Consider the following 57,671-nt stretch of genomic DNA (forward strand, 5'->3'; position numbering starts at 1 on the left):
GAAATTGACAGAGCACGGCGAAAAAGGCAACTTTTATTTGCGGATAAGCACTTAGCCCACCAGACCGAGTTTTTCGCATTCCACCTTACCAACGTGCCTATGCGTGGGAAACGACAAAGGATCGAAAGCAGGTCTGCCAATTCCTCGATGACCTGAAGGAGCACCCGCAAGCAGGAGGTGAGCGAAAAAGCTATTTTCTCGGGCATTTTCTATTCGAGCGGGAACAAACTGAAGGAAACGAATACTTTGTCATTGATGGCCAGCAGCGCTTGACGACAGTGGTTATCTTTTTTCACTGCCTATCCATCGAATTGGCCATTCGTAAGCAGGCAGGCGAAGACTTGCCAATAGCCATAGGTGGGGAGGTAGAATCCGACTCATTACGGCAGACATACGTGATGGACGCGAACCAACGTCGGAAATTACAGACGGTGGACTACGATGACGATTTGATGAGGTCATTCATTCTGCACGGCACCTCTCACACACAGCCTAAAACCCACTCTGGCTTGCGACTTAAAGAGGCCATGGAGTACATGGCGAAACGGATGCATGAGGAAAAATCCACAGCCGAGTTGATACGCTGGATGGAACTGGTTAATAGTGCAGTGGTGACAACTTTCGAGGTGCGCAGCAAGGAGCAAGCAACGCAAATATTTGCGTTCCAGAATGATCGTGGCAAGGATTTAACCAACTTGGAAAAACTAAAAGCTTATCTGATGCATGTCGTCTATGTCCACAGCCCATTGACTATCCAGAAAGAGTCTATAAGAGACTTGGAAAGAAAATTTTCGGACATCTACCGGTTGACTGAAGAGATTAATTCGCTTAAGGAAGATCAAGTACTTGCGCACCATCTGATCGCTTTCCTGCCTGGGGGGGAAAACCCGGTGAACGTGCTGAAAAAGGAACTAAAATCAAAGGATGTTGGGCTGAAAAGGGTAGAGTGGATACGCATTTTTTGTACCAACTTGGTCCAATCCTTTCAAAGCGTGACGAAGATCGAAACCCTTAAGGATGGGGGCACCCACCATGAGCGACTTATTGGTGATGTGCTGTACTTAAATGCGCCTGCTTCTTGGCCGCTGTTGCTGAAGCTGATGCATTTCCACGAGCATGAGCTGTCACGACTGATGCCGCTGTTGCGCCTAGTGGAAATCACACTCTTCAAACTTCAGTTTATGAAAGGCAAGTCCACCAACAAGCTTCCGAATATCGCCAACCAATATCAGTCAGCAAATCTGGCGGCGCTCGAACAGGAGCTAAAAAACGTATCTCAGCGTGGATTCCAGCACTATTGGGATTTCAACGGTGAGTTCCGACGCTTTCTCGAAGGCTCCGACCATTACGACAATAAAATAAAATATTTGCTTTGGAAGTATGAGAATAAGCGTCGAGCAGAGAACCGTGATCCACACCTCTCTTTGCGGCAGTATGAAAATGACGTTCCAGGCCAAAGCCTTGATGCTTCAATTGACCACGTCATGCCGCAAAACCCAGAGGGACGCGTGCATTCAGAGGCATTTAAAAAGGACTATATTCACAATCTTGGTAATCTCGTTTTGATGACCAAAGGACGCAATTCGAGCCTACGGAACAAAATGCCAATTGAAAAGGCTGCCGACCTTAGAGCGACAACTTATATTTCTCAGCAAGACGTTGCAAACACGATTCTCGATCAAAAGGCCTGGGGTGAGAATGAAATCTCCTCACGGAAGCGGCTGATTGTTGATTTTGCGTTACAATATTGGCAGGTGAGCTCCGAAGCTCCTGCACAGACGACGCAACCATGAGCCCCACAGGCAAAAAAGAACCCGAAATATGGAATTGAGTTCTTGCAATGTTCCGTGAAGTTCCGACTAAGCCATTCAAATAACAACAATATCAAACTATGAACTACTACTGTAAATACTGTGGCTCCAAAGCCTCCAGCATCAATAGCTTAACCGTTAATACCTGTCCACGCCATCCAAGTGAACCCAACAGGGGTAAGCACGTTTTATATGAGGGCGATGAAAAAGCCAAATATGAGTGCAAATATTGCGGCACCAGCGCGTCCAGTATTTTGAGCCTAACCGTTAACAACTGCTCGCGCCACCCGCTTGGCGCAAATAAAGGCAAGCACGAGCCAGCAATGTAACATGAGTACACCAATCAAACTGACAGACATTTTTCAGATTCCTGAACCGACCCAGTATAAGCTACATCTTGCCTGCGCCAATCAGGAAGGCACACATCCATTGAACGAATATGTAGCCGACCGGGCGAATTGGATTGCGTGGAACGAGTGGCGGGGCGACAAAAATGATTGGACGCGCCGGTATATCTTCTCGTTCATGGAATTTTATCCGATCCGTGACGCTTATCTTTTTGGTGGTGTTTTTGAGGTCAAGGAACGGCTGCCAGATCGCTACGTCATCTCAGAAATCGAAGCTTATAAAAAGTGGGAAGGGCGGTTAATCTGCCGGTTTTTCCGCTATCAAGGTCTGCGCGGCAGAGCGTTTTATTTGGAGGGATTACTTGATTCATTTGAAGTGCTCCAGCTCCTTCCGGAAAGATACGATGGAGAGCGGTTTTGTGGGTACGAATCCATCAACCATTCATTTTCTACACTGCGTCCCATTCTTTTCCGTGAGAACCAGGATTGGAAAGCAGCCCTGATGGCTGTCAAAGGTGTATATCTGATTATGGATACGACCAATGGCAAAACCTATGTGGGTTCCGCCTACGGTGATGCCGGTATTTGGTCAAGGTTATGCGGTTACGTTAGTACAGGGCACGGGTGGAACGATGAGCTTGTTCGGACGATTAACGAAAAAGGAATTCCCTACGCGCTGGCCAATTTCAAATTTTCCATTCTTGAGGTCTTCGCCTTCAATGCGTCCGACGAAGTCATCCTTGAGAGAGAAGCTCATTGGAAGAATGTGATGCTTTCACGGCAGTTCGGATATAATAAGAACTAACTCTACGACACGGCCATGAGTAACAGGGCACATGACGACAATGAAGAAATCAAATTAGAACCTGGCTCCATAGATGGGTTTATCAAGGCCGCCAGGGAAGTTTTTGTCGTGCCAGTGGGAGAGTGAAAACAGCAACAAAATGGGAAGCCGATCATGCAGAAAAATGGGAACCCAATTGCTTTTGCAGAAAATTGTCACGGAACGCAACCGGCGTCTGGATGATGGATTTCAGGTCGCAAATGCATTTCGCGTTTTTCGCATGTTTAGCGGTTTAATTCCCCACCCCGTTCCAAGTCCTGACTCCGACTTCTATTTTTCTGCAAAATTTTGAGTTTTCATTCCGCATTCCGCATTCCGAAATCCGCATTGAATTGTTTTCCTCCCGGCGGCAACCACCTTGCTGAAATCCCTGCTACGCTCGCCTCCATGAATGACATGAGTATTGTCTGCCCGCTGATCACGCGAACTCGCGCGAATCACTCTCATTTCCCCATGCGTCCCATCGGTACCTGCCCGTTTGCGGTCTTTTGCGGATTCCAACTCCTGACTCCCAGCTTCTATCTTCTGGCTGTAATTTTTTTGTCAGTAAATTATTCTGCGAAAGGTTTCGCCCTTCGGACTTACTCATCCTGTCCATCCTGTCCATCCTGTTCATCCTGTCCATCCTGTTCATCCTGTCCATCCTGTTCATCCTGTCCATCCTGTTCATCCTGTCTTCATCATTTTACCATGTCCGATTTCCCATCCGTGGCATCCGTGCAATCCGTGGTCAAAGAATTGTGTGGAAAAATTCTTTTCATCACAAAAACATCACAGTTTGTGATGAAAAACCTGCGCATCACAATTTTTTCACAATTCCGGCTTCGGATTTCGGCCCCTTCGGATTTATCATGGCGTCCTAGTTTTATCCTAGTTTTGGATCGGGATAACCAGTCAGCCATCCCATTGTTCCCATAGGTCCCATTTGGCAAAAAGATAAGCTGGCATAAAAATGGAAAACCGATTTTGCAGAAAAACAGACCGACAGAAAAATGAGAACCCAATTGCTTTTGCAGAAAATTTTTACAAAACGCAACCGGCGTCTGGATGATGGATTTCAGGTCGCAAATACATTTCGCGTTTTTCGCATGTTTAGCGGTTTAATTCCCTATCCCGTTCTAACTCTTGACTTTGATTTTCTGACAGTGATTTTTATGCCCATCTATGTTTCTGCAAAATTTGGAGTCCTGCGGTAATCCCAAAGCTACACCAATCTCCCCAAAACACACAGCGTCACATCGCTCACATTGGTGAAATTTTGGTGCAGTTTTTCAGAAGGGACTCGCCATATTTTATTTGTTCAAAGCTGGTTTTTTGATTTGCTTTTGCGCGGGCGCGGTTATCTTTTCCCGCAGCGAGACGAGAAAAAACTATGCTGATGCATTTCCCAGTTGGCGGATTAACTGCCGCGTTGCTGGTCATCCTCCAGACGCAGCTTATTGCTGCCGATCAGGACTTGCGGTCGCGCAGGCCCGCTCACGAGGGTGGCGGCGCGGATGCAATAAAAGGGAAGGGGTTACGGATTATGCGGGCATCAGCGCTGCCCTGCGGGAGATTCATTTCCACGGTGATGCCATCATCGAACTGGCCCACGAGCGGGATTTCAAACCCACCCGTCCGTCCCCTGCGGGAGAGTCTGAAGATCAGCCGCGAGTTTGTGCGCAACACCTTATGCGATGCTTTAACATGCAAAACCAAGTCATGAACCTAACCATCAACCGAATCATGGTGAGTACACTGGCGGTTATTTCACAGGCTGCCGTCGCTGCCGTACCCCAACAAGCAATGCCCTTCCCCTATGAACAACGCGTTGCGACTGTCACCGGCATCAACGACTGTGTCGCTTTCTGGGACTTCGTAAAACGCGAACCGGATGGCGCACATCGCTTCCTTGCCCATGTGCCAAAAGGCGCAACCAACGACTACGCTCTCGATGCCGCAAATTACGTCAAGGATCTCTGGGGTGAGGGCGACGAAGCCACTTACGCGGACTTCCCGCTGCTCGGGCGCGGGCCATTCGGACAGGCCATCCGCATCCGCAAAGAGAAGGCCACCACCTTCCGGCCATATCTATTTGTGCCACGCTCCCGACTTCACGATTCGCCGCTCGATATCAAGGGACCTGGCAAGTCTGTGACCGTCGTCGTTTGGGCCATCCGGGAGAGCGGTAATCACGCGCTCGCCGGCATCTGGCATGAGGGCACCGATTTGAAGCAACAGGAGACCGCAAGCATCCAAAAGGTCGAACGCGGACAACGGCAATACGCACTCTTTGCCGGACTGAACAAGGAAGGCTCCGCCTGCGGTCACGTCTCCGAAAACGGTGCCAGCTCCTTCCTGAATAAATATGCCCTCCACAAATGCAACTCTGCCGACGTCTCCCCCGTCGTGCCGGCGGATTCGCCCGCAGAGATACTCGATACCGCATGGCAGTGCTTTGCCATGACCTTTGATCACGAGCGCCACGAGATCACTGGTTGGCTGAACGGCCATTCAGGCGAGCGCTGGCTGGAGAACCCGAAGAGCGACAAACTGATCTCCTATGCTTACAACGCCTGGTTGCAGGGGTACCTGCATCGTGAACCCGGCGCGCCGGCAGGCAAGGACCCGAACTTTCCCAAAGACCAGTTCTACAACCCGCCGGAGGAAACTCCGGTTTTGGTAAAGGTCCTCAGTGAAACTGCGGACCAGCAGGTAGAATTGCGGGAATACCGTTACACAAAAGTGAAGGTGACACTGCGCAAAGAAACGAATGGCCAGTTTACGATTGCCGCGCGGGATCTTGTGGCCCTGAGCCTGAATCCCTGGTGGTATCCGCACGGCATTTACATGCCGAAGGACGCAACCAGCGGAGGCCCGTTCACCATTGGGCGCGTCATCCACAGCTCTCGCAGCGTCGGCTTCACCGGCTGGATCGGCGGTGTCGCCGTGTTTAATCGGGCACTGAACGCAGGTGAACTCAAGCGTTTGTCGGATGTGCGGCAATGGAAACCAATCCCGCAAAACTGATAACGATGAATCTCGTTTTCAAACACATCCTCGCAGGCATGCTGCTGGCATGGGTGGGTAGTCATTGGGTCGCAGGTGCGGACCCAAAAGCAGTTGAACGGCGTTGTGAACTGGCGGTCATCGGCGGTGGCAGCGGTGGTTTCGGCGCCGCCCTGGCTGCCGCCCGTGCTGGGGTAGATGTGGTGCTGGTGGAGCGCGGTGATTGTCTGGGCGGCAACTCCGTGCGTGGCGGGGTGAACGGTTGGGAACCCGGTGCCGGTGGCACCGGGTTTCCGTTTGAATTGTACCGCCGTCTCAAAGCCCAAACCAATGCCATCGGCATCTATTCCTTTGGCCGACACCTGAGCACCTTTGATCCAAACCGGGAACCATACCGGTTTCCAGGTGGCGAAAACCTCATTGATCCATCCCGCCACTACCTGGATACCTTGGTGCGGGCGGCGGGCCGCAATCTGTCTGCCGCTCAAGCCAAAACCTTTAGACAAGAACGCTTGCATGGCCTGCCTTTCGACCCGGATGCCATGGCCAACACCATGCTCGCCATGCTCCGCGAAACCGGCAAATGCCGGGTTTTGCTCAATACCACTTTTCTCAGCGCGAAGGCCCAGGATGGAATAATCAAATCCGTGCGTTTATCCAATGGCGACACCCTCGTAGCCGATTATTTTGTGGACGCCACAGGCGACGGCAATGTCTGCCTGGCGGTCGGCTGCGAATCCATGTCTGGGCAGGAAGCCCGTGATCAGTTCAACGAACCGGATGCACCACCCAACGCTAGTGCGCGCGTCAACGGAGTTACCCTCATCTACCGCGTATCCCCAACCAATGTCCCGGCAATTGAATCATTGCCCACCAGCGTCCTCACCAATTGTTGGTGGGCCAAAACCTTTCCGGTTGCGGTGTTCACGCACTATCCCAATGGGGATCTGAACGTCAACATGCTGCCGACCATGGACGGACTCGAATTCATAAAGCTGGGCTACCGTGACGCCATGGAGGAGTGCCGCAAGCGCACGCTGGCCCACTGGTATAACCTGCAAACCCGTTACGCCGAATTCCGTGGCTACCATTTGGTGTGGACCGCCCCGGCTCTGGGCATCCGTGAATCCCGACGCGTCGTGGGTGAGTATGTCCTGACCGAGCACGATTTATTGGCCGGCATTAGCGGCCAAAAACACCCGGATATTATCTGCCTGGCCGACCATGCCATGGACACGCACGGCAGCCATTCCCGCAGCACCGGGGAACTGACCGAACCGTATGGCGTGCCATACCGCTGTATCATCCCCAAGGGCCAACGCAATCTGCTGATTGCCTGCCGCGCGGCCAGTTTTAGTTCGCTCGCCGCATCGAGCTGCCGGTTGTCGCGCACCATGATGCAACTGGGACAAGCCGCAGGAACCGCCGTGGCGGTGGCCAGGGAGCTGAAGGTGGATTTGCCGGACGTGCCTCCGGAACGGCTGCGGACGGCATTACGCCAACAGCACGTTCAACTGGAGCATCCGATGCCGGATGAACTGCGCAGGTATTTAACCAACGATGATGGATTCCAAGTTTTTTCCCCATGAAAACCAACCGACGTGAATTTCTGTGGACTACCGCAACTGCCGCTGTGGCTGGCTTTGGGCTGACTGCCTGCTCCACGCCCGGAAAGCCGGCAGCACGAAAAATTGTCGTGGGGGCGCACCCGTGGGTGTATGCGGCCACCCAACCGGGCTATGACCTCACGCCCGTGTTGCCGCAAATTTTTACCGATATGAGCTATGCCGACATGGACGGCATCGAACTCATGCATACGGCCTTGCGCCCTGATACGGCGGTGGAACACATCGGCGAGTTATCGCGGCAACATAGGCTTCCCGTTATCGGTTCCTCCTTCAGCGGCGCGATGTGGGACCGTCAGCAACATGCAGCCGTCATGGCGGACGCTGAACTCGTCATCCCGCGCCTGGCCAAGCTCGGTGGGCGCACACTGGGCATCTCGGTTGGCCCGATCAAATGGGGGAACAAAGCCCGCAAAACGACGGAACAACTCGACGCCCAAGCGGAGCTGCTCCGCAAAATCATAACCCTCTGCGCCCAGCACGGCATCGTGCCCAATCTGCACAACCACACCTACGAGGTCGAAAATGAGTTGCACGATTTGAAGGGCACGCTGACCCGTTTGCCCGGGACAAAGCTGGGCCCGGACCTCAACTGGCTGGAGCGTGGCGGAGTGGACCCGGCCACCTTCCTCCGGCAATATGGCTCGCAGATTGTCTTCCTCCATCTGCGCGACCAGAAGAAGGACGGACGCTGGTCGGAGGCGCTGGGTGAGGGGGATATGGATTATGCGGGCATCAGCGCTGCCTTGCGGGAGATTCATTTCCGCGGTGATGCCATCATCGAACTGGCCCATGAGCGGGATTTTAAACCCACCCGTCCCCTGCGGGAGAGTCTGAAGATCAGCCGCGAGTTTGTGCGAAACACTTTGGGGTACTGAGCATCTATTGAGCATCTATTGAACTGTACGAACCAGTCATCGAATAACTATGAAACGCAGGGACTTTTTGAAACTGGGCAGTGCCACCGCCACTGTGGGGCTCGGCGGCGCATGGGCACAAGGCACGGATGCGTCAGCAGCGAAACCTGGATGCATTTCCCAACCCGCCCGCGAAATTCCCGTGCTTGCCGAAGCCGACGTGGTCATCTGCGGCGGCGGCACGGCTGGCATTTCCTCAGCGTGCTGCGCGGCGCGGCACGGGGCCAAGGTCATCCTATTGGAGCGCTGGCCCAGCGTCGGCGGCATGGCCACCAACGCGCTCGTCAACATCTGGCATACCAGCGACCGCCAGAAACAGGTCATTCACGGATTCGTGCAGGAGGCGATTGATCGCGGCGGGCGTTTCGTTCGTCGCATGGCCGACTTCCCCAGACGCCCCGAGACGCACGAATTCGATTCCACCGGCATGCGCGTCGTGTTTCACCGCATGCTCAAGGATGCCGGGGTGCGCACCTTCTGCAATCTCCCGGCCGTGGAATCTATCCGCGATAGGGATAGGCTCTCCGCCGTGCTGGTGGACACCAAGACCGGGCGCAAAGCCGTGCGTGCCAAAATCTTCATTGACGCTACGGGCGACGGCGACATTGCCGCCAACGCCGGTGCACCGTTTGACTATGGCCGCACCAGTGATGGCGGAGTGCAGGGCATGACCATGATGTACCGCCTGCGCGGGTTGGATAGCGCCACCATCAAGGCTCACTCCAAAGATGCCGAACGGGTTTTCGCCCTGATGAAAAAATTGCGGGACGAAGGTAAGTTCCCGCAGTTCCTCGAATCGGCAGCCCGCTCCTATTTGATCAGCCCACGCGATCCCATCGTCTCTTATAACATGTGCCCCGTGGCGGGAAACCCGTTGGACGAAGAAGAACTGACCCGGCTTTCCCAACAGGCCCGCGAACAGGTCTATCAATACGTGGATCTCTGGCGGGCGGAAATGCCCGGTTTTGAAAAAGTCGAAGTGGAGCAAATGGGCCACAGCTTGGGTATCCGCGAATCCCGCCGTATTCGCGGCCTCAAGACGTTGAATGCACAGATGGTCGTCAAGGCGGTCAAACAGGCCGATGCCATCGGACACGGTTTCTGGATGATTGATATTCACGATCCGAAGGGCACGGGCCACACGACGTGGGTGGATCAGAAGGCGGAAATGATGCCACCCGTCGGTGATAGTTATCACATTCCACTGGGCATGTGCCTGAATCCGCAGATACTCAACCTCGCCGTGGTTGGTCGGTGCGCCTCCGCCACGCATGAAGCTCATGCCTCCGTCCGCTTGCAAAGCCACTGCATGGTCATGGGTCAGGGCATCGGCACCTGCGCCGCGCTCGCGCTCAATGCCGGCGTGGACATGGGAAAGTTCGGCGTCCAGAAACTTCAGACTCAATTACGCAAAGACGGCGTCTATCTGGAAAACTTACCATCATGAAACTAACAAGCCCAACAATTTTCGTAGGCGCACTGGCGATCATCGCCCTCAACACCCTATTACTGGCTGCCGATCCGGAACTACTGCTGCGCTGGCCGGCCCATGAGGGAACCGGCGCGGTGGTACAAGACACCTCCGGTAATGGCCTAGACGGACGTTCCACCGCTGGCTGGGTTGGCGAGGGCGGCATCAAGGCGCTTTTCTTCGATGGCCAATCCAAATCCGTGGTGCGCGTTCAGGTGCCCGCCGGCAAATATTTGGGCGCCGGCGACTGGTCCTTTATGGCCTGGCTGCGTCCCGAAGTGCTCGGCTTTCCCGGCAAACAGGATCAGCGGCGCATCTTTAATTACGGCAAATATCCGGATGCCTCGGTCAACTTCGATCTCACTGGCCAAGGCGCCTTGAGCTGGTATCTCGTGTACAAGGATGCCAACGGCAAGAGCGTGTCGGCCGGTGGCGGTTCGGTGCCCCGCTTCAAGCCCAGGACCTGGCTGCACACGGCCCTGGTGGTGGATCGCCGCAACGCGCGGGTGACCGTTTACCTGAACGGACGCGAGTCGGGCCAAGGTCCGCTGCCCCAAGGCTGGGCGGCAAATTTCAACCTGGGCAACGAACTCATGATCGGTTCGGGCTGGCAGAATTTCCACGGTGCCATGGCCGATGTGGCTGTATGGCGACGCACCCTTGGTGAGGCCGAGATTAAATCGCTATTCCGCACCCAGAGCCCCGCTTACGGTGTCAAACTGGGCGATGGCATGACCGCCGAGGAAGTCCTGGGCGACCTGGCGGAATTGGGCAACGATGCCATGGCACAGAAGAAAACGGCTGAGGCGCGGACTGCGTTTGACAAGCTACTGACCACCCCCGGTGTGCCACCCGGTTGGGCGGCGTGGGCTGAGTTGCGGATCGCCCAGGCTCACCGGTTGGATCGCAACGATGCGGCCGCCAAGGCGGTTTACCAGCATATCCAGGGCCAGTCGGCGTATCTGGCACACCATCGCCAGGAAGCCGCCGAGCTGCAGCAGGAAATGGAGCGCACTGCCAAAGGGTTACCCGCCCGCGATGTCATGGCCACGCGCACGGTGCTGCCGGTGATTGACCACTATGCAGCGGAAGTCTGGATCGCTCCGGATGGTAACGATGCCTATCGTGGTCAAGCGACCAAACCGGTCGCCACGCTCAACCGGGCGCAGGCGTTGGTGCGCGAACTGCGGCGCACGGTTACCGGCCCCGTCGCCGTCATCTTCAAGAACGGTGAATACCAGTTACACGAGGGGCTGAAGTTGACCGCTGAGGATTCCGGTGCCCCGACTGCCCCCGTCGTTTGGAAAGCCGCTGAGAGCGGTAAGGTGGTGCTTTATGGCGGCATGCGGTTGAAAGGATTTGCTCCGGTGGCGGATGCCTCCGTAGTGGCGCGCCTGGATCCAAAAGCCCGGGGTAATGTCATGGTCTGCGACCTCAAGCAGCTTGGCCTTACGGATTATGGCAGGCTGGCCGTGCGCGGCTACAGCCAACCGCCATCTCCGCCCACCGTCGAGCTATTCGTCAACGGCGAACCGCAGACTCTCGCCCGCTGGCCCAACGACGGTTTTGTGGATGCCGGCAAACTCATCGAGCCCGGCAATAAAACCAATGGCACCCCATCCGTGTTTGAATATCTGGATGACCGCCATGCCCGGTGGACCAATGCCGAAGATGCCTGGCTGTTTGGCTATTGGCGTTATCTCTGGGCGGATGCCACGCTCAAAATCGGCAAGCTCGATACCGCCAGCAAGCGTATCACCTCCGCCCAGCCCTATTGGATGAGCCATAACGGCATGGACACCAAGCAGGGCATCAAGTATTACGCATTTAATTTGCTGGAAGAGTTGGACCGTCCCGGCGAATGGTATTTGGACCGCAGCCAAGGCCTGCTTTACCTCTGGCCCACTGGCGATCCGTCTCGCCAGACCATTGAGTTGGGCGTCCTGTCCTCGCCCTTTATGACGCTCACCAAAACCGCGCATGTGCGGTTTGAAGGCCTCGTCTGCGATCTCGGGCGCTTTGATGGCATCCAGATTTCCGGCGGTGAAAATGTGCAGTTGGTCGGTTGCGTGGTGCGGCGCATGGCCGGGAGTGGCATAACGATTTCCGGTGGCACCCGGCACACGCTGCTGGGTTGCGACATCCATCATCTCGGTCGCGCCGCCACCACGTTGAAAGGCGGCAACCGGGCCACGTTGGAGCGGGCGGACTTCCTCATTGAGAATTGTCACCTGCACCATTTCGGCCGCATTGACCGCACCTACACCCCGGCCATCCAGGCCGAAGGCGTCGGCATGCGTTTTGCGCATAACCTCATGCACGATTGCCCCAGTTCGGCCATCCGCGTGGACGGCAACGACGTGCTCATGGAATACAATGACGTCCATAGCGTCCTGCGCGAATCCGACGATCAGGGCGGCATGGAAACCTTCGGCAACCCTTCCTTTCGCGGCCTGGTCTTCCGCTATAACCGTTTTGAAAACGTCGGCAACGGTTCCACCATGGTCAATGGTCAATCCGCCATCCGCTTTGATGACGTGATCAGCGGCATGCTGGTCTATGGCAACCTGTTTATCCGCTCAGCGAACGGCCATTTTGGTGCCCTCCAGATCAACGGCGGCCGGGATGACATCATGGATAACAACCTGTTCGTGGACTGCAAACTGGGCATCAGCGGTCGCTATTGGAAGAACCATAAGCACTGGACGGCGTCCGAGCAGGGAGTCACGCGCGATGTGTTCCGCACGCCCCTCTATCTCCAGCGTTACCCGGAAATTGCGAACATGTTCGATGGCAACGGCCGCAACTTCGCCTGGCGGATGGCCTTGATTGACTGCGGCACACCGATTGTCCAAAAGGCGTTCTTCGACATCCTTGCCCTGCGCAGTTGGACTTCCAAAGATCCGGGCATCGCCGAACTCGCCAAGCGCCAATGGAATCTTGCCGCCGATAGCGAACTCGTGTTGCGCCTCGGACTCCGCCCGATCCCCCTGGCCGAAATCGGGCTTTACGCGGATCGCACCCGTGCCAGTTGGCCGGTAATCACCACGCCGGTTGAAGTGCCCGATTGGCGCGAAGCGGTAAAACCGCGTCCCTGGCCGGAATAAGCCAATCAAGATATCCTGTATATTTTAAAAACTGTTCCAGGAAAATAACGGATGATTTTCCAGTTGCAGAATGACGGTGTTTCACCCAATACTAGGGCGAATGGTTACGGTGACAGAGCCGCGCACATACAGCGTGTGCGTGTGCTTACAGCCGTAAAGTAATGTGATTAAACTTTAGTTAAAGACAAATGCTGTGCTAATGCAGAGTCGAGGGGTAAAGTCTTCGCTCTTGGCATGTGTGAATACGAATTGAAACCTGATATGGCAACCATACCCGTACAATTTTCCAATGTCACCGCCGTGGCCAAAGCCAATGTTTATTTCGATGGCAAGGTCGTCAGCCACACCATCCTGTTTCCGGACCAAACCAAGAAGACTCTTGGCCTGATTTATCCAGGCAAATACCACTTTGGCACGGACAAGGCCGAGCGCATGGAAATTGTGGCGGGCGCGGGTCAAGTGAAACTTGATGGCCAACCAGGCGTCAACGAGTATTCCGGCGGCACCGCGTTTGAAGTGCCGGCTAAATCAGGCTTCGATATTGAGGTGAAGACCGGTATCTGTGAGTATATTTGTTCCTTCCTCAATTAAGGAAGGTTCGGTTGCGTATTCGGGCTATGCACGAGGTTTTGATTCCGCGAGCTTAAGGTGTCACCAGCTCGACTTTGATGTGGTTGAGGTTCGTGGTGCCCAACTGCATCAGGCTGGCGTTGGGGTAGATGTCGAATTGCACGGTGGAGTTCTTCATGCCCATGCGGCCCCTCTGGCGGCCCAGTTCCTGCAATGATAACGTGTCGAGGGCGACGGCGTCCCGGCTGAAGCGCAGTTGGTTCAGGACGGTGGAGTAATGCAGCAGGCTCTGGTTTTCGCCCAGGTACTGGCAGAGTAGCGCGTCGGTGATATGCAGCACCACCCGATCATACAATGCTTCAATGCCAAATATTTCCGGTACCGGATCAGCCAATAATGTGCGTTCTTGTTCAAAACGGATGGTGTTATCCATGCTGCCCATGGCCAGGCTGAACAGGTGTCCGGTCACGCCTGCTTCGTAGTGGTTCACCAGCGGGGCGATGCTGATGATCTTGGTTAACTCATGGGTGACCAATTTGGTCATGAATGATTTACGCCCCACCGGCTCGGGCTTGCCGAATTCGAGGTCACCCCACACCGGTTTGCCGGTCACCGCATTTTCGTAAAACACCTTTTCGTCATAGCCGCTTTCCAACGCGCCGGCAGCGCGCACCCCGAGCGTTTCGGCCAGGGTGACAAAACCGGCGCGCCGGAGGTCTTCACCACGTTTGTCCCAAATCACGATTTGAGCGGGCTTGAGCCCGGCAGAGATCAGGCTGCGGACGACAGCGGAAACCACGGCGGGGCGCGTGCCGCTCGTCGGGCCAGGGGCGGTATAGACCTTGATCCCAACCACGTCTTGAGTGGTAAAAAGGCTGCGCCAAGCCACTGCTGGCGTTGCCAGCCCGGTTAACTTGGTAATGCCGCGCGCGACCATGGCATCCACCACGGCAGGTTGCGGGTTAAATGTCTGCGTTGCGCGTTGGTCCTGGACGACCACCACGCGCGCAAGCGCATTCGATCCTTCAGCCGCAGTTATTTTGGCCGGACGTGCCTCGGGAGTGGTTCCGGCGTTCGCCGAAAACCAAGCCATCCAGACTATGACCAACCGGGCCAAGGACATTATTTGTTGTGCGTTTCTTGACACTTCAGGGCGCGGATGTTACCACCAACACCGATGCTGACCACAAAAAAACGGGTCGGAAAGCCGGAATTGTTATTCCTGCTTTTGGCCATGCTGTTGGGCCTCGGTGGATGCACTCCGCCAGGGCCGCGCGCGCTGCTGGATGGAGAACAGTTGATTCAATCCGAAAAATACGGCGAGGCGATTGAACAATTGCGCAAAGCCACCGCCTTGATGCCCAACCATGCGCAGGCATGGAACCACCTTGGGCTGGCCTACCACAAGGCGAACCTGCCACGCGAGGCAGGTGAATCGTACCGCAAAGCACTGGCGGTGACCGGTGGGAACCTTGCGCCCGCCCGCTACAATCTGGGCTGTTTGTTGCTTGAACAGAATCGTGCCGCCGATGCGGCCAACGAGTTCACCACCTATACGTTGTTGCAACCCAAGTCCACGGATGGTTGGTTGATGCTGGGCACGGCCCATTGTCGTGCCCGGCGCGGGGATGAAGCCGAAAAGGCGTTCAAGCAGGCGGCATTGCTGAACCCGAAACTGGCTGCCGCCTGGAATGGCATGGGCATGGCGACCATGTTCCAACGCAACAAAGTCCGGGAGGCGAATAATTATTTCACCACCGCCCTCCAGATACAGCCGGATTACCGGCCCGCGCTGCTTAACCTTGCGGTTGTGCAGCATGTTTATCTCAGCAATCGCGTGGCGGCGCTGCCCTATTATCAGCGTTACCTTGCGGCCAGTGGCCCGCGTCCTTATGATTATGATGTCGTTGCCGGCGTCATTCGGCAAATCGAACATGAAATGGCCCCGCCGCCGCCCAAGCCGCTGGTGACCAACAGCCCACCCCCCACCATATCTGTGGGCAAGCCAACGCCGACCAATTCCATCCCGGTCACGACCGTTTCAACGAATCGCCCTTCCGCGCTTCCAGTCCGTGAAGTTGCCAAGACCAATGCGGTGGTGCTATTTTCTCCTCCCCCTCCCGTGGTCGTTCGCCCGACAGCGAATGTGGACCTCCAGCCAATGCCACCTGCCAAGCCGCCTGAGCCGGTGGTTCGCGTTGTTACTCCGCCGTCCTCGCCAGTTAAACCTGAAGCAGCCAAGCCCTCCGTGACTGATCTGGTTGACGTGCCCGCCAAAAACAATACTGCCGCCATGGTCGAGCCAGCGCGGATGGAAACACCCGGTGTAAAGCGCTATACGTATCAGCGTCCCACTAAACCGGTGGCGGGGGATCGAAAATCAGCGCTAACGTTCTTTTCTGCTGGCATCAAGGCGCACCGGGACAAGCGCTGGACCGAGGCGCTCCAGGGCTATGAGGCAGCCATTCGGGCTGATCCCGTTTTGTATGAGGCGCACTATAATGCCGGTTTGGTGGCGATCGAATTGAGTGATTTACCCCGCGCTTTTCTCGCGTTTGAAACCGCGCTGGCGCTTAATGCAGACGCGGCGGAGGCGCGAGCCAGCCTCGCTTCAGCGTTGCAACAAGGTGGATTTTTTGCGGATGCCGCCGAGGAGCTGGAGCGCGCACTTCAGGCTAACCTGCTGGATACGCGCGCCCGCTTGCAAGTGGCTAATTTATACGCCCAGCATTTGGGGCGACCCGCCAAGGCGCGGGAGCATTACTTGGAACTTCTGAAGCAGGAACCACAGCATCCTCAAAGTCCGGCTATCCGCCATTGGTTGATGCAAAATCAATAGCCAGATCGGCTTGCGGATTCGCGTTTCTCGGGTACCTTTAGCCATGGTTATTAAGTACGGTGAAACGGTATGAATTTGGACGAAATCTCGGGTAATTGGTTTGATGTGGTCGTCGTGCTGGTCATGTTGGCGGGACTGTGGCGTGGCTATAAGCGCGGATTGTCTGAGGAGATGCTTGGCATTTTGCCTTGGCTGGCTGGCGTGATGATGGGTGGTAAATACTATGGAGTTATGGCAGATTTATTGGCTCCTGCCACGCGTCAGCGTGCCGTCTATAACAGCATTCTTGGGTATCTCATCATCCTGATTCTCATTTTACTGGGGTTTGCCTTGATTAAAAAGGTGGTGGGACAAAAGCCGGTAAGTAGTGAATTGTTCGGACGCTCGGAGCATCTTTTGGGAATGCTGTCCGGCCTGACGCGATACTTGTGCATCGTGGTGGCGGTGCTGGCAATTTTGAATGCGATTGTGTATTCACCCCAAGAGATTGCCGCCCAGCGGGTGGATGAGAATGCTCCGTCGGGAAGTCCGGCTTTGCCTGGCTTTGCGGTCGTGCATTACCAAATCATGCAGGAATCCGCAATCGTCCTGTTTATGCAACAACACTTGAGCACCTTGTTGATCACTCCGGTAACTACCGCCGAGGCGCCCAAGCGTGACAATCTGCGCAAACGAGTTGAAAAAGAACTCAATCGGGTGATTGAGAATAAATAAAACCGGTGTAAGGCCGACATCGGATTCTGTACCGCCCACCCCGATTGGTCGGGGGGAGCTTTCTGTGATCAGCCGAGATGATGCCGTCTTACTTCACCATCACCACTTCCATGGTCTCTTGCTTGGGTTTTACCGTGTCTTCATTGGTCACCGCTGGGACTGACACCGGTTTTTCCAACGGTTCGCTCTTGGGATCGGTGGTCTGATCACTGGCCTTGTGGAACTTGACGCTGACGATCTTGCTGACGCCCTGCTCCTGCATCGTGACCCCGTACAGCACATCCGCCATGCCGATGGTGCGTTTGTTGTGGGTGATGATGATGAATTGCGACAGGGTCAGGAACCGCTGCAACACCCGGATGAAACGATTGATGTTGGATTCGTCCAGCGGCGCGTCCAACTCGTCCAGCACGCAGAAGGGGCTCGGCTTCACCTGGTAGATCGAGAATAGCAGCGCCACCGCGGTCATGGTTTGCTCACCGCCAGAGAGAAGTGAAATGCTTTGCAGTTGCTTGCCAGGCGGGCGCGCCACAATGTCAATGCCGCTTTCCAACACATCGTTCTCGTCCACCAGAATGAGATCCGCCTTGCCGCCATTGAACACCTCGACGAACAGATTGCGGAAATTTTCGCGAATCTTGTTGAAGGTTTCCACGAACATTTCCTTGGTCTGGGTGTTGATGCGGTTGATCACATCCGCCAGTTGCTCTTTGGCTTTCACCAAGTCCTCATGCTGGGTGCTGAGGAATTTGTAGCGCTGCTCGGTTTCCTCGTACTCCTCGATGGCGACCAGGTTGACGGGGCCCATCTCATCCAGCCGCTGTTGGAGGGACGTCACTTGCTCGGCCACCGCATTCCAATCGGTGCCCGCACCAGAGGCTGACATCTGTTCTGGAGTCAAGGTTTCCACTTTGGCCGGGCCTTCATCCGCATAGGTGATGGTGATGCATTCGCTTTGGATGCTGTCGAGGGCTATCTGGTATTTCTGCTGGATGCGTTCGCGCAGATTCTGCACGGCCATTTCTTTCTGGGCCAGTTCCACGTCAATGGTGCTGCGATGCTGCTGCACATCCGCAAGCCGTTTACGTTCCCCGCGCAAATCTTCCTCCCGGCGCATGACATCCGTTTCCCGTTCGCTCTTTTGCGCCATTAACTGGGCCGCTTGGGCGTTGACCACTTCCCGCTCATGCTGCAGGCGGTCAATTTGGCGGCGCGAATCCTCATTTTCCGCATCGGCCTGCGCCTTGCGGTTGACGAATTCGCCCATTTCGGACTGCCGTTGTCCTGACAATTGCTTCATTTCCCGGATCCGCTGCTCCAACGGCCCGCGCTGTCTGCCCAGCGACGCGCACAACTGTTCCTCGGCGGCCAACGCTACTTTGGATTCCATGACTGCCGCCGTGGCTGCGTCACGCTGTTGCCGCAACGTCTCCAAACCGTTGTTCAATTCCGCCACCTGCGCTTGCAGCGACTGCTCGCGCTCTTCCATCGTCTGTAATTGCGTCGCCAGATTGGTGCGCTTCTGCATACCTTCCTGCTCCTGCGCGGCCAGGCTCTGAATCTCGTACATCACCGTCTCGACCTTTTGGTTGAGCACGCGATGCGAATTATGCAGGGCATTGATTTCGCCCTGATGGGTGGCCACGGATACCTCTTGTGCGCGCAGTTCGGTTTGCGCCTGCTGCAGACCCGCCTGCAGCGCGGTTTGCTCCGCCTGGAGGGCACCCTTGCTTCGGCTTGTCTCGTTGCTCTGCTCCTGCAGGAGCGCCAGGCTGCTCTTCAATTCGGCAATCTGGTTTTTGCGGCCTAGGATTGAGGATGGTCCTTTGCCCGCACCGTTGGTGTAGCCACCAGTGAAAACACCGTGGCGGCTCAATAATTCGCCGGTGGCGGTGACGAAATCAAACCGGCCATGGCAATCACGCCAGGCCTGGGTGGCCGTTGCCAAATCCGGCACGATGCGCGTCTGTCCCAGAAGTCCTTGCAACAGCGGTTTGACGATGTCATCCGCCTCGATGACACTGATGGCGGCGCGGCCCGGCTGGTCCCCCGCCAATGCCTCGGCATCCATTGTCCCGATGGCGGTGTGCAACGCGAGTGCCGCGATGCTGGCCTTGCCGCGCTTGTTGTTGCGCAGGTCGTCCAGAATCTGGTGTGCGGACTCCGGGTGCTCGGTCAACACCAGTTGCAGATGGTGGCCCAAGGCGGATTCCACGGCGACCACATGTTCATTGGGCACGCGCACGTGATCCACCAGCGAGCCCAGTACAGCGGCAGATTGCTTCAAGGCCGCCTGCGCGCCGGCCCCAAAGCCTTCGTGCGAATCTTCCAATTGTTCCAATACATGGAGTTTGGAGCGTTGTTCCGCCTGCTGGCGCAGCACGCTATCCAAATCCTGTACGATCAAAATCATTTCCTGCTGGATTTCTTTGAGCCGTTGCAGACGTTCCTCCACGGTGCCACGCTGGGTGAGGACATTTTGCCGTTCCTGTTCCATGTTGGCGGCAAATTGTGCCAACCGCTGTTCCAGCCGCACCCGCTCCTCTTCCAGTTGGATTTTTTCGGCGGAAAGCTTTTCCAATCGCACGGTGTTACCCTGTTTTTGCAGGTCCAGTGCGTTGAGTTCGTTGCGTACACGCGAAAGCTGTTGGGCGGCACTGAAGGCATCGGTCTGCGCCTGGCGCAGCGATTCCAGTCGCTCACGCAATTCACTCTCGACATCGGTCAATGCGGCGCGCCGCTCTTCAACGGCGTTGCGGTACTGATCCACCGCCACTTCCGAAAGAGCCAACCGCTCGCTCACCGCCGTCAGTTCCTGTTCTGCGGCCAGCGTTCGTTCCTCCGCCTGGGCAATGTCACCCATCGCCTTGGAGTTTTGCGATTCCAATTCGCGCAGCCGTTCCTGATTGAACTGGATCCGGCTTTCATGCCGTTCGGATTGCCCTTTGAGTTCAAGTCCCTTCTGCTGGGCCTGGCTGATTTCGTGTTCGAGTTCGGATAATCGTTCGCGCAACTGGGTCAGTTCGGACTCCCGCCGCAGTAATCCTTCCGAACAAACCTCGATTTCCACGCGCAATTTCTCCGCCGTTTCCCGGCGCTCGCGAATCTCCGTCTGCAATACATCAAACTGGTGGCGTGCCAGTTGGGTGTCCAGATGCTGCAATTCCATCATCAACTGTTTATATCGGCGCGCCTTGCCCGCCTGACGTTGCAGGGAGCCAATCTGGCGTTTGACTTCCTTGATGAGGTCTTCGACCCGCAACAGGTTCTGATCGGTGGCTTCCAGCTTGCGCAAGCACTCCTTCTTCTGCGACTTGAACTTGGTGATGCCGGCGGCCTCTTCAAACACCAACCGCCGATCTTCCGGCTTGCTGGACAATATCTGGGTGATATTGCCTTGGGCCATGATGCTGTAACTCGCCCGGCCCATCCCGGTGCCCATGAAAAGCTGTTGAATGTCCTTAAGCCGGCAGAGGGTGCGGTTAATGAAATATTCGCTGCTTCCATCGCGGAATACCCGGCGGGTGACCGTGACCTCATTATAGGCCACTTCAATTCCGGCAGCCTTCAAATGCGCTTCTTCGCAACCGCCGATGGTAAGCGACACCTCAGCCATACCCAACGGTTTGCGACCGTCCGTGCCGTTAAAAATAACGTCGGCCATCTCACCGCCACGCAAGGCTTTGGCTGATTGCTCGCCTAATACCCAACGGATTGAGTCCGACACATTGGACTTGCCACACCCATTGGGGCCGACAATCGCGGTCACTCCGGGCTGGAAGTTCATCGTGGTCTTGTCCGCAAAGGACTTGAACCCCAATACTGTCAAATTCTTCAGGTACATGTTACGTGCAGAAAACATAACCGAAGAACTGTATGCCGTAAAGTGAAAACCACAACATTTTGTGGTTAGTTATTCACAATCATACTACTAATTGGGTATAACTTCTGATTGACACTGGTAATTTGAATAGTCTAAACGGAACAAATTACCCTCCCAATCATGCTACTCAGAAGCTCCTTTTTCGAGCGGGGATTAACTGAATCTGAATGGTCTATGGAAAATGGAAGGTTCTATTAAAAATACGTAAAATCCATCAATACCCGCAAAGCAGGTGCCGACTCCGGTTCCTCAAGAGGTCATCCAGCGTTGTTCCCTGCTTGAAAGTCAGCGAATAGCAGAGAACGCATGGGCGGGATACCCGTCGGGCGGTTCACGCCTTCGTTACCACGTCTTCCCGTGCTTTGATCTGCAGCGGGCCAACTTGGTTCTGTTCAGGGCCGGGCCAGCGGACGGGTGTTCCAAATGGCCGCGATCGGGTGCTCGTCAATGACGTTGAAGTAAATGCCCTGGATGCGCTGGGGGTCGAAGAAGGTGATGCCCTTGTAGAAGTAGAGCGGGATGATGGGCGGTTCGGTCTCCACCAGCAGGGTTTCGGCCTGCCGCATCAGGGCGGCGCGGCGCTCGCGATTGACTTCCAGGTTGGCCTGGTGAACCAGTTCATCGTAGCGCGCATTCTTCCAGCCCGTGCGGTTATTGCCGTTCTGGCTGAGGAAACAATCCAGGAAGGTGTTCACGTCGTTGTAATCGCCCACCCAGCTTGCCCGGCAAAGGTCGTAGTTGAGTTTGTCCTGTTCCGCCAGGTACACCTTGAACTCCGTCTGCCGGATTTCCACCAGCACGCCGAGTTCGCGCCGCCACATTTCCTTCAGTTCGATGGCGATTTGCTCGTGCTGGCGCGAGGTGTTGATGAGATACGTGAGCGTCGGCAACCCTTTGCCGCCCGGGTATCCGGCGGCCGCCAGCAACTGCCGGGCGCGGGCGGGATCAAACCCCAAGCCGGTGGGCGGGGTGTAATTGCGCGTGCTGGTGGGCGTGAATGACGTGGCAATGGTTTCGCCGCCGCGCGTGATCTTATCCACGATGGTGCGCTTATCCACCGCCAGCGCCAAGGCTTGCCGGACGCGCACATCTTTGAGCGGACCCTGCGTGACGTTCATCCGCACAAAGTAACTTCCGAGGTAATCAAAGGCGTGGTAATACGGTTTTGGGCGCAAGGCATCGAGCAGCTCGGAGGGGATCAAGCCTTTATCCCAGATAATATCCGCCTGGCCGGAGATGAACAGGTTCAGCGCAGTGGTCGGGGATTCCACCGGCAGGATGTCCACCGTCTCGCTGCGGGTGTTGGCGGCATCCCAGTAGCGCGGATTCTTGCGCAGGCGGATGCGGTCGTGAATGCGCCAGTACTCCAACAGATAGGGGCCGCTCACGGGGACGGGCGGGCGCATCAGCCATTGGTCGCCATACTTCTCGATGGCTTGACGCGGCACGACGGCCAGCGGACGGTAAGCGCAGAGGTCCAGAAAGAAGGCGGCCGGGCAGGTCAATTCGACGCGCACGGTGCGCGCATCCACGGCCTGAATGCCCAGGCGGCTGGCGTCTTTGATTTTACCGGAAATGATTTCTTCCGCATTCTTCACCTGATACAGCGAGCTGGAATAACCGGCGCCGTTGACCGGATCGGCCAGTCGCCGCCAGGAATAGACGACATCCGCAGCGGTGATCGGCTCGCCGGTGGACCACACGAGGTTCGAGCGCAGATGAAACGTATAGGTGCGGCCATCCGGGGTGATCTCCCAGCGCTCGGCTAATCCGGGAATCGGATCGCCGGTCTTGGGATCGTAACGGGTCAGGCCATCGAACAGCGCGCCAATCACCCGGCCATCGGGTTGCGCAGTGAACAGAGCGGGATCGAGCGATTCCGGCTCCGCGCCGTTCAGGATGATCAGGTCCGCTCGAGGAGCACGGGAACCGCAAGCGGTGAGCAGGAGGACGGCCAGGACTGCGAGTAAGGCAATAGACTTGGTAGCCGCCGAGGTAAGGAGGCGGACCAGCTTGGAATAAATCTGAAGCCCGAAATCCGAAGTCCGAAAGAAGCCCGAAAATCGAAAGCCGAAACCGAACCCGGTTGGAGATTTCAACGCCTTACTTCCAATTCCCGACTCCTGTCCCGCGCCACCCTTTCGGCATTCGGCATTCGGATTTCTTTCGGTATTCGGCATTCGGTATTCGGATTTCATGTCCCGCCCGCGGCGTTACTCCTTCACGCGGAAACCCATTGCCTTCACCACTTCGCCGCCGGGCAGGGTGTATGGCGTGTTGCCGAAGTTCACCGTGACGACCGTCCCGTTGGCGAAGGCGGTCTGTTGCACGGCGCGGTCTTGGGTGAGGAACCGGTGATCCGTCATCTCCTGGTAGCCAATCTTGCGGATGGTGGGGCAGGTGTTTTGATAACTCTGCACGAACCGCGCTCGGTTCTGTTCGTAGTACCGTTTGTCGAACATGAACATGGGCGGCACGCCGTAGAGGATGTTGAACAAATCACGCTTATCCCACAGCGCGGGCAGTTTGTTGTTGTAATCGCCCCAGTACCAGTACGAGACGACGCAGTCGTGATACACCAGCTCCCAAAGCGGCAGGCGATAGTCATGCCCGAGCTGGAACTTGGCCACGTTGGGGGGCACATTGGTCCAGATGACCTGCATCTTGCGGCCCGAATCCGGCACGCGGTACGGCCCGAGGCTCATCATGCCCTCAAAGAAATGGAGATACGGCACCGACGCATCATGGCCCGTTTCGCAACCGGTCACCAGCTTGCTGTCCTCCGAGACATACCGCAGCAGCGCCATCTTGGCCTGTTTGCTTTCGGTGCGGGTCATGGGATGGTCCGGGTGGTAGCATTCATGCCACGGGGCGGCGGTGGTGGTGTCAATGAAGCGCCCGTGGTACGGATGCGTGGCCAGTTCCGCCGGCATGCGCTCGCGCGCGTACGGCAGCGCCTGCTTGTCGCAGATCACGCCGCAGGAAATCATGGTGCCATCCCTGGCCTCCACGCCCCAGCCGGGGATCCAGCGGCCATTGCGGTCCAGGATGATGTCCTTCGGCCAGGCGTTGGTGGTCCAATCGCTGTGAATATATCGCAGCCGCGGGAAATTGGTGGCGGCCATCACATCCTGGTATATGTCGTAGCGGCTGGTCAGCACATCCAGCGCGTTCAACGCCTTCAGATTCTCCGCCGATTGCCGGTTGCTCCAGAGTATGCGGTCCATCCCGGCCGCCTTCATGTCGCGGACGATGGACAGGGAATCCTTGTCCCAGCACCAGACATTCACCGCGCCAATCAACTGATCCACGTTGGGATTAAACTGCCGCTTTTCCGCCAGCGTCTTGAGCAGCCCGGTCTGCTTCGCATGAGCGCGGTAGCGCTTGGCCATGGCCACATGCCCGCCTTGGTCAAAGAAAACGTAGCGCAACTTGCGCGTGTAACCGAACTGTTGCCGCTGCGGATCCCATTGCGGCACGATGGCGAGCCGGCCCTCCACCCGTTCGATGCGGATCGTCACATCATCCTGCGATTCCAGGATGGCCATCTGCCCGCGCACGCCATCGGTCACGCCGTAGAATCCCATGCAGATGCCGTGCCCGCCGTAGGCGATCAGGCTCATCGGCTGGATGGTGGGATCATCCACCGGATAAGAAATCCCCTCATTCATGGGCACCACCAGGTAATCCCCCGGCTGACCGGCGAAGGGATGCGGGAAACGCAACGTGCTGGTCATCTCCCCTTGTGCCGCCAGTTCCACCGTCAATTCCGGGCGCGCTCCATTCAACTGCATCGTGGCGCTGATATCGAGTCCCGTGCCGCCATGATACAGACTGCACAGCAACCGCCCGTCTTTCACGGCCGCCGTCTTCAGGATGCAATCGGTGGCAAACGGTCGCTGCGTCCAGGTCCGGCCCGCCTTGCGGTCGAGCACGCTGAGCGTTGCATTCGTGGTGTTGAACGAAACCTCCAGGGCCGCGTTGCGCAGCGTCAATTCTCCCGGCAGGTTCGCCGGACGCAACGCCAGCAGGTTGCCTTTGCCCGTCACCGCATAATCGTCCACCTGCAATTCCACTTTCCCATGGCCGATCAGGCGCGGCTGCATCCGCGCGACATTGGCGGGGATGACGATCCGGGTTTTCACTAACTGCCACTCGGGTGTTTTGGCGGCGCGGCGTTCCCCGGCGGACCACGCGACATTCTTGCCCGCCGCATCCCACATGGCGGCGCACAGCCTGGCCTCACCCTCGCTGGTCATCCGCACCCAGCATTCCAGATCAATGAGGTCGCCGGGCTTGACGGCCCCGTTGAACGTCGGTTCCAGGCTCCAATCCTCCAAGCCGGTGTGCTGCAGCCGCAGCGCGGATTGTCCGCTGTGGAAGTTCTTGGAATCCAGTTGCACGGAGATGCCGCCGGAAGTGCGCGACCAAGCCCGCCAACCGTTCATTCCAGACTCAAACCCGCCATTGACGACCATCTGCGCCTGCGTGCCAGCCGTCTGAAGGAATAATGCCAGGACAGCCGAGTGCCAAAGTGTGCCAATTTTCATAACATGATTCATTGTGTAACCGGCCCCCATTAAATCACCCGGCAGCCTTTGGGAAAGATAAATGTGGCAAACTTGCAATGCCAACATTCGGTTCCAATAGCTTCTTCCTCGCAACCCCAGGCTCCGTTGCCGAAATCCTTGCAGGATTTCCTGAACCGGTTTCGGACAATCCAGTATGGATTGTGTCACCGGAGGCCAAGGTTGAATCGGCAAGGGAAATAGGGGCCGATTCTACCTTGGTTACGCCGACTACCGTGATCGGGCAACCCCGAAGGCGGTTGCGGCAATGAATGCGGCGGGACTGGAGACCGCTCCCCGGTATTGGCTAAAGCGCTTGGTTAGCGCAAACGCTTATCCTCATCTATCCTTGGCTCCACCACAGTGCCGTCCATCAACACGATCACGTGGAGAGTTGGCGGAACTCCACTGAATTCGTCCATCTGCACGAAATGAATAACATAATACCAGTGCAGACTATCGCCGGCATCCACCAACGTGATGCTCCCGCGCTTCCAACCCTTCGTATCTGAGATGAGCTTCCGAAACTTGGCTGTCGCTAACTGATCTGCCCTGCGGGGCGCTAAAGGCGGTGAGTCGGCGTCCGCTTTCCAGATAGGCGTTTTGAGCACACGTTCGCCAGTCACCTCGAAACCAAACCTTTTGCCGAGCGCATAGCTGTGCATCGTGCTCGAAGTGAACACATCCGCGTAAAGCACGGCTGTGAACATCAGGATGGTAATGATGAAAGTACGCATAGATCGCTAATATTACTCTTGAACGAACCTATCGTTCGTGGTTTCCGGTAGCCAGTTGATTATCGTGCTGTCGACCATCCCCAAAAAGGCCCCGCTGGTCAATTGCAAAACGGCATTGCGCAGAGGTGTGATGAATTGATTCGGGCTTTCTTTCTGGCACCTCTTCAAGGTGCAGTTGGGTTTATTGGGCGCGGTACCGGAGGTCATGCCCCGTTCCCCTCATGACGCTCCGGCTAGTTATCTGTCATCCCGTGCGGGATGATGGGTAATCGTGGCTGCTTGTCCAGCCGCCACGGCCGTTACACCGGCAAGAACCACCAAGATCGTAATAAGTCGTTGCATAGAATTATCTTTCATGAGGAATGATCCGATTGAAGACGAGGATAGTGGCTGCCCGCCAAAAGGTGGAAATGGGATGCACCAAAGTCGGAACCACGGCAGCCTGAACTACCTTTGCATCGGACCATTCCGCCCGACCATCCCCGCGCCAACTGAATTGACGCGGGGAGGCTACCGAACATAGTTCTGGCTTTCCTTCCTATAACCCGCGCAAGGGAAAAATGCAAAAAGCCTTCGTGGAAAGTGTCGGTTGCTGCAATCCGTGAAAAAGCACGTAGTTTTCAGGGGTGAACCCTGATCCTCGCCTAAGCCCGAGCGCCTCCAAAGATACCCAAGCCAATTGGGATCCGGCAAATTCCGTGCCAATCTACAAATTGTATGGAACCGTGATTTGCGAAGAGATCGGCTTAGGCGAGGTATTTTCGCACTTTATTTTTCTTAGGCGTGGATTTTGGGGTGAATGCTAACGCTTGACAAAAATGGCAGATACGCTTGTTTCTGTAACGACAGAAATAAAAGAAATACCATCTTCATTTATGCGAATCGTTGTCACTGGCGCGTTTGGTTATTCGGGTAAGTATATTACGCAACGGCTGCTCCAAGCCGGGCATGAAGTGTTGACCCTGACTAATTCGCTTACCCGTCCCAATCCGTTTGGCGCGGCGGTGCGGGCGATGCCGTTTAATTTTGATCAGCCCGCGTTGCTGCGAGAATCTTTGGCCGGCGCAGATGCCCTGATCAATACCTACTGGGTCCGGTTTGATCACGCCTTGTTCCGGCACGACACTGCGGTTGCCAATACCCGCACGCTCTTTCAATCGGCGAAGGCCGCCGGCATCAAAAGGATTGTGCATGTCAGCATCACCAATCCGGATATCCGGTCCCCGCTGCCGTATTTTCGCGGCAAGGCAGAGCTGGAAACGGCGCTGCAAGATATCGGTTGCTCGTACTCCATTTTGCGGCCCACGGTGCTTTTTGGTAAGGAAGACGTGTTGATCAACAATATCGCGTGGGGGATAAGGCATCTGCCGGTGTTTGGAGTGTTTGGAGACGGCCAATACCGATTGCAGCCAATCTATGTGGACGATCTGGCAGCCTTGGCGGTGGATCAGGTTCAGCAATCGCAAAATGCGGTGATTGATGCCATCGGGCCGGAGACGTTTACTTACCGTGGGTTGGTGGAGCACATTGCAGAGACGCTTAGCCTGAAGCGCAAAATCATCCGGGTATCTCCCGCCGTGGGCTATTGGTCATGTACCTGCCTGGGCTGGGTAATGCGGGATATTGTCATCACGCGTGAGGAAATCCAGGGGCTGATGGAAGGACGATTATGCGTTCAATCGCCGCCGGTCGGCACCACCAAGCTGAGCGCGTGGATCAAGCAACATCGGGATACCCTTGGGCTGCATTACACGAGTGAGATGCAACGGCGCACGCATCGGGGCGAGAGATACGGCAGTAATTAGAGTTTTGCCTGGTTTGAGTTCATCGCGTGTGAGATGTCTGAATTTACTTTTTCTACACAATTCTCCTTGCTGTTTTGACGGGGCTACATTGAAATGACGCAGAGCTTAACCGCCCTATGAAACTATTTATCATACTGATGGTCATCACTGCGCTGACGGCTGGCGCGGCGGTGGCTCAAACCGTCAACTTCGACCATGTCAAGTTAATCAAATTATGAACAAACACATGCAGTTAGTTGCCCTCGTCTTTGCGCTGGCCCTCCCGACTACCGCGTCTGCCGAAGATGTCTCTCGGGATGGCTTGCTTGACCGCATTTACGGCGGTTGGACCGGTATGTTGATCGGCGGCATTGAAGGGCTGCCGCACGAATGGAAATACAAGGAGCAACCGCGTGATACGCTGCCGGAATTCACCTTCCTGAAGAATGGGGCGCGGACCGATGATGATAATGATTTTGAGTGGACGCACTTGTGGTTTATGGCCAAAGAGGGCGAGATTAAGTTGCCCTATTCCCGGATCGTGGAGATTTGGAAGGCGAACATGAACTCCGGCATCTGGGTCGCGAACAAGAAGGCGCGTGAACTGATGGATCAGGGAGTCGTGCCGCCCGCCACCGGCACGGTGGCCCGCAACCCGCACGCCTGGTATAATCTTTCCGGCCAGTTCTGTGTGGAGTCGTATGGCCTGATTGCCCCCGGTATGCCGCAGACGGCGGCGGACATCGGCCTTCACTATGCCCGTATTGCGGTCTCCGAGGAGCCGCTCCAGGCTGCGCAATATTGGACGAGCCTTATCAGCCTGCGCGCGTTTCACCAAGGTACGGTCGAGGAGGCGATGCAACTCGCCCTTGCGGCGGTGGACCCCAAGAGTTGCATGGCGGAAGTCGTGGCGGATGCGTGTAATGTGTTTCACGCCAATGCCGACGACTGGAAAGCCGCCCGGCGCGTGTTGGATGACAAGTGGCGCAAGCAACGCAAGTGGAACGATAACTCCACGCCCGTCAACGGCGCGATGACCTGCCTGGCCTTGCTCTATGGCAAGGACGACTTCTATCGTACGCTGCAATACGCGATGGCAATGGGGCATGACGCCGATTGCAATGCCGCCACCGCCGGCACGGTCGTGGGAGTGCGGCTTGGGCTCAAGCACATTGCCGCGCTGCCGCAGTTCAAGATGCCCGACCGTTACGTGAACAAGACGCGCCCGCAGTTACCAGCCGAGTGCAAGGTCAGCGAGCAGGCCGATACCCTCTTGCGCATCGCTGAACGCATCATCCTGGCCAACGGCGGCGAACGCATCACGCTCGGTGGTCAGCCTGGCTATCGCGTGAAAACTCAATCGCCGCGAATGCTCGAGCCCTTACCCGAAAAGCCGCATGGGCCAGATAATAAACCATGAACCCAAAGGCCGCCATTGGGCTTACAAGGAGGAGGCATGCAGATGGCTAACACAGCGCGAGTTTTGGCTACCAGTTCTGCCGTCCTGTTTGAGCAGGCGGTGGCGCAGGCAGCGGCGGCGCTGTCAAAAGGCGAGGTGGTGGCGCTGCCCACGGAGACCGTTTATGGCCTGGCAGCCAATGCCCTGAACGCGGCGGCGGTGCAAACGATTTTTCAAATCAAAGGCCGCCCGGCCCATAATCCCATCATCGTGCATGTGGCTGATCTGGAGATGGCGCGGCAATGCGTGGCGCGGTGGCCGGCAGTGGCGTCCCGGCTGGCGGCGGCGTTTTGGCCGGGCCCGTTGACGCTGGTGCTGAACCGATCGGCAGCCATACCGGATCTGGTGACAGCGGGAGGCCCCACCGTGGGCGTCCGTTGGCCGGCGCATCCGTTCATTCAGGCGGTGATCCGGCGCTGTGGTTTTCCCCTGGCGGCCCCCAGCGCCAACACGTCCAACCAGATTTCACCCACCAGTGCGGCGCATGTGGTCAAGGATTTGGGCAATCGAATTGCGCTGGTGGTGGATGGGGGACAATGCCAGGTTGGTATTGAATCCACCGTGCTGGATATCTCCACCGCACCCGCGCGGATACTGCGCCCCGGCATGATTCACGAGGAGTCCTTGCGAGCGGTCTTGGGGCCTGGCGGACTGGTCACCGAGTCGGCGGGCGAGTTGGCCAGCCAGGCGTTGCGCAGTCCCGGGCAGTTACCCAAGCATTATTCGCCCAAAGCGCGTTTGTGGCTGCGCGAATGGGAGACGGAGAAGAGTCTGGGCGAACAACTCAAGGCTGCTGGCCTGTCGGCAAGCCGTGCCTGGATTATTGCCCATACGCGGATTCCCTCCAGCGAGACCTTCCAGGGAGTGAGTGTGATCCCGCACGATCCAGTCGCCTTTGCCCGCGCTATTTACGCCGAACTGCATCGGTGCGACGCGGAAAATCCCGAAGTGATTGTGGTGGAGCAACCGCCCGGTACTCCGCCGTGGCGAGCGATTATGGATCGGCTGACGCGGGCGTCCGCAAAGTAAGCACCAGTTTTTCGGTTTTGGGTCTGGCGGATATCAACGTCTCGAACGGCATCCCGGGCGGAAGGCCCCAGCGCGGCTTGACGAGTTCGCCGCGCGCCTGTTTCTCCGGTTCCGTATAGGCACCGTAGAAGTTGCTGTTGCAATCCAGCCACAGCGTGATGCGCCGCAAATCATCGGAGGTCAGTTTCACGTCATAATGGCCTTTGGCCAATAGCTGATACAATTTGGACACTCGGGCGCCGTCCTGCCCGGGCAGTGAGTATTGCCGTTCGCCGATGGCGGTGCCGTTCCCGCCACTCATGCCCCACGCAAATTTTTTCAAGGAATGATAGGCGACCGACCAGCCATATTTGCCAAACCGGTCGCCGTGCAATGAAGGCGACTTCGGTTCGCGATCATGACAGGCGACGCATTGGGCATCCAGCACCGGCTGAACCAAACGAGGAAAGGTGATGGGATACGCATCCGCCAATTCACGTTTCAGGGTGGAAGGCGGTCGGCGCAACGCCATGGGCAGCGTCCCAGCGGCTTGGTTGACGCGGGCTTGCGGGGAGACGTGACACCCGGCGCACATCAACGTTTCACCCGGATGCACATAGGTGTCACTACGCATGGTTTGCACCGTCAGCCCTTGTTCATCCAATAATTGAAAGTAAACCGGTGTGCCCGCCGGCAGCGTGAAGCAAACGCTGCCATCCGCTTCCACCGGAGCGGTCCCGAGCACGCCCCGCGCCAGGGATTGGGCGAACCCGATGTTGGGGTCGTCCATATAGGGATTATCCTTGGGAAAGATATTCACCACCCGAACGGCTTTGATTTGCGTTCCGGACGGCCAGGGAGCGCGGTGATCATACACGTTCACGATGGCCACCGTGCCGGTGGTGGGTTGCGGGTTATCGTTTTGCTCTGCTTTCGCCTGTTGGGTGGCCACTGGAATGACCGGCGGCCGTGGGCGGGCACGCAGCGGGATGGGGTCCAAGCAGGCGATATTCGGGTTGCGATATAGCAGTTCACGATTGCCAAAGGCATCCAGCAGATACAGGCCGTAGTTGGTTTGGCCGGCGTCATAGACACACAAATAGTAATTCTCACTCAAGGGCCAGGGCGTGCCATAGACTTCAGCGGCGGGCTTATGATTTCCTTTGCCATGGGCCACGCCGGGCGCGGATTCCGATTCCGGGAAAGGAACTGCCGGGGTGATCCGCTTCAGTTGGGCGGTGGAACGATCATCCGGTTGCTGAACATCAATCATCACCAGGGACCCATACGCCTGCCCATGATGCGGGGCCGCCACGGCGATGTATTTATGCGAGCCGGGAATGGCGCGGATGGACATTTCCATCCACGGCCGCGACTCGCGGCGATCCGGGTAATTGCCGTGCGGACTGCGCGGGTCGCGGCCATCGGGGAAGCAGGTCCAGAGATGGTGGGCGGCATCCGAATCCCGGTCCACATAATCCCAGCGCGTGTAAATGATCATGCCGTGGTTATCCACGCTGGGCTGCCACTCCTGGGTTTCATGCCAGCTTAATTGGATGATGTCGCGGCCATCAGGCATCATCGCGTGCAACGTGGCGGTGGGCAGGGGACGCATCCCGCAACGCACCTGGCCGCCGGCGCGTTCGGAAATAAAGGCAATCCGGCCATTCGGCAGATAACACGGATCATACTCGTTCCACATGCCATCGGTCAGTTGCGTCAATCCCGAGCCATCCACGTTCGCGCGGAAAATGTGGTAGGTGCTTTCCGGGCGGAAATAATGGTGTGCCGCCACTTTGTCTTTGACCAGGTCCGCTTTGCGGCAGTACTGCCCGTCCCAGGAAGCGTTGTCCGGCACCTGGAACTCCGCTTCGGTGAACGCGAACAGGATGGATTTGCCGTCATAATCCAAATCCAAGCCAATGAAGCCACCTTGGTTTTCCAACAAGCGTCCCTTGAGCCGGCCATTGGCGACCGGCGCGCGCGCCAGCAAACTCTCGACGTTCGGATGTTCGCCGAAGGGTTGGCGGAGCACATACACCCCGCCTGCTTTTTCCGCGTTAAAGCCCAAGTATTGATCCACCATGTGACGATGGCCCCGGACTTGTTTGTTGTGTGCAAGGAACACAATGGAGTCGAAGTTCAGCAGCGGGTTTTTGAAGGCGATCTGGCGTCGGATGGCGGCGATCTCCGCAAAGCCCGTCCGCAACTCGGCTTCTGCCGGGTGCGCTTGATTCCGCAGCGAGTCCACCTTGGGTTGCAGAGCGATCAGGGAGGATGTTTCGTTACGAAGATCCGGCACGGCGGGCATGGCACTGAGATCATTGAGCAACGCGCGGGTGCGGCGCCAGATGACATCCACTGGCGTCGCATCGCTCTTGAAAATCATGGCCTCGCGGTGGTGTGACTCCGCCTCGATCCGGGTGACGCTCCACGTTGAACGCCCTTGAATCTCCCGTTGTAGTTCCGAATACTCCGCCTCGGACGCGATAGGAGCCGCGCTGAGTTGTGCGACCCAGAGCAGCGGTATCAAACAATAGGTCCAGTGTTTCATAGGACTCGTTTCACCGTATCACTATGCGACCGGGGTGCAAGCGCGAAAAAAATGCGTAAAAAAACAGGTGCGTCCGTAATAAGCTGCTGTTTCAAGCTACGGCAAAGTAGGCGGCCAATCTTGATAGACTCATTTTACGATGTTCAAAACTTCAGTCCCTTCCTTACTTCTGAAGGTCAGTCAGGGTTTTGATTTTGGAGAGAATTTTGTTCAGCTCCTGTTCGCGATTGATCCACCAGTCGGTGGACCAAACGCGGTGGATGGTCCAGCCGCGTTGTTTGAGCAAGCGCTGCCGCCAGAGGTCACGCGCGCGCGGCGTCCAATCGGGATGATAGGTTTTACCGTCGCATTCGATGCCCAGCAGGTAGCCACGGTCCGGCTCCGGGTGCAGCACGGCGAGGTCAATGCGGAAGCCGCTTTCGCCGATCTGCGGGACCACCCGCAGGCCGCGCGCCTCCAAAGCTTCCCGCACTTCCTGCTCAAACAGCGAGGGGGCAGACGCAGGGTCGGGGCCGCCCGGCGCGGCGCTCGTCAGTTTTACTAGGTTTTCCAGCACCGCTTCCTGCGTGGCCGCGTCGTTGCCCGAGACGGCCTTGGCGTAGTGCAAATAGGCGTGCAAGTAGTCGCGTCCGGTCAGCGTGCCACTGCCGGTCGCCGCGCCCTTGGCCATGCGTTCGGAAATCTCGGCCAAGGGCATGGAGGTAATGATGACGTCCGCCAGTTTGGCGCGGGTGATGGCCACGTTGAGGCGCCGCTCGCCGCCCGGAAGGTTGATGGGGCCAAAGAAGCGGCGGAATTGCCCGGCGGCATCGCGGCCGAAGGTGGTGGAGAAAATCATGACATCCCGCTCGTCGCCCTGGACGGATTCGAGGTTCTTGACGAAGAAGCCGACGTCTTGATCGCCTTCGGCACGGTTGCGTTCCGCCAAATATTTGACCTCGAACGCGGGGTCCTTGGCAGCCTCGTCCATCAGCAGGTCTTCGATGAGATCGCGTTGGCGCTCATTGAAGGTCACGATGCCAATGGTGGGCGGGACACTGTCCACCATCCAAAATTGGCGCAAGACACCAATGACTTTCTGGGCTTCGATGCGGTTGCAGTTTTTCTCGTAGATGCCGTTGACTTCCTTCAGGACAAGCGGCGGGCTGCCTTGGACGACCGTGCGGCAGGCAGGCGGCACCTGGAGTTGACCACCGTAAAAGGCGTGGTTGGAAAATTGGATAAGCTGGGGATAGGCTGAGCGGTAATGGACGCTGAGCAGGCATTCGTGGAGCAGCGGCTTGGAGGCTTCGAGCAAATCCGTAACCGCCATGGCCTGTTCAGCGTTGGCCACCTCGATTTGGCGTTGCAGATCGGGCTGTGCCTCAGCGGCGACGGCAGCTTCCTCAAGGTCCAGGTCCTCTGTGCCGAAGGAAAAGGAGGATTGGAAAAAGGCGGTGGGCGGCAATTGTTTCTCGTCGCCGGCCACGACGAGCCGCTTAGCACGAAAGATGGCCGGCACGGCCTGCTCGACGGGGCATTGGGAGGCCTCATCAAAGATCACGACGTCAAAAAAACCGTTCTGGAGCGGAAAAATCTGGCTGGCGGTGTTCGGATTGGTCAGCCAGCAGGGACGGAAATCAAACAGCCCCGCCGGTTCGCCCAGCTCGACAACCTGACGCAGGCGCTTGCTGTTGGGGCCGCGGCTTACGAGCACGCCGCCAAAGTCCGCCTTGCGCCGTTGAAGTTGCAGCGCCTTCCAATGTTGCTTGATGTGCTCCACTTCGAGTGTCCGCTTGCGCGCGAGCGATTCGCCGAGTTGCCGGCGGGTTTCATCATATTGCGGCACGGTCATTTCCTTGAGCGCGGGCCAGCGTGCCTGGCACTCTTCGATCCACGCGTACCAGGCGGAAAGCCGGGTGACGTGCCACCAGCGCTCCGCGTAATCCCCGACCGGCGGATGCGATGGTTCCTCCTGTTCCAGCACGGCGAGAACATCCCGTCCCAAGCCCTGCCAGCGTCCACGTTGCAAATCCAGCTTCTGCAGCGACTCGAGCGACTCGAACCCGGCGGTCATCGTTTCCACATCGTTGCCGATGGTAACCCCGCGCAACTGCTGTTGGCGCAAGGTATCGAGGTATTCTCCGCGCAGCCATTCCTGAAACGGCTCCAGCGCCGTAAAGACACCCGCCGCGACTACCGCGCGTTTGCGGGCGATTTCCAGTTGATTCAGCGCCTTGCGAATCGCAATGCTGTCTTTGCGCTGAAAACCTTTGAGGACCGGGTCCAACGCCGGTTCGGCGGTCAAGGCGGTTTTCAGGCTGCGGGCGAAGTCCACGCTCTTGGCCTGCGTCTCCAGCCAGAAGACCAGGTCGCCGAAAACCATTTGCAACTCCTCCGCCGTGAAGCGGCGGTTCAGTTTGAACGCCTTTTTCAGCTTAAAGTGATGCAGGTGGTAAACGGGCGAGAACCAGCGCCACCATGCGCGCTCCATCGTCAGCAGTCCGGCGATGATTCCGGCCCATTCCAAGGCGAGCGTCAGCCCCGCCTGTTGGTAGCGCTGCGTCCAATTCGGGTTTCCAGCATTTTCGGCCAGAGCCCGATTGGCCTCGATGAAGGTGTGCAAGGCTTCCGCCATCGCCGTCATTTCCGCCTCGCCTTGCCCACCAACTTTTTCCAGCCATTGCGCGGAGGACGCAATGCGGTCCATCTGCATCCCCTCTTCAATTTGCCGCGCCCATGCTGGCATGGCTTTGACAAATTCGGCGGGCGGCATGTGCAACTCCACCCCCAGCCCCGCTGCGGCGGTGAAGGCCGCGTGCGATTGGTGGGCGACTCGCAGCGCGGAGAGCGATTGCTGCACCCGCTCGCGAAAAATGGGGTCCAGCAGGAAATCCTGCGTGCGATGGACCCAGGGATTTTGTTTGGGGCGCGCTGACTGCCATAGTTGGGCGACGGCGGAAATCTCGGTTTGCAGGCTGCGCAATTCCTCGCTGGTGCGCCCCTTGAACAGGGTCTTCAAGGCATTGCTGGGCTGCCGCAGTTTATTGACGCGGAACAGCCGCGAAACCTCCGAGAGTAAGTCGCGGTACGGAATGCCGCATGGGCCGGTGACGCAGACCGCCGCGCTGTAATCGTTGAGCTGTTTTTCCAAACGGTCAATGTCGGTGGCCAGTTGCGTGCGTTGCGCGATGGTGGTGGGTGGTTGCTCCGGGGCGCGCAGTGCGGCGACCTGTTCCTTGACGGCGAGAATGGTTTGCGCACGGTTGGCTTCACTATCGTGTACGACGCAAAAGAGGTCGCTCATCCCCTGGGCGGTGAGCCGCGCCGCCACCACGTCAATTGCGGCGCGCTTCTGGCAGATGACGAGCACGCGTTGACCATGCGCGAGCGCGTCCGCCACGATATTAACGATGGTCTGCGATTTGCCGGTGCCTGGCGGGCCATGCACCAGCAGGCCGGGACCATGCCGCGCCTGCCACACAGCACGTTCTTGCGCCGGGTCCGTGTCGGTAATCAGGAAACGGTCGGTCTCCGCAGGCAGGACGGAAGGTGGCAGTTGCGCCCGCCCTTTGCCGGTGAGGTAATCGCTCAATAACTCACTCGTTTGCTGAGTGCGCAGCAAGGAATCCAGATCATACGTAAGCGCTTGTTTTTCCCACTGGATCAAACCGATGATCCCGGCGTTGATCACTCCGGGGGCGGTCTCTTTCGCCAATGTCGCACGGGCGGGCACAGGCACGGGTGGACCGGTCAGGGAAACCGTGGGTGGCGGGCGGAGTCCCGCGTACAGCGTGGTTACCACCTTTTCGAGTTCTTCCAAGGTGGTTTCGTCGAACACATCCAAGCGTGGGTCCTCGGGATTAAACTCCAGGTTATCGGTGATCCAGATATCCAGCGCCTTATTATATTTGGCGCCGCCCGCCTCTTCGTCGCGCGCGATGACGATGCGCCCCTGGGTTTGGCAGGGTACCTCGATCCGAATAGGCCAGAGGAACACGGGTGCCAGCACGCTCTGATACTCGCCCATGGCATCCTTGACCCGCGCATGAAACAGCGGATACGCCAGCCACAAACTCCGCACGCCGGTTTCCCGCCGGAAGGCCTCTGCTGTGCGTGCCAGCCCGGCGGAGAGGCGACGGTACATTTCCCGCTGCGGATTCGCTTGGCCAGGGGCGGGTTCTGTGAGATCAAGGTCGAAGCTGACTTTGCCATGCTCACTGCGCAGCAGCTTGACCAGCAAATCCCTGGGGATGGCGGGCGAAGCGAGGGCCAAATCCATGAGATCCATCCGCTTGAAGCCGGTGGTGGGAAACGCCTGCAACAGCCCGCTACGCCGCGTGGTCTGGTGCAAACGGTTCAAATACGTTTGCAGCACGGCGGCAGGGCTGGAGTTTTTTTTGCTATCCTGGGCGCTTGCCATGGATGGAATAAACAAAAAAACGGGCGGTAACACAATCAGAAACGACGGAAACCGTTCCGGCATATTTCGCGCTGTATTTCTTTGGGCAACGCCGGTAGTCTTCGCCCATGCAGAAACACGCGAAAACACCGATTGCCTTGACCATCGCCGGGGCGTGACGAATGGTGGGCGACCTCACATGAGTTTGAGTTCTTTTTCGATGTAGGCGAGGGTTTCAGGGCGGATACCGGCTTCGCCGCGGTGCGGCGGCAAGGATGGGCTGGCGTCCGGATGAGAGGCTTTGGCCAGGTACTTGGTCCAGAGTTCAAAGTATTTGAGGAGCATGGTGGGTGAGGGGGAAGGCTGGAGGATGAATTCCAAGAGGCGGAGTTTGAGGTGGTCGAGGAACAGGGTGTTAAAGTCCCCGGGCAGCGGTTTGGCACGCAGGAGGTTGAGAGCGGATTCGGCGCGCTCACGGAGGGTGACCAGTTTGGTGATGCTGGAGTGCGCGGTGCTGGCAGCGGTCCGGCGGAGAACGCGGATGATGCGGCGGACGTGGCGGCGGATGGTGGTGCGGAGCAGCATTGAAGTAAAAAGTAAAAAGTAAAAAGTAAAAAGTAAAAAGGCTAAAGGCAGAAGTGATCAGTGATCAGGGGAATCGCAAATTTTAGATTTCATATTTCAGAGGATAGGACTTATGGGACAAATGGGAGTGATGGGAGCGATGAGCCCGGCAAAAGGCCAAGTATTGCAAATTGGAAATTGTAAAATGCAAATTGGGGAACACAAAAAATCGCCAATCGTTGATCGCCGATAGCCAAGGGAATTTGAACCGCCAAACACGCCAACCACGCGAAAAGGGAAAAGACCGGGAAATAATTCAGCGCCGACTGACGTGCGGCGGCTACGCGGGTTGAAGGCCGCACCAGGGGTTGAGGCTGGCGCGGCTGGGGAATTGTGATGTTTCTGTGATGAAAACATTTTTTTATCACAAAATGTTATAAAATTGTGATGAAGTGAATTTTTCAGGGTTTCCAGTCCTGCACTTCAGTTTGGATGATTCCTGGGCGATGCGGGCATAGGACCAGCCTTGCGCACGGAGTTCGATGAACCGTTGTTGGGTTTCGTTGGTTTCCATAGTTATGTCTTTCGTTATGTCGTTCTCAGTTTGTGTTGGCACGCGACGCACGGCGTCTGCGGACCGGAAACGCCCGGCCCGTGATGGCCAACGGGAGCGACGTTAACAGGGAAACGGAAAAGGTGGTTTCCTCCCAGAGGAGAATAATTCAAATGCGGATTGCGGATTGCGGAATGAAGCGGATTTTGCAGAAAACGGGAAGCCGAACATGGCAAAAAGATAAGCTGGCATAAAAATGAAGACCAGAAAATAGGAGCTTGGAGTCAGGAGCCAATGCCAGAGATCAGTTATCAGTAAGCAGTTATCAGTCTCGCAAAAAATGAAGACAAAGAAGTTAGGAGACTGGAGTCAGGACTTGGACCTCAAACCGCGAAACATGGGGAAAAACGCGAAAGCTGGAAGACAGGATGAACGGGATGGACAGGATTGAACAAGTCCGAAGCGCGAAAACCGAAATCCGAAAGAACTTTTGCAGAAATATTTCCGGACAGAAAAATATAATTGAAGAAGATAGGAGCTTGGAGTCAGGAGCCAATGCCAGAGATCAGTTGTCAGTAAGCAGTTATCGGTCTCAGGGTCCCGTTGAGATTCCCGAGGTTGACTTGGACAGCACTGGATGTGGGTGGCCATTGGGTTGGGATGTTCGGATGAATATAGGTGAGGACGCACCTGCCAATGATTTGCAAGGTCGTGAACTCCAAGTCCACCTTTCGCGAAGCGAACGCCCCACTGTGGGGTATCAGACTCGTGGCGGGCTTGGGAAGCCAACCTGACTTTCACGCACCTTTCTCGGCGCTATCTGCGCCACGCAAATAGTTGGCATTCTGCCTGCTATTGGTTGCCGACTGGTTTGAGAGTGTTGGTGTTTGTCAATAAATCTACAATTGGTTTACCCGAAACTGTAAAGAAAACAAATCCAGGGGAATCGTTTGTATCACGTTCAGTTAAACGGTCATGCATACCATGCCAGATTTGGTAGGGGGGCGAATAGTAAAGCCAATAGTGGTGTTGTCGTACCGGCCCCTTGGCACCTTCCGACCAAGGCTCTCGGACAACATGGATGCCTAGTCCGTTCGCATCATACTCTTGCCTTAGCGCTGTGATGACTGATGAAGAATCGTCATGAGCTATGAGCACATATGCAGTCCACTTTTTGTCGTGAAGGACCAAATGCCGCTGCTCCACGATGTAGAAATCAAGGCTCGTTACCAAGCCCTTTTCCTTATACCCGTATTTCGCAATGCCAAGTTTGGTACCCAGGGCAGCTTGGCCGATTTCCACCTCCGACCAACCCAAGAAATTTATGCAATGGTTCATACTGTTGGTCCAAGACTTCGAGCGGATTTCAGCCTCGGAGTATTCTAGGTAACGCGTTGAAACGCAATTTGCGTGCCCTCCCTTTTGGCTATAGCAGCCGCAAAGCGTGGTCGCGACTATCAAAGTGAACCATGTCATTTCAGTCTCAAACGGCCATTGCATCATATACTGGTTTTCAGTTGGTCTTGTCATTCTTGTCTTCGGACTTAATTGCCTGAATGGCCGAGGCGGCCAAACGACGAACAGTTGCATCTGCGTCTTCCAAAGCCTCAGTAACGGCTGGGAGTGCAGGACGCGCGCTGCTACCGTAAGCACGCAAAGCAGCGACTGCCCTTCGCCGACAAAGTGCATTGGTTTCACCCAGCCTCTGAATCAATGCCGGCACGGCGCGTTCAGGGACCCTTGCAATATCACCCAAAGCTGACACCGCCGATTGCCGAACTCCAGGGTCCAAGTCGCCAAGCGCCGAAATTAATGCCCATACGGCCTTGCAGGCATCAGCATCAGTCCCCAATGGCATCGTTGACTTGAGCGTAAAGTTGGTAGACTCGAACCCTTTACCGAGGGCTCGTGCAGCACATGTTCGAACGAAGGCGTCTTGGTTAGTCAGCGTATTGAGCAATACCGGCAAGGCTTTGCCACTGATTCCGGCAAGTGCCATGCATGCGCCGGAAGCCGAGTCCTTGTTTGTCGCAAGGACTGCCAAGTCTGGAATGGCACATTCCGCTTGGGTACCTAACACCCAAAATGCGTCGGCAGCTATCGAATGCCGGATTGATGCTTTGCGGAACCGGACGGGAAAGAAGTTTTGATTTTGTAAAAGACTTAGCAGGAAAACCCTGAGCCCCGAATCTTTGCAACACATGTTCTCAAGAAGAAAGGGCACTGCATTGGTTCCCATTGCGCCGACGGCTTTGGCCGCATGGCCTACGGCGATCGAACTCCCTACGTAGTCAAAATCCCCAAGCCAATCGTTGATCGACCTCCCCTCGTATCGAGGAACGGCGCGGTATCGTATAAAACCAAAGGCACAACCAATACATAGGCCAAGGAGGACGCAGAAACCAATAATATGGGCAAACTTCTTCATTAGGTCTTCTACAAACACAGGAATTTGTGCCAGTATTCGGGGGCAGACCATAGGTTTTCCTGTTTTGCACTATACCTCCTTTTGAATTCATCCCTACAAATTATGCCACGCTGCGGCATCCAAGTAAAAACCCTGCCACGATCCACGCAGCTAAGGCCATGGCAAATGGCCTCTGGAAACTGGCCTCTTAATTGGCTCAACATGGCGACAGGAAATCGGATTCAACGTTTAATGTCGAGCGGAGAATGAACAATACGATGGGCCCCTTTAACTACGACTTGTACACATGATAGATGGTAGGGGCTTGCGCCATCACGATTGACTTCCACGGCCTGACCGGCGCACCGCAACTTCCCCAACACTGCGTCGGCGCACCCTGGGCTCGGTCTTTTCGTACTGTATTTCTTTGGGCAACGCCGGTAGTGTTCGCCCATGCAGAAACACGCGAAAATACCGATTGCCTTGACCATCGCCGGATCGGATAGCGGCGGGGGGGCGGGAATTCAGACGGACTTGAAAACATTTGCCGCGCTGGGAGTGCATGGCACTAGCGCGATCACCTGTTTGACCGCCCAGAATCCGAAAGGAGTGCGCGGCATTCAGTCGGCGACACCAATGATGGTACGCCAACAGATGGAAGCGGTGTTGGCGGAGTTGCGTCCTGCTGCCGTGAAGACCGGAATGCTGTTTTCCCAGCCCATCATCCGTGAGGTGGTCGCCATGTTCCGCCAGGAGACCAAACTCCCATTGGTGGTGGATCCCGTGATGGTGGCGACCAGTGGCGCGAAACTGCTCAAGCCCCAAGCCATGCGGGCCTTGACGGATGCGTTGATCCCCCTTGCTGCATTGGTAACGCCAAACCTGGATGAAGCCGCCCTGTTAATCGCCCAACCTTTAACCTCAGTGGAGGATCTGCGCAAAGCGGCCCGACTGATTCATGCGCGCTGGGGATGTGCGGCCTTGGTCAAAGGTGGTCATCTGCGGGACGGGTGCCAGGCGGCGGACATTTTTTTTGACGGCGACACAGAACTGTTGTTGACCGCGCCGTATATTCGCGGTGTCAGCACGCATGGCACCGGTTGCACCTATTCGGCGGCTATCACCGGTTATCTGGCCCTTGGGTGCGAACTACCGGTGGCCGTGCAGTTGGCCAAGGAATATATCACCCAAGCCATCGCCCAAAGCCTGCAGGCGGGACGGCATACGGTGCTGAATAACTTCTGGCGGTGACAACGGGTGGTTCATCCCAGCCCGAGTGGTTATTGTCGCAACCCCTCGATGGCTTCCTCCAGGCAGGCATGGATGAATTTCTGTTGGTCGGCAGATACGATTTTTCCAACGATTTTGGAAGAAATATAGAAGCTGTCAATGGCCGCACCTTTTTCCGTGACAATTTTAGCCACGTCAATATCGAGCTTCAGTTTGGCGAGGGTTTCGCAAATGGCGTACAATAAACCAAGCTGATCCTCGGTTTCAATTTCGATCACCGTGCGGTTTTCCGAGGTGTCGTTATCAAAGAAAATTCGGGTGGTCAGGCGGTCGCCCTCGAGTGATTGGTAGAGCGGGGAGCCGTGTTTTTGCTTGCGAATCAAGGCCTGCAAATCCACTTCTTTTCCGGACAGGATTTTGCGCATGAGTTGCTCGCAACGTTCGCGCGATTCGCGTCCCACCACCGCGCCGCTATGACCATCCACCACGTGAAAGGTATCGAGGGCCACCCGGTCACCCCGGGTAAAAATCTGGGCGCTGAGAATGTTCAGCCCGCAGGCGCTGAACGCGCCGGCCAGCCGGCTGAAAAGCCCCGGTCGATCCCAGGTGCATACCTTGGCGACCGAACAGGCGCGATCTGGCTCGTTGCGCCAGACCACCACCGGAGTCAGCGCACTATCCGGTGCCACCGCCAGCACCTGGCGCAACATGAACTTGTGAGCCATTTCCAGGTCTTCGAGGATTTCCCGCGCGGAATGGATAATGTAATAGCGGGGCGGCAGTTCGGTGAAGTGGGCCTGGAGTTCCTCGTTGGTAACCGGCTTGGGCATGATGCGGGCCACTTCAAGCTTGAGCAACTCGCGCTGTTTTTCCTCGGAACGCTGCACGCCGGTATCGCCGCGCAAGAGGTTGGCGGCGCGCCGAAACAGGGTTTGCAACAGGGTATCCTTGAAATCGTTCCAAAGCTGGCGGCTGGTGCCGAGGGAGTCGGCAAACGTATGCAGGGTCAGCAGTTTGGCATTTTCCTCGGTCTGAACCAGCGCGGCGAAGTCGCGAATGACCTTGGGATCGTCCAGATCGCGGCGCTGGGAAATCTGCGCCATGGCCAGGTGGTTTTGGATGACCAGGCACAATGAATTCGTCAACGGGTTGCTTAATTCAAACCGCTGGGCCACGCGGCGCGCCAAGTTGGCACCTTCGATCTCATGGCTTCCGCTCTCGCCAGCCTTGCCAGCGTCGTGCAGCAATAGGGCCAGATATAGCAGGTATGGTTTCTCCAGGCTTTGCAGCGTCTCGGAGTACTGGCTGTAGGGTTCTTCTTTGCCATCCCAAACGCGGTCCAGCACGTCCAGGCAAATCAGGGTATGCTCGTCGGCAGCGTACTGATGAAAGAATTCATGTTGCACCAAGTTGGTCAGCAGTCCGAATTCCGGCAGGTACCTTCCCAGCACTCCCGTCTCGTGCATCCACCGTACAATGGGAGCCACGTTGCCACGCTGATTCAAAATTTCCAGAAACGTTTCCCGGGCATGCTGGTCTTTCAGTAGATCGCGGTCCACCAGTGCGACCTTGCGCCGGATTAATTGCACCAAATCGGGATGTAATTCCAGCCCGCGTTGCTGTGCGTACAGGAACACGCGCAACAGACGTCGTGGTGAGTCGTCGAATACACGGTTGGACACCGGTTCCACCTTGCCCTCCACAAACTTAAAGCCATCCACCGGCTCAACGGCAGGTTTGCGCCGTAAAATACGGTTTAGCATGGGCAAAAACTGGCGTCTGGGCGGCAGGATGGCCAGGCGCTGTTCCACCAAGCGGGTGATCAGGTAAATGTTGCGTGCGTGCGTGTAATAATCCCGCATGAACGCCTCCACACGTTTGCGCGGCGAGCGATCCCGATACCCTAATTGCAGCGCCACGGACGGCTGCAAGTTCCGTTGCAAGTTATCTTGCGGGCGCGGCGATATATAGTGCAGCTCATTGCGCGTTCGTAGCAGAAATTCGTAAGCCAGTTCGAGCTGCTCTCGTTCGGCGGAGGTGATCCATTCGTGTTTTTCCAACTCTTCCGTGGTCCGGGTCTGGTATTTAAAAAAGGTCATCCACAGCAGGTTCTGATAATCCCGCAGACCGCCGCAACCGTTCTTAATATTGGGCTCCTGCATGACGGCGGAATCCCCATATTTGGAGTGCCGCGAGTTTTGATCCTCCAACCGCGCAGCGATGTACTCCTCCGCGAAGCCTTTGACGCATTTTTCCAGCAACAAGAGTTGAAACCGTTGAAAAAGCTCTTCGTTCCCGTAGATCAACCGCGCCTCGATCAGGGAGGTTTTGGATTTCATGTCGGTATTGGCCACCTGCACACAATCCGATAGATTACGCACCGAATGCCCCACTTTCAGCCCGATGTCATACAGCAACCCCTCGCTGAGCAGGGTCAAGCCGGGATGCGACGCAATCGAGGCGAGCGAACCGCCATCGTGTAAAAACATGACGTCCACATCGCTGTGCGGACTCAATTCAGCCCGGCCATAACCGCCGATGGCGACCAGGGCCAGAGTAGGTGGCGTGCGCCCGGCGGGAGAACGGCTTGCCAGCACGGATTCCATGAGGCAGCGGAACAAGGTATCCAGCACCATGGAGCGAGCTTGGCACACCTCGCGTCCGCCAGCACCCGCCCGATGCCGTTCCTGGGCCAGTTGGGCTTCATGCTTTAGAAAGTTTCGGTACCGGGGCAACTCCTGGGCCGGGGCACGCCCGTCCGGCAGCGTCAGCTTTTCGCGGGCGCGCTCCTCAATTTGTTCCAGCCATGTTGGCATCGCGCACAGTGTGTCGCAAGGACGAGTGAAACGCAAGCACCAGAGAAAGAAATGGGGTGCTTTTGTCAGCAAACTGCCAGATTCCGATGTTTGAGCGGCTTGACACGGCAGCGTCGCTGAATACGATGGTGCCTTGAAGATCGAGCAACCAGGAAACTCCGCGGACGGAAGCCAGCCATGAAAACCGGCTTCTGCCAACTGTCTGGCGGTAAGTTATGAGCGCTGAACCGCCCGCCACGAATTGCTGTTCGATTTCGACGCAACGTGGACAACCTGCCGCACCCGGCTTGAAGCTGGGCCACTTTGCCTTGCTGCTTGGGCTGCTGTTTGTGATCAGTTTCCCGGAAATCCTGTCACTCAGCCGCACGTTGATCTATCGCGATTTCGGCATCTTCGGGTATCCGTTGGCTCAATTTGCACGCGAACAATGGTGGCAGGGAGAGGTGCCCCTCTGGAATCCGTATAACAACTGCGGGATCCCGTTTCTGGCGCAATGGAACACGATGGCGCTGTATCCGCTGTCCGTATTTTACCTGGTCCTGCCGATCAAATGGGCGCTCGGGGTGTTTTGCCTGCTGCATCTGTACGCTGGTGGGCTGGGGGTGTTCTGTCTGGCACGGCGTTGGACGGATAGCAGTCTGGGCGCGGCGATGGCTGGGATCGCCTTCACGTTTAGCGGACTCGCCTTCAACTGTTTGCTCTGGCCCAATAACGCTGCTGCACTGGGCTGGATGCCATGGATTGTGCTCCTGCTGGAAAATGCGATAAGCAAGGGAGGTCGTTGGATTTTGTTCGCTGCCGTGGGGGGGGGCTGCCAGGTTCTGGCGGGAGCGCCGGAAGTGATCCTGCAAACCTGGGTCCTGGTGATGCTGAGTTTTGGGTTTCGGCCCGCCGCTGCGGAAGTCACCGCGCCCACTGTGTGGCGGCGGCTGTGGCGGGTGAGTGCGGTCGGCTTGCTCATTGCGGGTTTGACGGCGGCCCAAATGTTGCCATTCCTCGACCTGCTCGCCCAATCGCATCGTACCGGCGATTATGGTCTCGGCGTCTGGGCCATGCCGTGGTGGGGTTGGGGAAATTTCTTAGTTCCGTTGCTCCACTGTTATTCCTGGAAATCCGGCGTATTTTACCAGCCGGATCAATATTGGATATCGTCGTATTACGTCGGGGCAGCGATTGCAATGCTGGCTGGTGTGGCCGTAGTGTTTGTCCGCCATCAAAAAGTCCGTGTGCTGGCTGGAATTTGCGCCGTCGTCCTGGTCCTCGCCTTGGGCAACGATGGATGGCTTTATACACTGGCCACAAAAATCATTCCGGGTGCCGGACTGGTGCGTTATCCGGTCAAGTTCACCATTCTGACCACGCTACTGCTGCCGTTGCTGGCCGCGTTCGCCATTCGGTTTTTCGAGACGACCACTCTGGCCGCTCCGAAAAAGGTCCGGCGCATCCTGTTCGGGACCACGCTGGCCGGACTGGCACTGATGGCTGGCTGGCTCGGGATCATGCGCCTCAGCCCGTTGCCATTCGATGACTGGCCAGCCACGGTGAATAACGCTTTTCAGCGCGCGGCGTGGTGGGGAGTCTTGATGCTTCTGACGCATTTTGCCCTGGCTGCGCGAGAAACAATCAAGCGTGTTCTGCTTGGTCTGCTGGTCCTGCTCGCGCTCTGGCTGGACCTTGTGACGCATGCTCCGCAGCTCGTCCTGACTGCCAATCCTGCCGTATTGCAAAGCGATTTGCCCCGCAAACCCGGTGATCCGAGCCCGAAACTGGGTGAATCGCGTCTGATGCTCAGCCGCTCCGCCAAGCAATTCTTTTATACCGCCATGATTTCTGATCCCGGCAACGACTTTCTGGGCAAGCGCATCGCGGGCTTTGCCGATGCCAACCTGCTGGATCACTTGCCCAAGGTGGATGGTTTCTATTCCTTGTATCCACGTGCCCATTACGACCTAATCATTGCCCTCTACGCCCGAACGAACGAACCGCCTGAGGCGCTGGTGGATTTTCTCGGTGCGACACATGTCTCAGCGTCGAACGATGTGTTCGGGTGGACCCAACGCGGTACGAATCTTTCCTGGATCAGCATTGGCCGACAGCCGGAATACCTGGCGGGAGAGGCAATTAAAAGGCGGATTGCCGGGGAAACCTTCGATTTCACCAGGCAAGTGGTGTTGCCCATCGAGGCTGGACCAGGAGCGCCAATCTCCGATGCTGCGCGCGCCCAGGCTACCCTTCGCCAATGCACGCCGCAGGAATTGCGCATCACGACCACCAGTGATGCCCCCGCGTGGCTGGTTGTGGCGCAGACGTTTACACCGGCGTGGCACTGTTATGTTAACGGAACGCCCGTAAAAATATGGCCGGCCAACCACGCTTTCCAGTCGGTACAAGTGCCGGCGGGGAAATCCGAGGTGCGGCTGGTTTATGAAGACCACGCGTTCCGCTGGGGCGTCGGCATCAGCCTGGGGACGATCATCCTGATGGTATTATGGTTTCTCCCAACTGTAGCGAGTGTTCGGCCCACGCGGCTTCCGCCAAGCTGATTCCAAATCGCCATCAAGATGAGGCTAATTGGAATGATCAGGGTTGCACGGTGCGGTACCAGGCACTTCCCGAAGGTGGGTTGGTATCCACCAAGGTGATGACGCCATGACTGGGCACAGTGTTCGTCTGGAGGGTTATCCACGCCTGTAAATCGGTGGTACACTGGAAGAGGACGGTACGTCCCGGAATACCCGCGAAGGTCACCGTGACCACTCCATTGGATAGGACTGGAGTGGTCACTTCGTTGGCAAAGGCCGCAGTATTCGTCAATACGGTCACGTACACTAGCGCGCCTGCGATGCCGCCCCGGCCATCTGATATCGTGTAACTGAAGCGATCCCCACCGGAATAATTGGAGACCGGAGTGTAATAGACCATTCCTCCCGCCAACGAAACGCCCCCACCGTTCGTGCTGACCGGACTCACTGAGGTCAGGGTCAAAATATCTCCATCCGCATCGGAATCGTTGGCGAGGAGCTTGTACGCGGGGATAGAAAGGGTCTGGTTACGGCTAACCGTGACCGAATCGTTCGAGGCAACCGGCAGCCGATTGACAGTTAGCATGGCGACCGCACTGGTTGCACAGCCCGCCGCGTTCGATGCCACCATCGCATACCCGCCGGACTGCGCGAATGTGACATTCGACAATACCAGTGACGTGCCGGTCTGGTCGGGCAGAGGTTGGTTGGTCTGGAAGAACCATTGGCAGGCGGCTATGCCGCAGACATTGCTGGCGTTGGCGGTCAACAAGGCATTACTCCCTTCGTTTACGAGGAGGTTTAACGGTGATTGCACAATCACCGGGGGCGGATTGGAGACGGTCAGTTGGATCACGGCGCTGGTCGCCAGCCCGTAGCGATTGGACGCGATAACATAATAGGAACCAGCATCCGCACAAAATGCGGCGCTTAGGAATAACGATGCATTGGTTTGGGAGTTCAATCGGTTCTGATTAAAGAACCATTGGTACGCCATCGGATCGCTGCCGCTAACGGTTGGTGCCAGTATAAGTGGGGTTCCAGCCGTCACGGATCGGTTGCTAGAGGGAATCGTGAGATACGGCGCGCCTTGCACGGTCAGCACCCCGCTACTCCCTAACTGCGAGGTGTCCCAGAACAAAGCCGGTTCGAGCGGGGGAAGGTTGGTTGCCGTAAACGTGCCGAAATACTCACCAGCTTCAAAGAGTCGGATGCTGTCACCCGCCTGCAACGGTTCACCGACATTGGTCACGGTCAACGTGCCACCATAAGTCACTGTACTCATGCCCGCCACACCGTCATTGGCCAACGCGCCACCAGTACGGCGAACCTTGATCATGCTGGCACCTTGGAGACTCAGCGTATTGTAAACGAATAGCGGTCCGACATTTGTGCCCGAGTCAAATCGGCCATCGCTCTGGATGGCAACCGGAGCATAGATAAATCCCATGCCACCCAGCGCTCCGGCCATAACCGTAACGCCGCTGGCTTGCAATGATCCATTTACCAGCAGCATGCCGTTGCTGACGGTCACGCCATCCACGTTATTATTGCCACCCATGGTGAATTGACCAGAACCGGTCTTTACGACTGCCAGGCTGGATGCATTGTGGCGGGTGATGGGGCCATTGAAAGCGCTGTCGGTGTTGCGCGCGCCAATTTCAACGGTTTGCGCGACGCCGTTATAACCGCGAACACTTGAGGCAGCGTCGCCGCGCAATTCACCGAGGCAATACCAACCGGGCGAATCGAAACCAATGCGATTGGTCCCGGCATCCCAAACCGCGAGTGCACTGGAAGATTCCGGAAATACCAGGCGCAGGTCGCCGCTCAGGAGACTTATGGTGCCGGCAAATTCGTGATTATCCCCTTGCAGCCAGGCCTGCACTACGCTGCCCACGCGCAAAGTACCGCTGCCGGATACGTTGCCGTCCCAGAAATTGACTCCTGAATCGTTGGTAATCGCGGCCACGGCATTCTCTGGCACCATCAGATCGTTGGTCAGATGCAGCCCGCCAGCGACTTGCAGGATGCCCCCTTGCAAGATCACGGGGCCGCTGCCCACCGCACCTGCATCGTTTGCAATCAGCGTGCCGCTTTGCAGCCGGGTGCCGCCGTTATAGTCGTGGGCACCATTCAAAAGCAGAACCCCCGTGCCGCTTTTGCTCAGCCAGGTGCTGCCGCTTAGTCTGCCTGGACCGCTGAATATGTAGGGGAGTGTAGAGTTGCTGACGGTAATGCCCGCTGGTGCCACGTTGGTGGCCAGGTTGACCCCTGAAAGGGTGGCCGAATCGTCAAACCAAACTGCATCGCCGGGGTTATTTGTTTGTTGGTAGGCGGTGGGCAGACCGGAACCGCTGTCCAGCCAGTTGGCGGTTCCAATATCCCAATTATTATTAATCCGTCCCGCCCATTTGGGTACGCTGGCGTTGGTTACGACCAAGAGGATGGTATGGGTATTGGTGTCATGATCCAAGCCCGCAGCGAGCACGCGAGCTGGCAGCGCACCCAGTTTGAAGCCAGCTAAACCGGCACCGGTGAGGACACCGTAACGTATCAATGGATAACGCCCCGGACGCAATCCGCCGCTAAGAACGTGAATGGTATTGGTGCCCTGCACTGAGAGTGTCCCGGTAATCTGCATGGCGGGTTGGTTGGTATCGCCGAGGAAATTAAACTCTAATGCGGTAGCGGCGGCGACATTGGTACCCAGCACTAAATTGGTAGCGGTGAAGGAGATGCCAGGCACAACCGCAGACAATCCAAAAACGGCCCCGTGATTGACCAGGATACCGCTAGTCGCTTTGGTGGTTGGTGCCACCAGCAGGCGCCCGCCATTTACCACCGTCGTGCCGCGATAGGTATTGACGGCGGGTAATATCAGCGTGCCCAAACCGGTCTTGGTCAAACCACCGGTTCCGGCTGCCAATAACGGTTGAGCTATGGTAATATCATAGCCGGCACTGTCAATGATGGCCCCACCGTCCCGCACGTAGGCAGCCGTGAGCCCTTGCATGAAGGTGGCAGTGGAGACTCTGGCACGCAACATGCCACCGTTAAAATACATCAGCCCTTGTTGGCCGAAGCCAGTGGCAGACTGTTGAATCTGGTTGACCACCAGCACGCCGCCATCCAGGTTGACGGTTCCAACGCTATAATAACCACCAACATAATTAAGATCAACCCATGGCAAGGTTGCCAGGGCGGTGTCGCGCACTGAAAACGTGGCCGCCGGACTAAAAAAATCACCCAGCAATTTCAGACCGCCGGTTGCGGAATACGCTGCATTATTTCGTAACTCCACGGCGGCCCAACCATCAGTGCCCACCGTGTCACCGTTCGGGGCGCTGCTGCTGACGCTGGTACCATCGAATGCCAACTTACCGCTATTTACCCCAAATCCTGTCCCGGCAGCGAAGTTCACCGGAGCTTTAATTACCAAGGTGCCACTCCGATCAATTCCACTGCTGCGCAAACGCAACTGGCCAGTGCTTGCAATTGTCAGTGGTCCATTCCAGTTAGCTGTGCCTACCGGCACATCCAGATTTTCACTCGTCGAATTAAGGAACAAGGCGTTGCTCGTGGAAAATCCGTCCAGCATGGTCAAGGAGCCGCCCCAGACATTGATAGTGCTGGCCCCCAGATTGCCACTATTGGCGACCTGCAACACACCAGCCAATAATGCCACCCCACCGCTGAAGGTTGAAGGCGTTGTCCCGTTCAACGACAACGTGCCGGAGCCAGCCTTTACCAGTCCCACGGATGACATCCCATCATGGATGGCACCACTGTAGAGGGTGCTGGAACCATACGTGCCATTGGTGAGGAAACAGGGCAGGGCAGCGCTATTGGAGATCATGCCGGAGCCCGATAGCAATTCAAACATCGCATTGCGCCCGTTAAGGTCCAGGGTGCCGTTGAGGTTGGTCACGCCGCAATTAAGGTTGGTGTCAATGAGCATGAAATGGTTTGCGGCTCCGGCCAGACGCACTGTGGCAGCAAGACTTACGCCAGCGATGCCAGAAACAGAGTGAGTGACAGGGTCCGATTTATCCAGCACGGTGATACCCTGAATTACGTTGAACCAGAGATTGGTGTTATCTTTGCCGGTGCTGCCACTCAGGTAGAGTGTGCCTGAGCCGGTTTTGCTCACGGTGGAAGTTGGATTGCCGTTAAAGGAGCCTTGTAAAGTCAAATTGCCGGATGGTAAATCAATGGTGCCGCCAGTAGCATTGGTGAATGCGCGTGCGGTGGTAGCGGCGGCACCGGTATAGCGCAACGTTCCACCGCTGAACGTAATAGTGCCACTCAAGCCGATGCCGCTGGCGACGCTGTCCGCCAAGGTATCCACGCTTAAAATACCGTTTGAGATGACTGTGCCACCAGTATAGTTATTGGTGTAACTTAGCACCAGGGTGCCACCGCCGGATTTGATGAAAGCTCCGGTGCCGCGGATGATGCCAGCATACGTCGAGGTGGCATCGTTGGCAATTTCAAAACCACCGTTACCTTGCAAGTAGGCATGGCGATTGGAATTTACATCGAAGGTGCCTCCCATTGCCAGTGTGCCGCCATTGAACCACAGGTTGGTGCGCGCGCTGCCTGGCACTACTCCTAGTTGAGCGTCTTGCTGAATCAGCACCCGTCCACCGTTGAAAACGTTGGTACCACTGTAGGTGTTGTTGCCGAACAAAGACAAGGTTCCGGCCCCGTTTTTAACCACCATGGAAGTACCGATTAAAGAGTTTGTTACAAGCAAATTAGCCAGCGGATCCACAACGTTAAACAGGTAGTTACCACTTCCCAAAGTTCCCAGAAAATGGCCATCCAACCGGATTTGATTGGTGCCAAAGGTTTGTAGCGTTCCACCAGCCAAACTGATGGCATTGCCGTCGCCGCCCAAACTGGCTTCGGATGCAAAGGCGACCGCCCCATTGCTGACCACGATACCGCCTTTGAGGCTGTTCGTTCCCGCCAGCGTAAGCGTGCCCGTCCCCATTTTTACCAGCTTGAGGTCGCCCCCGCCGAATGTGTTGCCAATCAGCGTACCGGCAAAGTAGTTGGATCCGTTACTCTCACCGAGCGTTAAGGTGCTGAGGGAACCAGTAAGTCCATTGGTGACCATTCCGAAGCCGTTGAGAATGTCAAAGCCTTCGTTAAATCCGGCCAGATCAAAGATGCCGTTGGTGTTGAGAAAAACCATATTACTCGTGGCAATCTGGTCAGCCTGGGCGCCAAGGCACAAGGTGCCGTTGTTAATGACGTTACTGAACGTGCCATACCCGCCGCTCAGGGCGCGCACGTTAGCCACGTTGGGCTTGGCCAGCACTAGTGTGCCATTCTGGACCGTGGCGAATGTGTAGGCGTTATCGGTGCTACCCGTCAAAATCGTGGTGCCTGGTCCGGTTAACACCAAGTTGGGGCGGGCGGTGGCACTGCCATAGATATTGGTATTCAAGGTGTACGTCCCGCTGCGGTTGATGACGAGGGCGGTGTTGGAAATCGTGACGGAGATTGCTGCTGGTCCCAAAGTGCCATCGGTACCACCCGTACCGATTTGAAGGGTGCCGCCATTCAGCGTGGTCAGACCGCTATTCGTGTTATTGCCAGTCAGTGCCAGGGTGCCATTTCCGGTCTTGGTCAAAGCCAGCATACCACTCGAATTTTGAATGATGCCGGCAAAAAGATTGGTGACGCTCACCGTCGTGAGCGTCAGGATATTGGTACCAGTGCCAATGGTGGTATCCACAATGCCGGTGCCGGAAAGGTTATTAAGGGTGGCATTGTAACCACCCAGATCCAGCGTTCCATTTACTGTGACACCACCTTGGGTTGGGTCACTTGGAATGGCATTGGTCGCCGCCACGCGCAAGGTGCCAGATTGAATAATGGTTGTCCCGGTATAATCATTACTGGTGGTGGCCAGGATCAGCGTGCCGGGACCAGATTTGGTCAGGATGGTGCTTCCGGTTAGCTTTCCGGGGCCGGTGAAAACATAATCTACGTTGGTGTTATTGATGGTCACTTGGGCCGGGGAAACATTGGTGGTTAAAATAACGTTGGTTGTGCCGGTGAGTGAATCGTCAAACAGCACGGCTTCACCCGGTTGCCATAGTTCGGGATAAACGGTGGAAACGCCATTCGTTTTCCAATTGGCGGTGCCAGCGATATCCCAGTTGCCATTCGGATTGCCGTTCCATTTTAGGTAATCATCTTGGGTTGGCACTTTGGTGATGAGCAGATCAATGGACTGGTTCGTCACGTTATCAACCAGGGTGGCGTTGTAACCGCGTGGCATTCTGCCGAGTGCATACGTCCCATTGCCTGCGCGCAGACCATATTGGATCAGGGGGAATTGCCCGGTGGAAAGGTTGCCGGCATCCACATTGATCCACAAGGTGCCCAGATTGGTCAGCGCATTGGTGATGACCAAGGGCGCAACGGGGCGATTCCCAAAGGTGCCCAAAGCGAACTCATTGGTGGCGTTCCCCGCCGTTCGCAGGCTTAAATTGGAAATAGTGATGCTGTCAGAAGCAGTGAGCGATTGAAATATAAATGTTCCACCAGGACTCACAAAATAGCTACCCCGGCTGGCCGACCATCGGGTAACGGCCAGCCGACCGCCGGTGGCTGAAAAATCACCAATGCAGAGATTGGTCCCGGCAAGGAACAGGGTGCCGCTGGCTACCGAAATTTTTACGGAGCGCGCCACATCGCGGACGGTTCCTGAAAATACGGAAATATTGGTGCCGCCGACAAAGGTCAGTTGTGAATCCGTGGTCGTGGTTTGGTTGCTATTGGCAATAATACATAAGCCATTGGAGCCTGGCGCCAGAGCCAATCCGGGTACCGTCAGCGAATAGCCATTCATGTCGAGCACCCCGGCGCTTCCGGTCCCCTGACCAAAAATGAGTGCATTCGTCTTGGTGAAAACCTGGTTCGCATTCAAACGCAAAGTCCCGTCACATATCTGCACCAGTCCGGTAGTATTTATGGTTGAATACAGCGCCCACACACTGGCATCCATTTTCTTCAATGAAGTGTTGGCTATGTTAACGGTCCCGCGCAACTCACCATATTTTGCGCCGCGCAAAAACAAGTTACTGCAGGCGCCATTGATTTGCCCGTTGATGGTCAATTGCGAACTTTCAGCATACAACTGGCAGATATCATTTCCAGAAAGGTTGATCGTGCCGCCCCAAGTGTTGGTGCTGGTCCTGCCATACAGGCTGGATCGGTAACCGACACCGTTTTGGTTGGTGGAACTCAAGTAAAGGGCCACGCCCGACGGAATGGAGATATAATTGTCTAGTTGAATACTAGTTCCAATCATGCTTGCGTCGTTGGTGTTGAACTCCAAGCGGACACTGCCGGAACTGCCGAAGGCATTGTTGGTACGCCCAATGATGGCTCCCATCCGATTGGTTACCGCATTCAGAGCATTGGAACTGCATAATGCCACCGCAGCGGTCCCGCTATCACCAATCCCTTTGGTGAACGAGGCGACCATGATTCGACCATTGATGAGGTTGGTGCTCGAACCGTTGGCAACGAAGGTCAGATGCCTGGAACTGTTAGTGATATCTCCGTTCAGATACAGCATTGAGGCGGCATCAACCCAGATGGTGGCATTTGAACCCAGCAGGATATTGGCCGCGTTGGTAATCGTGGAAGCGTTGCCGATATGCAACGCGCCGCCATTGACTCCGGTGCCGGAAAGCGTCAAAGGTTCCAATGACAACCACCGGTTTAGTGCGTAGTACAATTCACCGCCATTGGTGACGATGGTGCCGCTGTTGGTCAATCCCAAGGCGTTGGTATGCCCAACTTGCAATACCCCGCCGCTTACGGTAATCACCCCATCATACGCGGCGTTACTGGCATTCAGCACCAGCGTGCCGGGACCGTTTTTGGTCAGGTTGCAATTACTACCCAGGGTCTGTAATAGACCGTTGAGGTGCAGTATGGAGTTGGAATCAGCCTGAATTGTTGCGCTGGCGGCCAAGGTTAAAGCGCCTAGATTGGTCACCACGGCGCTGTCCGCCACGCGCAACACGCCGCCGCCCACGGTCAACGGTTCGGCCAGCAACAGACGGTTGGAGGCCAGACAAAGTTCACCGGAATTGGTGACGATGGTGCCGCCAATGGCATTACCCAAGGCATTGCTGTGGCCCACCTGCAAACTACCGCCAGTCACCGAGATATTGCCGTTATAGGCACTGTTGTCAGCAGTCAGAACCAGGGTGCCACTGGTTACAGCCAGGTTCACTCTTCGCGCGGAATCCCGGATGGTGCCAGCATACACGGCGTTGTTGGTGCCGCCCGCATATGTCAGGATACTATCCAGAGTAGGACTGCCATTGGTGATGTAACAAGCGCCCGTAGTACCCGGGGCAAGTTCCAGATCGGACACGGTCTGGGCAAAACCGTTCAGGTCCAGAATGCCGACAGTGGCGTTGCTGTACCCCAACATGACCGCATTGCCAGTCATCAGCGCCTGATTGGTGCCCAACCGCAACGTTCCCTCGCCGATTTGCACCATCCCCATTGTGTGGTTGTTCGTGAAAAGCGTCCAAGTGCCTGGGTCCACTTTCTTGAGGGGGGTAACGTTAATGTTAATCGGCCCCCACAGTTCACCACTGCCGTTGCCGCGCACGAACAAAGTACCGCAGGATCCGCTCACGGCACTGTTGAGCACCAAACCCCCGGAGGCGTTGCCGTAGAGTTGGCACCCCCCATCACCGGAAAGGGTAATGGGGCCATTCCAGATATTGTTGCCGTTGGTGGAAAATAGACTGCTGCGCAAACTGCCGCTGGAACTTAAGGCCAGGGAGACTGTGCTGGGAATGGTTACGGTATTTTCCAATTGAATACGTGTACCGGTATAGCTGGCATCATTGCTTGAACAGTTCGCATAGACGGCACTGGTGTTGCCCAACGCGTAATTATGGCGCACTACGAGTCCCCCAAGGGAGTTGGTTACCCGGCTCAGGGAATTGGAGGCGGCCAGAATAACCGTCGCACCCGCCGTGTTATCCCCAGGTCCTTTGGTCAGTGATTGAGCGTTGATTTTGCCATTGAATGTACTCGTGAAAGCGCCCGCCTGTTGCAGGGTGAGTTGATAGCTGGGACCAGTCAGATCACCGTTCTGTTGCAGCCAGGAGCCGGAATCCATTTTGATGGCGGTATCACCCGAGAGCGTAATCGCCCCTTGATTGGTGACGCCCGAGTTGCTGCCAATGCGCAAGGCCCCGCCATTGATGCCGGAGCCGGATAAAACCAGCGGTTCAACCATCACCATGCCATTGGTGGCATAATATAATTCGGCTCCGTTTGAGACTGTGGTATTGCCTGCGGCTGTTCCCAACGCATTACTGTGCCCGATTTGCAATTGTCCTTGCGCCACGGTCATGGTTCCTGCATACGTCGCATTATTGGCATTTAACACTAATAAGCCCGATCCGGTTTTCTTCAAGCTACGTGCCCCGCCATTTTCAGTTACCCAGTTATTGATAAAGATATTGGCTCCCGCAGCCACGCCGATGTCTCCGCTGCCAGCCAGCACATTTGTCATGTCATAGACACCGTTCAAGACTTTGGTTGTCAAGGTCAGGGTGCGACCACTGACAGCATTGGTCAGCAAGACCCCATCGATGCCATATAAACTCAAATTCCCACCTGCGCCGGTGGAGGCATTGCCGATGGTGCGGTCCACAGTGGAACCGGGGGCCAGGAAAATCTGTCCCACATTTTGGTTGCTAAAGCTGAAGCGTATCCCAACGAGGTTGGAAAATCCACCGGCTCCAAAGAGGGCGGTGTCTCCTGCCAAGGGCACCCCGCCATTGTTGTTGGTCCAGTTGCCGCCGAAGACCCAGAGATTACTCATCTGGTTCGCACTGCCGCTCCAACCATAAATTGTGCCCGTACTTCGGCAGGGTATCAGCGCCCACATCAAAAGGAATACCAGACACA

The 57,671-nt window shown here is 56.5% G+C and carries 29 protein-coding genes; 16 read left to right on the forward strand and 13 right to left on the reverse strand.

Translation table 11 applies throughout. The features are described 5' to 3' along the window. Nucleotides 1-77: 77 nt before the first annotated feature. The 9 genes from WCO56_02280 to WCO56_02320 all read left to right on the forward strand — a co-directional run bounded on the left by WCO56_02280 (nt 78) and on the right by WCO56_02320 (nt 13,701). Complete coding sequence (locus WCO56_02280) at nt 78-1,793, forward strand: DUF262 domain-containing HNH endonuclease family protein (GenBank protein MEI7728363.1); 1,716 nt, start codon at nt 78-80, stop codon at nt 1,791-1,793. Between the two features lie 98 nt (nt 1,794-1,891). Beyond that, entirely contained in the window at nt 1,892-2,140 is a 249-nt protein-coding gene (locus WCO56_02285) for a hypothetical protein (GenBank protein ID MEI7728364.1), read from the forward strand. A gap of 1 nt (nt 2,141) precedes the next feature. After that, entirely contained in the window at nt 2,142-2,963 is an 822-nt protein-coding gene (locus WCO56_02290; GenBank protein MEI7728365.1) for a GIY-YIG nuclease family protein, read from the forward strand. A 1,824-nt stretch (nt 2,964-4,787) separates the two neighbouring features. Beyond that, complete coding sequence (locus tag WCO56_02295) at nt 4,788-6,011, forward strand: hypothetical protein (protein ID MEI7728366.1); 1,224 nt, start codon at nt 4,788-4,790, stop codon at nt 6,009-6,011. A 5-nt stretch (nt 6,012-6,016) separates the two neighbouring features. Further along, the gene (locus WCO56_02300) at nt 6,017-7,579 is read left to right on the forward strand and encodes an FAD-dependent oxidoreductase (protein ID MEI7728367.1); all 1,563 of its coding nucleotides are present in this window, start codon (nt 6,017-6,019) and stop codon (nt 7,577-7,579) included. Further along, nucleotides 7,576-8,493, forward strand: a complete 918-nt coding sequence (locus WCO56_02305; GenBank protein MEI7728368.1) for a sugar phosphate isomerase/epimerase — start codon at nt 7,576-7,578, stop codon at nt 8,491-8,493. The genes WCO56_02300 and WCO56_02305 overlap by 4 nt, the downstream gene beginning before the upstream one ends. Nucleotides 8,494-8,542: 49 nt before the next feature. Then, the gene (locus WCO56_02310; protein ID MEI7728369.1) at nt 8,543-9,979 is read left to right on the forward strand and encodes an FAD-dependent oxidoreductase; all 1,437 of its coding nucleotides are present in this window, start codon (nt 8,543-8,545) and stop codon (nt 9,977-9,979) included. Continuing rightward, the gene (locus WCO56_02315) at nt 9,976-13,110 is read left to right on the forward strand and encodes a LamG-like jellyroll fold domain-containing protein (protein ID MEI7728370.1); all 3,135 of its coding nucleotides are present in this window, start codon (nt 9,976-9,978) and stop codon (nt 13,108-13,110) included. The genes WCO56_02310 and WCO56_02315 overlap by 4 nt, the downstream gene beginning before the upstream one ends. A 261-nt stretch (nt 13,111-13,371) precedes the next feature. Next, nucleotides 13,372-13,701, forward strand: a complete 330-nt coding sequence (locus WCO56_02320; GenBank protein MEI7728371.1) for a pyrimidine/purine nucleoside phosphorylase — start codon at nt 13,372-13,374, stop codon at nt 13,699-13,701. A gap of 52 nt (nt 13,702-13,753) precedes the next feature. Here WCO56_02320 and WCO56_02325 read toward each other — a convergent pair whose 3' ends face one another. Further along, entirely contained in the window at nt 13,754-14,773 is a 1,020-nt protein-coding gene (locus WCO56_02325) for a hypothetical protein (GenBank protein ID MEI7728372.1), read from the reverse strand. A gap of 84 nt (nt 14,774-14,857) precedes the next feature. Here WCO56_02325 and WCO56_02330 point away from each other — a divergent pair, with 84 nt between their 5' ends. Together WCO56_02330 and WCO56_02335 are read left to right on the forward strand one after the other, a co-directional pair. Continuing rightward, nucleotides 14,858-16,519: a tetratricopeptide repeat protein gene (locus WCO56_02330; protein MEI7728373.1), complete on the forward strand. Its 1,662-nt coding sequence runs from the start codon at nt 14,858-14,860 to the stop codon at nt 16,517-16,519. A gap of 69 nt (nt 16,520-16,588) precedes the next feature. Beyond that, the gene (locus WCO56_02335) at nt 16,589-17,233 is read left to right on the forward strand and encodes a CvpA family protein (protein ID MEI7728374.1); all 645 of its coding nucleotides are present in this window, start codon (nt 16,589-16,591) and stop codon (nt 17,231-17,233) included. 88 nt (nt 17,234-17,321) lie between these two features. On the opposite strand, the gene smc is transcribed toward WCO56_02335, so the two are convergent. The 4 genes from smc to WCO56_02355 form a co-directional block, all read right to left on the reverse strand. Further along, nucleotides 17,322-21,095, reverse strand: coding sequence for a chromosome segregation protein SMC (smc, locus tag WCO56_02340; GenBank protein ID MEI7728375.1), 3,774 nt, complete (start codon nt 21,093-21,095; stop codon nt 17,322-17,324). 413 nt (nt 21,096-21,508) lie between these two features. Next, entirely contained in the window at nt 21,509-23,296 is a 1,788-nt protein-coding gene (locus WCO56_02345) for a peptide ABC transporter substrate-binding protein (GenBank protein ID MEI7728376.1), read from the reverse strand. 33 nt (nt 23,297-23,329) lie between these two features. Then, nucleotides 23,330-25,666, reverse strand: coding sequence for a glycoside hydrolase (locus WCO56_02350; protein ID MEI7728377.1), 2,337 nt, complete (start codon nt 25,664-25,666; stop codon nt 23,330-23,332). Nucleotides 25,667-26,004: 338 nt separating this feature from the next. Beyond that, on the reverse strand, nt 26,005-26,421 hold the full coding sequence (locus tag WCO56_02355; GenBank protein ID MEI7728378.1) for a hypothetical protein: 417 nt from the start codon (nt 26,419-26,421) through the stop codon (nt 26,005-26,007). Nucleotides 26,422-27,296: 875 nt separating this feature from the next. Between WCO56_02355 and WCO56_02360 the strand changes: the two genes are divergently transcribed. From WCO56_02360 to WCO56_02370, 3 genes are all read left to right on the forward strand, one after another. Beyond that, nucleotides 27,297-28,226 (forward strand): NAD-dependent epimerase/dehydratase family protein, encoded by a 930-nt coding sequence (locus WCO56_02360; protein MEI7728379.1) that lies wholly within the window; start codon nt 27,297-27,299, stop codon nt 28,224-28,226. Between the two features lie 214 nt (nt 28,227-28,440). Next, nucleotides 28,441-29,625, forward strand: coding sequence for an ADP-ribosylglycohydrolase family protein (locus WCO56_02365; GenBank protein ID MEI7728380.1), 1,185 nt, complete (start codon nt 28,441-28,443; stop codon nt 29,623-29,625). A 42-nt stretch (nt 29,626-29,667) separates the two neighbouring features. Beyond that, entirely contained in the window at nt 29,668-30,693 is a 1,026-nt protein-coding gene (locus WCO56_02370; protein ID MEI7728381.1) for an L-threonylcarbamoyladenylate synthase, read from the forward strand. Here the strand turns inward: WCO56_02370 and WCO56_02375 are convergent. From WCO56_02375 to WCO56_02400, 6 genes are all read right to left on the reverse strand, one after another. Next, nucleotides 30,659-33,226, reverse strand: coding sequence for a hypothetical protein (locus tag WCO56_02375; GenBank protein ID MEI7728382.1), 2,568 nt, complete (start codon nt 33,224-33,226; stop codon nt 30,659-30,661). The genes WCO56_02370 and WCO56_02375 overlap by 35 nt on opposite strands. Before the next feature lie 163 nt (nt 33,227-33,389). Then, complete coding sequence (locus WCO56_02380; GenBank protein MEI7728383.1) at nt 33,390-37,628, reverse strand: AAA domain-containing protein; 4,239 nt, start codon at nt 37,626-37,628, stop codon at nt 33,390-33,392. Between the two features lie 174 nt (nt 37,629-37,802). Beyond that, nucleotides 37,803-38,192 (reverse strand): hypothetical protein, encoded by a 390-nt coding sequence (locus WCO56_02385; GenBank protein MEI7728384.1) that lies wholly within the window; start codon nt 38,190-38,192, stop codon nt 37,803-37,805. A gap of 403 nt (nt 38,193-38,595) precedes the next feature. Continuing rightward, on the reverse strand, nt 38,596-38,745 hold the full coding sequence (locus WCO56_02390) for a hypothetical protein (protein MEI7728385.1): 150 nt from the start codon (nt 38,743-38,745) through the stop codon (nt 38,596-38,598). 831 nt (nt 38,746-39,576) lie between these two features. Beyond that, the gene (locus WCO56_02395) at nt 39,577-40,227 is read right to left on the reverse strand and encodes a hypothetical protein (protein MEI7728386.1); all 651 of its coding nucleotides are present in this window, start codon (nt 40,225-40,227) and stop codon (nt 39,577-39,579) included. A gap of 10 nt (nt 40,228-40,237) precedes the next feature. Then, nucleotides 40,238-41,152 carry a HEAT repeat domain-containing protein gene (locus tag WCO56_02400; GenBank protein ID MEI7728387.1) on the reverse strand — a complete coding sequence of 305 codons (915 nt, stop codon included), beginning with the start codon at nt 41,150-41,152 and terminating at the stop codon, nt 40,238-40,240. A 432-nt stretch (nt 41,153-41,584) separates the two neighbouring features. On the opposite strand from WCO56_02400, the gene thiD reads away from it, so the two are divergent. Continuing rightward, nucleotides 41,585-42,382, forward strand: coding sequence for a bifunctional hydroxymethylpyrimidine kinase/phosphomethylpyrimidine kinase (gene thiD, locus WCO56_02405; GenBank protein MEI7728388.1), 798 nt, complete (start codon nt 41,585-41,587; stop codon nt 42,380-42,382). A 29-nt stretch (nt 42,383-42,411) separates the two neighbouring features. Here the strand turns inward: thiD and glnD are convergent, their stop codons facing one another. Next, nucleotides 42,412-45,177 (reverse strand): [protein-PII] uridylyltransferase, encoded by a 2,766-nt coding sequence (glnD, locus tag WCO56_02410; protein MEI7728389.1) that lies wholly within the window; start codon nt 45,175-45,177, stop codon nt 42,412-42,414. 215 nt (nt 45,178-45,392) lie between these two features. Between glnD and WCO56_02415 the strand changes: the two genes are divergently transcribed. Next, a complete protein-coding gene (locus tag WCO56_02415) occupies nt 45,393-47,720 on the forward strand; it encodes a hypothetical protein (protein ID MEI7728390.1) in 2,328 nt (775 codons plus the stop codon). 37 nt (nt 47,721-47,757) lie between these two features. Here the strand turns inward: WCO56_02415 and WCO56_02420 are convergent, their stop codons facing one another. Further along, on the reverse strand, nt 47,758-57,585 hold the full coding sequence (locus WCO56_02420) for an autotransporter-associated beta strand repeat-containing protein (protein MEI7728391.1): 9,828 nt from the start codon (nt 57,583-57,585) through the stop codon (nt 47,758-47,760). Nucleotides 57,586-57,671: the final 86 nt, after the last annotated feature.

The organism is Verrucomicrobiota bacterium (genome assembly GCA_037139415.1).
Taxonomy (GTDB): Bacteria; Verrucomicrobiota; Verrucomicrobiia; order Limisphaerales; family Fontisphaeraceae; genus JBAXGN01.

Bases quoted from the DNA above. Each gene is read 5' to 3' on its own strand.
- WCO56_02370 (MEI7728381.1), top strand. From the start codon at position 29,668: ATGGCTAACACAGCGCGAGTTTTGGCTACCAGTTCTGCCGTCCTGTTT.
- WCO56_02295 (MEI7728366.1), top strand. From the start codon at position 4,788: ATGCCCTTCCCCTATGAACAACGCGTTGCGACTGTCACCGGCATCAAC.
- WCO56_02350 (MEI7728377.1), bottom strand. From the start codon at position 25,666: ATGAAAATTGGCACACTTTGGCACTCGGCTGTCCTGGCATTATTCCTT.
- WCO56_02315 (MEI7728370.1), top strand. From the start codon at position 9,976: ATGAAACTAACAAGCCCAACAATTTTCGTAGGCGCACTGGCGATCATC.
- WCO56_02325 (MEI7728372.1), bottom strand. From the start codon at position 14,773: ATGGCTTGGTTTTCGGCGAACGCCGGAACCACTCCCGAGGCACGTCCG.
- WCO56_02385 (MEI7728384.1), bottom strand. From the start codon at position 38,192: ATGCTGCTCCGCACCACCATCCGCCGCCACGTCCGCCGCATCATCCGC.
- glnD (MEI7728389.1), bottom strand. From the start codon at position 45,177: ATGCCAACATGGCTGGAACAAATTGAGGAGCGCGCCCGCGAAAAGCTG.
- WCO56_02415 (MEI7728390.1), top strand. From the start codon at position 45,393: ATGAGCGCTGAACCGCCCGCCACGAATTGCTGTTCGATTTCGACGCAA.
- WCO56_02400 (MEI7728387.1), bottom strand. From the start codon at position 41,152: ATGAAGAAGTTTGCCCATATTATTGGTTTCTGCGTCCTCCTTGGCCTA.
- WCO56_02365 (MEI7728380.1), top strand. From the start codon at position 28,441: ATGAACAAACACATGCAGTTAGTTGCCCTCGTCTTTGCGCTGGCCCTC.
- WCO56_02345 (MEI7728376.1), bottom strand. From the start codon at position 23,296: ATGCCGAATACCGAAAGAAATCCGAATGCCGAATGCCGAAAGGGTGGC.
- WCO56_02330 (MEI7728373.1), top strand. From the start codon at position 14,858: ATGCTGACCACAAAAAAACGGGTCGGAAAGCCGGAATTGTTATTCCTG.
- WCO56_02335 (MEI7728374.1), top strand. From the start codon at position 16,589: ATGAATTTGGACGAAATCTCGGGTAATTGGTTTGATGTGGTCGTCGTG.
- WCO56_02375 (MEI7728382.1), bottom strand. From the start codon at position 33,226: ATGAAACACTGGACCTATTGTTTGATACCGCTGCTCTGGGTCGCACAA.
- WCO56_02320 (MEI7728371.1), top strand. From the start codon at position 13,372: ATGGCAACCATACCCGTACAATTTTCCAATGTCACCGCCGTGGCCAAA.
- thiD (MEI7728388.1), top strand. From the start codon at position 41,585: ATGCAGAAACACGCGAAAATACCGATTGCCTTGACCATCGCCGGATCG.
- WCO56_02395 (MEI7728386.1), bottom strand. From the start codon at position 40,227: ATGATGCAATGGCCGTTTGAGACTGAAATGACATGGTTCACTTTGATA.
- WCO56_02420 (MEI7728391.1), bottom strand. From the start codon at position 57,585: ATGAGTAATCTCTGGGTCTTCGGCGGCAACTGGACCAACAACAATGGC.
- smc (MEI7728375.1), bottom strand. From the start codon at position 21,095: ATGTTTTCTGCACGTAACATGTACCTGAAGAATTTGACAGTATTGGGG.
- WCO56_02355 (MEI7728378.1), bottom strand. From the start codon at position 26,421: ATGCGTACTTTCATCATTACCATCCTGATGTTCACAGCCGTGCTTTAC.
- WCO56_02360 (MEI7728379.1), top strand. From the start codon at position 27,297: ATGCGAATCGTTGTCACTGGCGCGTTTGGTTATTCGGGTAAGTATATT.
- WCO56_02300 (MEI7728367.1), top strand. From the start codon at position 6,017: ATGAATCTCGTTTTCAAACACATCCTCGCAGGCATGCTGCTGGCATGG.
- WCO56_02305 (MEI7728368.1), top strand. From the start codon at position 7,576: ATGAAAACCAACCGACGTGAATTTCTGTGGACTACCGCAACTGCCGCT.
- WCO56_02310 (MEI7728369.1), top strand. From the start codon at position 8,543: ATGAAACGCAGGGACTTTTTGAAACTGGGCAGTGCCACCGCCACTGTG.
- WCO56_02285 (MEI7728364.1), top strand. From the start codon at position 1,892: ATGAACTACTACTGTAAATACTGTGGCTCCAAAGCCTCCAGCATCAAT.
- WCO56_02380 (MEI7728383.1), bottom strand. From the start codon at position 37,628: ATGGCAAGCGCCCAGGATAGCAAAAAAAACTCCAGCCCTGCCGCCGTG.
- WCO56_02290 (MEI7728365.1), top strand. From the start codon at position 2,142: ATGAGTACACCAATCAAACTGACAGACATTTTTCAGATTCCTGAACCG.
- WCO56_02390 (MEI7728385.1), bottom strand. From the start codon at position 38,745: ATGGAAACCAACGAAACCCAACAACGGTTCATCGAACTCCGTGCGCAA.